59 protein-coding genes, 8 tRNA genes and 1 other annotated feature (2 of these 68 cut by a window edge) are annotated in these 57,671 nt (G+C 41.7%); of the genes, 6 read left to right on the top strand and 61 right to left on the bottom strand.

Annotated features, from left to right (window positions below):
* Together KH180_RS07570 and KH180_RS07575 are read left to right on the top strand one after the other, a co-directional pair.
* On the top strand, positions 1–172 hold the final stretch of the coding sequence (locus KH180_RS07570; RefSeq protein ID WP_290758655.1) for an ABC transporter ATP-binding protein. 689 nt of this gene lie to the left of the window's left edge; 172 of the gene's 861 nt are visible here — the last part of the coding sequence; its start codon lies off the left edge, out of view; its stop codon occupies positions 170–172.
* The gene (locus KH180_RS07575; protein ID WP_290758658.1) at positions 169–813 is read left to right on the top strand and encodes an ABC-2 transporter permease; all 645 of its coding nucleotides are present in this window, start codon (positions 169–171) and stop codon (positions 811–813) included. The genes KH180_RS07570 and KH180_RS07575 overlap by 4 nt, the downstream gene beginning before the upstream one ends.
* Before the next feature lie 29 nt (positions 814–842).
* Here the strand turns inward: KH180_RS07575 and KH180_RS07580 are convergent, their stop codons facing one another.
* The 7 genes from KH180_RS07580 to KH180_RS07610 all read right to left on the bottom strand — a co-directional run bounded on the left by KH180_RS07580 (position 843) and on the right by KH180_RS07610 (position 6,850).
* Complete coding sequence (locus KH180_RS07580) at positions 843–1,304, bottom strand: hypothetical protein (protein ID WP_290758661.1); 462 nt, start codon at positions 1,302–1,304, stop codon at positions 843–845.
* Positions 1,305–1,379: 75 nt separating this feature from the next.
* On the bottom strand, positions 1,380–2,141 hold the full coding sequence (hisF, locus tag KH180_RS07585; RefSeq protein WP_290758664.1) for an imidazole glycerol phosphate synthase subunit HisF: 762 nt from the start codon (positions 2,139–2,141) through the stop codon (positions 1,380–1,382).
* Positions 2,142–2,153: 12 nt separating this feature from the next.
* Positions 2,154–2,759: an imidazole glycerol phosphate synthase subunit HisH gene (hisH, locus tag KH180_RS07590; protein ID WP_290758667.1), complete on the bottom strand. Its 606-nt coding sequence runs from the start codon at positions 2,757–2,759 to the stop codon at positions 2,154–2,156.
* A 3-nt stretch (positions 2,760–2,762) separates the two neighbouring features.
* Positions 2,763–3,545: a hypothetical protein gene (locus tag KH180_RS07595; RefSeq protein WP_290758669.1), complete on the bottom strand. Its 783-nt coding sequence runs from the start codon at positions 3,543–3,545 to the stop codon at positions 2,763–2,765.
* Between the two features lie 110 nt (positions 3,546–3,655).
* Positions 3,656–5,134 (bottom strand): sensor histidine kinase, encoded by a 1,479-nt coding sequence (locus tag KH180_RS07600; protein WP_290758671.1) that lies wholly within the window; start codon positions 5,132–5,134, stop codon positions 3,656–3,658.
* Positions 5,135–5,812 carry a response regulator transcription factor gene (locus KH180_RS07605; protein ID WP_290758673.1) on the bottom strand — a complete coding sequence of 226 codons (678 nt, stop codon included), beginning with the start codon at positions 5,810–5,812 and terminating at the stop codon, positions 5,135–5,137.
* A gap of 132 nt (positions 5,813–5,944) precedes the next feature.
* Positions 5,945–6,850 carry a DUF368 domain-containing protein gene (locus KH180_RS07610; RefSeq protein WP_290758675.1) on the bottom strand — a complete coding sequence of 302 codons (906 nt, stop codon included), beginning with the start codon at positions 6,848–6,850 and terminating at the stop codon, positions 5,945–5,947.
* Between the two features lie 245 nt (positions 6,851–7,095).
* Here KH180_RS07610 and KH180_RS07615 point away from each other — a divergent pair, with 245 nt between their 5' ends.
* On the top strand, positions 7,096–7,980 hold the full coding sequence (locus tag KH180_RS07615; RefSeq protein WP_290758678.1) for a Cof-type HAD-IIB family hydrolase: 885 nt from the start codon (positions 7,096–7,098) through the stop codon (positions 7,978–7,980).
* A gap of 46 nt (positions 7,981–8,026) precedes the next feature.
* Here KH180_RS07615 and KH180_RS07620 read toward each other — a convergent pair whose 3' ends face one another.
* From KH180_RS07620 to KH180_RS07640, 5 genes are read right to left on the bottom strand one after another with little or no spacing between them, the layout of a single operon-like run.
* Positions 8,027–8,902 (bottom strand): putative ABC transporter permease, encoded by an 876-nt coding sequence (locus KH180_RS07620; RefSeq protein ID WP_290758681.1) that lies wholly within the window; start codon positions 8,900–8,902, stop codon positions 8,027–8,029.
* A 23-nt stretch (positions 8,903–8,925) separates the two neighbouring features.
* Complete coding sequence (gene mnmA / locus KH180_RS07625; protein ID WP_290758684.1) at positions 8,926–9,996, bottom strand: tRNA 2-thiouridine(34) synthase MnmA; 1,071 nt, start codon at positions 9,994–9,996, stop codon at positions 8,926–8,928.
* A gap of 9 nt (positions 9,997–10,005) precedes the next feature.
* The gene (gene nifU / locus KH180_RS07630; RefSeq protein ID WP_290758686.1) at positions 10,006–10,443 is read right to left on the bottom strand and encodes a Fe-S cluster assembly scaffold protein NifU; all 438 of its coding nucleotides are present in this window, start codon (positions 10,441–10,443) and stop codon (positions 10,006–10,008) included.
* A gap of 53 nt (positions 10,444–10,496) precedes the next feature.
* The gene (nifS, locus tag KH180_RS07635; protein WP_290758690.1) at positions 10,497–11,675 is read right to left on the bottom strand and encodes a cysteine desulfurase NifS; all 1,179 of its coding nucleotides are present in this window, start codon (positions 11,673–11,675) and stop codon (positions 10,497–10,499) included.
* A gap of 8 nt (positions 11,676–11,683) precedes the next feature.
* Positions 11,684–12,142 (bottom strand): RrF2 family transcriptional regulator, encoded by a 459-nt coding sequence (locus KH180_RS07640; RefSeq protein ID WP_290758693.1) that lies wholly within the window; start codon positions 12,140–12,142, stop codon positions 11,684–11,686.
* A gap of 140 nt (positions 12,143–12,282) precedes the next feature.
* On the opposite strand from KH180_RS07640, the gene KH180_RS07645 reads away from it, so the two are divergent.
* Positions 12,283–13,590, top strand: a complete 1,308-nt coding sequence (locus KH180_RS07645; protein ID WP_290758694.1) for a polysaccharide biosynthesis protein — start codon at positions 12,283–12,285, stop codon at positions 13,588–13,590.
* A gap of 282 nt (positions 13,591–13,872) precedes the next feature.
* Here the strand turns inward: KH180_RS07645 and KH180_RS07650 are convergent, their stop codons facing one another.
* The 17 genes from KH180_RS07650 to KH180_RS07730 form a co-directional block, all read right to left on the bottom strand.
* Positions 13,873–14,829, bottom strand: a complete 957-nt coding sequence (locus tag KH180_RS07650; RefSeq protein WP_290758697.1) for an ABC transporter permease — start codon at positions 14,827–14,829, stop codon at positions 13,873–13,875.
* Positions 14,826–15,920: an ABC transporter permease gene (locus KH180_RS07655; protein ID WP_290758699.1), complete on the bottom strand. Its 1,095-nt coding sequence runs from the start codon at positions 15,918–15,920 to the stop codon at positions 14,826–14,828. Before KH180_RS07655 ends, KH180_RS07650 begins: the two co-directional genes overlap by 4 nt.
* Positions 15,907–17,463: an ABC transporter ATP-binding protein gene (locus tag KH180_RS07660; RefSeq protein WP_290758900.1), complete on the bottom strand. Its 1,557-nt coding sequence runs from the start codon at positions 17,461–17,463 to the stop codon at positions 15,907–15,909. Before KH180_RS07660 ends, KH180_RS07655 begins: the two co-directional genes overlap by 14 nt.
* Before the next feature lie 142 nt (positions 17,464–17,605).
* The gene (locus tag KH180_RS07665) at positions 17,606–18,760 is read right to left on the bottom strand and encodes a BMP family ABC transporter substrate-binding protein (protein WP_290758700.1); all 1,155 of its coding nucleotides are present in this window, start codon (positions 18,758–18,760) and stop codon (positions 17,606–17,608) included.
* A 216-nt stretch (positions 18,761–18,976) separates the two neighbouring features.
* A complete protein-coding gene (gene trpS, locus KH180_RS07670) occupies positions 18,977–19,984 on the bottom strand; it encodes a tryptophan--tRNA ligase (RefSeq protein WP_290758702.1) in 1,008 nt (335 codons plus the stop codon).
* Positions 19,985–20,227: 243 nt separating this feature from the next.
* A tRNA-Thr gene (locus tag KH180_RS07675) sits at positions 20,228–20,300 on the bottom strand.
* A gap of 49 nt (positions 20,301–20,349) precedes the next feature.
* Entirely contained in the window at positions 20,350–21,054 is a 705-nt protein-coding gene (locus KH180_RS07680) for a metallophosphoesterase family protein (RefSeq protein WP_290758705.1), read from the bottom strand.
* Between the two features lie 18 nt (positions 21,055–21,072).
* Complete coding sequence (locus tag KH180_RS07685; protein WP_290758707.1) at positions 21,073–21,654, bottom strand: sigma-70 family RNA polymerase sigma factor; 582 nt, start codon at positions 21,652–21,654, stop codon at positions 21,073–21,075.
* Positions 21,655–21,661: 7 nt separating this feature from the next.
* Complete coding sequence (gene rlmB / locus KH180_RS07690) at positions 21,662–22,402, bottom strand: 23S rRNA (guanosine(2251)-2'-O)-methyltransferase RlmB (protein ID WP_290758709.1); 741 nt, start codon at positions 22,400–22,402, stop codon at positions 21,662–21,664.
* On the bottom strand, positions 22,399–22,830 hold the full coding sequence (locus tag KH180_RS07695; protein ID WP_290758711.1) for a Mini-ribonuclease 3: 432 nt from the start codon (positions 22,828–22,830) through the stop codon (positions 22,399–22,401). The genes rlmB and KH180_RS07695 overlap by 4 nt, the downstream gene beginning before the upstream one ends.
* The gene (cysS, locus tag KH180_RS07700; RefSeq protein ID WP_290758714.1) at positions 22,815–24,215 is read right to left on the bottom strand and encodes a cysteine--tRNA ligase; all 1,401 of its coding nucleotides are present in this window, start codon (positions 24,213–24,215) and stop codon (positions 22,815–22,817) included. The genes KH180_RS07695 and cysS overlap by 16 nt, the downstream gene beginning before the upstream one ends.
* Positions 24,212–24,895 (bottom strand): serine O-acetyltransferase EpsC, encoded by a 684-nt coding sequence (epsC, locus tag KH180_RS07705; RefSeq protein ID WP_290758716.1) that lies wholly within the window; start codon positions 24,893–24,895, stop codon positions 24,212–24,214. Before epsC ends, cysS begins: the two co-directional genes overlap by 4 nt.
* Before the next feature lie 126 nt (positions 24,896–25,021).
* Positions 25,022–25,245 (bottom strand) — a binding site (T-box leader).
* Between the two features lie 44 nt (positions 25,246–25,289).
* Positions 25,290–26,054 carry an ABC transporter permease gene (locus KH180_RS07710; protein ID WP_290758720.1) on the bottom strand — a complete coding sequence of 255 codons (765 nt, stop codon included), beginning with the start codon at positions 26,052–26,054 and terminating at the stop codon, positions 25,290–25,292.
* Positions 26,048–26,962 carry an ABC transporter ATP-binding protein gene (locus tag KH180_RS07715; RefSeq protein ID WP_290758723.1) on the bottom strand — a complete coding sequence of 305 codons (915 nt, stop codon included), beginning with the start codon at positions 26,960–26,962 and terminating at the stop codon, positions 26,048–26,050. Before KH180_RS07715 ends, KH180_RS07710 begins: the two co-directional genes overlap by 7 nt.
* A 117-nt stretch (positions 26,963–27,079) precedes the next feature.
* On the bottom strand, positions 27,080–27,631 hold the full coding sequence (locus KH180_RS07720; RefSeq protein WP_290758726.1) for a biotin transporter BioY: 552 nt from the start codon (positions 27,629–27,631) through the stop codon (positions 27,080–27,082).
* Between the two features lie 17 nt (positions 27,632–27,648).
* Positions 27,649–28,608, bottom strand: coding sequence for a biotin synthase BioB (bioB, locus tag KH180_RS07725; protein ID WP_330624471.1), 960 nt, complete (start codon positions 28,606–28,608; stop codon positions 27,649–27,651).
* Between the two features lie 160 nt (positions 28,609–28,768).
* The gene (locus KH180_RS07730) at positions 28,769–28,951 is read right to left on the bottom strand and encodes a hypothetical protein (RefSeq protein WP_290758729.1); all 183 of its coding nucleotides are present in this window, start codon (positions 28,949–28,951) and stop codon (positions 28,769–28,771) included.
* A 158-nt stretch (positions 28,952–29,109) separates the two neighbouring features.
* Here KH180_RS07730 and KH180_RS07735 point away from each other — a divergent pair, with 158 nt between their 5' ends.
* On the top strand, positions 29,110–29,343 hold the full coding sequence (locus KH180_RS07735; RefSeq protein WP_290758732.1) for an HPr family phosphocarrier protein: 234 nt from the start codon (positions 29,110–29,112) through the stop codon (positions 29,341–29,343).
* Between the two features lie 45 nt (positions 29,344–29,388).
* Here KH180_RS07735 and KH180_RS07740 read toward each other — a convergent pair whose 3' ends face one another.
* The 16 genes from KH180_RS07740 to KH180_RS07815 all read right to left on the bottom strand — a co-directional run bounded on the left by KH180_RS07740 (position 29,389) and on the right by KH180_RS07815 (position 47,669).
* Positions 29,389–32,217, bottom strand: a complete 2,829-nt coding sequence (locus tag KH180_RS07740) for an ATP-binding protein (protein WP_290758734.1) — start codon at positions 32,215–32,217, stop codon at positions 29,389–29,391.
* Positions 32,218–32,350: 133 nt separating this feature from the next.
* Complete coding sequence (locus KH180_RS07745) at positions 32,351–34,963, bottom strand: cation-translocating P-type ATPase (protein WP_290758737.1); 2,613 nt, start codon at positions 34,961–34,963, stop codon at positions 32,351–32,353.
* A gap of 419 nt (positions 34,964–35,382) precedes the next feature.
* Positions 35,383–35,796, bottom strand: coding sequence for an ATP synthase F1 subunit epsilon (gene atpC / locus KH180_RS07750; protein ID WP_290758740.1), 414 nt, complete (start codon positions 35,794–35,796; stop codon positions 35,383–35,385).
* A 9-nt stretch (positions 35,797–35,805) separates the two neighbouring features.
* A complete protein-coding gene (atpD, locus tag KH180_RS07755; RefSeq protein ID WP_290758743.1) occupies positions 35,806–37,206 on the bottom strand; it encodes a F0F1 ATP synthase subunit beta in 1,401 nt (466 codons plus the stop codon).
* 36 nt (positions 37,207–37,242) lie between these two features.
* On the bottom strand, positions 37,243–38,133 hold the full coding sequence (gene atpG, locus KH180_RS07760) for an ATP synthase F1 subunit gamma (protein WP_290758746.1): 891 nt from the start codon (positions 38,131–38,133) through the stop codon (positions 37,243–37,245).
* 10 nt (positions 38,134–38,143) lie between these two features.
* Positions 38,144–39,643 (bottom strand): F0F1 ATP synthase subunit alpha, encoded by a 1,500-nt coding sequence (gene atpA, locus KH180_RS07765; protein ID WP_290758749.1) that lies wholly within the window; start codon positions 39,641–39,643, stop codon positions 38,144–38,146.
* A 5-nt stretch (positions 39,644–39,648) separates the two neighbouring features.
* Complete coding sequence (gene atpH / locus KH180_RS07770) at positions 39,649–40,152, bottom strand: ATP synthase F1 subunit delta (protein ID WP_290758751.1); 504 nt, start codon at positions 40,150–40,152, stop codon at positions 39,649–39,651.
* Positions 40,149–40,634 (bottom strand): F0F1 ATP synthase subunit B, encoded by a 486-nt coding sequence (gene atpF, locus KH180_RS07775; protein ID WP_290758753.1) that lies wholly within the window; start codon positions 40,632–40,634, stop codon positions 40,149–40,151. Before atpF ends, atpH begins: the two co-directional genes overlap by 4 nt.
* 20 nt (positions 40,635–40,654) lie before the next feature.
* The gene (atpE, locus tag KH180_RS07780) at positions 40,655–40,873 is read right to left on the bottom strand and encodes an ATP synthase F0 subunit C (RefSeq protein ID WP_006568949.1); all 219 of its coding nucleotides are present in this window, start codon (positions 40,871–40,873) and stop codon (positions 40,655–40,657) included.
* Positions 40,874–40,922: 49 nt separating this feature from the next.
* Entirely contained in the window at positions 40,923–41,603 is a 681-nt protein-coding gene (locus KH180_RS07785) for a F0F1 ATP synthase subunit A (protein WP_290758758.1), read from the bottom strand.
* 516 nt (positions 41,604–42,119) lie between these two features.
* Complete coding sequence (locus tag KH180_RS07790; protein WP_290758762.1) at positions 42,120–42,473, bottom strand: hypothetical protein; 354 nt, start codon at positions 42,471–42,473, stop codon at positions 42,120–42,122.
* Positions 42,474–43,222: 749 nt separating this feature from the next.
* Complete coding sequence (locus KH180_RS07795) at positions 43,223–44,584, bottom strand: tetratricopeptide repeat protein (RefSeq protein WP_290758765.1); 1,362 nt, start codon at positions 44,582–44,584, stop codon at positions 43,223–43,225.
* Positions 44,585–44,706: 122 nt separating this feature from the next.
* Positions 44,707–45,849, bottom strand: a complete 1,143-nt coding sequence (locus KH180_RS07800) for a hypothetical protein (protein WP_290758768.1) — start codon at positions 45,847–45,849, stop codon at positions 44,707–44,709.
* Positions 45,850–45,860: 11 nt separating this feature from the next.
* The gene (locus KH180_RS07805; RefSeq protein ID WP_290758771.1) at positions 45,861–46,142 is read right to left on the bottom strand and encodes a hypothetical protein; all 282 of its coding nucleotides are present in this window, start codon (positions 46,140–46,142) and stop codon (positions 45,861–45,863) included.
* A gap of 13 nt (positions 46,143–46,155) precedes the next feature.
* The gene (locus KH180_RS07810; RefSeq protein ID WP_290758773.1) at positions 46,156–46,518 is read right to left on the bottom strand and encodes a lipocalin-like domain-containing protein; all 363 of its coding nucleotides are present in this window, start codon (positions 46,516–46,518) and stop codon (positions 46,156–46,158) included.
* 53 nt (positions 46,519–46,571) lie between these two features.
* Complete coding sequence (locus KH180_RS07815; protein WP_290758776.1) at positions 46,572–47,669, bottom strand: hypothetical protein; 1,098 nt, start codon at positions 47,667–47,669, stop codon at positions 46,572–46,574.
* A 195-nt stretch (positions 47,670–47,864) separates the two neighbouring features.
* Between KH180_RS07815 and KH180_RS07820 the strand changes: the two genes are divergently transcribed.
* Positions 47,865–48,062, top strand: a complete 198-nt coding sequence (locus KH180_RS07820) for a YlcI/YnfO family protein (protein WP_290758779.1) — start codon at positions 47,865–47,867, stop codon at positions 48,060–48,062.
* A gap of 244 nt (positions 48,063–48,306) precedes the next feature.
* Here KH180_RS07820 and KH180_RS07825 read toward each other — a convergent pair whose 3' ends face one another.
* The 16 genes from KH180_RS07825 to pcrA form a co-directional block, all read right to left on the bottom strand.
* Positions 48,307–49,164 (bottom strand): M48 family metalloprotease, encoded by an 858-nt coding sequence (locus KH180_RS07825; protein ID WP_290758782.1) that lies wholly within the window; start codon positions 49,162–49,164, stop codon positions 48,307–48,309.
* Between the two features lie 21 nt (positions 49,165–49,185).
* Positions 49,186–50,517: a type IV secretory system conjugative DNA transfer family protein gene (locus KH180_RS07830; RefSeq protein WP_290758786.1), complete on the bottom strand. Its 1,332-nt coding sequence runs from the start codon at positions 50,515–50,517 to the stop codon at positions 49,186–49,188.
* A 62-nt stretch (positions 50,518–50,579) separates the two neighbouring features.
* Positions 50,580–51,221, bottom strand: a complete 642-nt coding sequence (locus KH180_RS07835) for a hypothetical protein (RefSeq protein WP_290758789.1) — start codon at positions 51,219–51,221, stop codon at positions 50,580–50,582.
* A 475-nt stretch (positions 51,222–51,696) separates the two neighbouring features.
* The gene (locus KH180_RS16955) at positions 51,697–51,846 is read right to left on the bottom strand and encodes a tyrosine-type recombinase/integrase (RefSeq protein WP_442859908.1); all 150 of its coding nucleotides are present in this window, start codon (positions 51,844–51,846) and stop codon (positions 51,697–51,699) included.
* Positions 51,809–52,348: a site-specific integrase gene (locus KH180_RS16960; RefSeq protein ID WP_442859909.1), complete on the bottom strand. Its 540-nt coding sequence runs from the start codon at positions 52,346–52,348 to the stop codon at positions 51,809–51,811. Before KH180_RS16960 ends, KH180_RS16955 begins: the two co-directional genes overlap by 38 nt.
* 64 nt (positions 52,349–52,412) lie before the next feature.
* On the bottom strand, positions 52,413–52,793 hold the full coding sequence (locus KH180_RS07840) for a hypothetical protein (RefSeq protein WP_290758792.1): 381 nt from the start codon (positions 52,791–52,793) through the stop codon (positions 52,413–52,415).
* Between the two features lie 879 nt (positions 52,794–53,672).
* A complete protein-coding gene (locus KH180_RS07845; protein ID WP_290758795.1) occupies positions 53,673–54,623 on the bottom strand; it encodes a tyrosine-type recombinase/integrase in 951 nt (316 codons plus the stop codon).
* Positions 54,624–54,845: 222 nt separating this feature from the next.
* Positions 54,846–54,925 (bottom strand) — tRNA-Leu (locus KH180_RS07850).
* Between the two features lie 41 nt (positions 54,926–54,966).
* Positions 54,967–55,039, bottom strand: a tRNA-Lys gene (locus KH180_RS07855).
* Positions 55,040–55,042: 3 nt separating this feature from the next.
* Positions 55,043–55,114, bottom strand: a tRNA-Gln gene (locus KH180_RS07860).
* 46 nt (positions 55,115–55,160) lie between these two features.
* Positions 55,161–55,234 (bottom strand) — tRNA-His (locus KH180_RS07865).
* 37 nt (positions 55,235–55,271) lie between these two features.
* Positions 55,272–55,345: transfer RNA gene (locus KH180_RS07870), tRNA-Arg, on the bottom strand.
* 40 nt (positions 55,346–55,385) lie between these two features.
* Positions 55,386–55,456 (bottom strand) — tRNA-Gly (locus tag KH180_RS07875).
* A 4-nt stretch (positions 55,457–55,460) separates the two neighbouring features.
* Positions 55,461–55,535 (bottom strand) — tRNA-Pro (locus tag KH180_RS07880).
* Positions 55,536–55,856: 321 nt separating this feature from the next.
* Positions 55,857–56,120, bottom strand: coding sequence for a DUF4366 domain-containing protein (locus tag KH180_RS07885; protein WP_095142895.1), 264 nt, complete (start codon positions 56,118–56,120; stop codon positions 55,857–55,859).
* A gap of 68 nt (positions 56,121–56,188) precedes the next feature.
* Positions 56,189–57,671 carry the 3' portion of a DNA helicase PcrA gene (gene pcrA / locus KH180_RS07890; RefSeq protein WP_290758801.1) on the bottom strand. Its footprint extends 725 nt past the window's final position, so only the last 1,483 of its 2,208 coding nucleotides appear in the window; its start codon lies beyond the right edge, outside the window; the stop codon is at positions 56,189–56,191.

Genomic DNA, 57,671 nt, shown 5'->3' on the forward strand with positions numbered 1-57,671 from the left:
ATTCAGCATGCTTGATCCTTCTGATGTTCTCCGTTACCGAAAAAACCGCTATCATTACGAGGTACTGGTAGAAGACCGGCATAAGATCCGCCGTCTTTTCCAGAATTCAGTGATCGACAAAATAACAATTGAGGATCTGATGCTTTTATATATCAAGGGGGAAAAATTATGAAAGGATTATTAAGAAAAGAAATACTTTTGCTGCAGTCCTATGTTAAAAATCTGACGCTGGTTGTCATCATGTTCACGGTTATATCTTTCATTAATGAAAGCTATGCTTTCCTTGCCTCTGCACTGCCCTGTATGTTTTCCATTCTCTGTTTTTCTCTCATCAGCTATGATGATTACTATCACTGGGATGCCTACTCTCTGACCCTTCCTATAGAACCCAGAGACTGTGTACGGTGCAAGTTTATAATCTCTTCAGCCCTTTTGGCACTGGGCACTGCTTTAGGCATAATTTTATCTTTGGTTATTGTCATGGTGAAACAGGTGCCAATCGTTTATGAAGAAATTTTTTATACAGCTTATGCCGGTATTTGTATAGGACTCCTTTTAATGTCCCTTATGTATCCGATTGCTTACCGGTTCGGAACAGAAAAAGGGCGGTTTGTGATGTTCGGAGTATTTGCTTCCATCTCCGTAGTGATTGTGGCTCTGGGAAAGGCTGTTTTATCCTTGGGTCTGCCTGTAAAATCCATTCTGGAGTTTTTTGAAGGCGGCGGAAAATTCCTTCCTGTCCCCATTGTACTGCTCCTTGCATTTATATCCTACCGCATCTCATGCAGCATATTTTTAAAAAAAGAATACTAAAAAAGAAGGCCATATGGCCTTCTTTTAGTTTACAGCTTTTCTAAGATCTGTGTTGCGTCTACGGGAATCTTGAAATTCAGCCGAAGGGATAAAACCTTCATTGACGCATAGGGACTATCCTTATAAAATGTCAGACTGCCCATCTTTCTCATGCTGCCGGGCTTTTTTTGATTGAGCTTCTGGGTTCCTGCCTGATACAGATCACAGCGGTATGATGTCTTTGTGCCCTCCGGAACAGACTCCACCGCTTTCCACTGCTCTATTTTTAAATCTTCGATCAATCTGCGTATCTCATCTTTGTTTCTTACAGACGCAGACGTTCTCTTATCTTCAAGAGATATAACCTGAATCTTCTGTGCTTTGCTGACTTCATTGAAATAGTTCTGCTGATTGCCTGATTCTTTCTGCTGTGTCTCCTGCCTGACAGAACATCCGGAAAATACACCGGCTGCAAGCAGAATCAAAAAAGCCACAAGGAACGATTTTTTCATCTCCATACCTCCTTCCATCATTGTACTATTGCTATAACACAATGATACTATAATTGTATAGAAATGTCAATCAATTTACCTGCGGACACTGATGCCCCTGCCGTCCAGATATTCTTTTAAGTCCGTGATCTCCAATTCTTTAAAATGAAACAGGGAAGCCGCCAGCGCCGCATCTGCCTTTCCTTCTGTGAGAGTATCATAGAAATGTTCTTTTGTCCCGGCTCCTCCTGATGCAATCACAGGGATATCCACAGATTCTGCTATAGCCCTGGTCAATTCGTTGTCATATCCCGCCTTTGTGCCGTCACAGTCCATGCTGGTCAGGAGAATTTCCCCGGCTCCGCGCCGTTGGGCCTCCCTGGCCCATGAAACCGCATCCAGTCCAACATCAATCCTTCCGCCGTTTTTATAAACATTCCAACCGGAACCATCCTCCCGGCGTTTTGCGTCAATGGCCACAACTACACATTGGCTTCCGAATTTATCTGCCGCACTGCTGATCAGATCAGGTGTATTGATGGCTGAAGAATTGATAGAAATCTTGTCCGCGCCTTCTCTTAAGATAGCCCTGAAATCTTCCACGGTACGGATACCTCCGCCTACAGTAAACGGAATAAATACAGTCTCAGCTACTTTCCTTACCATGTCCACCATAATATTTCTCGCATCGGAGGACGCAGTGATATCTAAAAATACCAGTTCATCAGCTCCTGCCTTGTCATATGCTGCTCCAATGGCCACCGGATCTCCCGCATCGATCAGATTTACAAAGTTAACCCCTTTCACCACACGGCCGTTATGTACATCCAGACATGGAATAATTCGTTTTGTATGCATATGCTTCTCCTCCTACAGTGAAATAAAGTTCTTTAAAATCTGAAGTCCTACCGTGCTGCTTTTCTCAGGATGAAACTGGCATGCAAACACATTTCCTTTTTCCACAGAGGCATGGATAACCTCTGAATACTCTGTTTTTGCTGCCACTATATCCGGATCTGAAGCCTTCAGATAATAGGAGTGTACAAAATATACATACGAATTGTCCGGCACTCCGGCAAACAGCTTTGCCCCTTCCTTAATGGACAGATTATTCCAGCCCATATGCGGGATCTTAAGGCCGTCCTTCTTAGGAATCTTTAAAATCTCACCCTTCAAAAGGCCCAGCCCTTTCACTCCCGGTGCTTCTTCGCTCTTTTCAAACATAATCTGCTGCCCAAGACAGATTCCAAGAAACGGTATCCCTTGTTCCACGACCTGATAAATCGTCTCCTCAAGCCCATACTGGCGGATCTTTTTCATAGCATCCCCAAAAGCTCCCACTCCCGGAAGAATCACATGACTGCTGTTTAAAATCTGTTCCTTGTCCCTCGTGATGGCTGCTTCTTCACCCAGAAACTGTACAGCTTTTTCCACACTTCTGATATTTCCCGCATCGTAATCAATAATTGCTACCATATCCTACCTCTCAATTCCCAGAAACTCTCTGCTGTCCATCTTTACTGCCTCTGCTTTTCCTTTCAGTTCTTCTCCTGTCTGGTACAGAGTCCGGCTGACCCTCACCATATACGCCTTTTCATTATAATAAGCCATCTTTTCAAACGGCCAGCGGAATAAGCCCGGCACTTTAAACCCTTCTCCAAGCTCAAGAATAAAAAGCTTTTTGTTCAATGTGTTCTGCAGCCATTTTGTATAGGCTGCCCATCCGTTCAGGTAAGCTCCTTCAATATAAGTGCTTTTTGTATCCTCCGTCCGGATATTAAATACCAGAGGTTCCCCGCACTTTGGACATTCCAGATGTTCGATCTCCCCGGTAGTTTCATAGTGGCGGATCAGATCCCCAAGCCCTGGTCCGGCCGGATATAATTGCTCACTGCAGGGCACTTTGCACTGAAAAAAGTCTCCGCTGCCGCATGGAGCCACCAGACGCCCCTTGTCCAGATCTGAATGAAAAATAAGTCCGTCATCATTGCTGGTGATCACAAAGTAATTCTTTTGTTCAAGTACCTCTTCCAAAGCTTTAAAATAGGGAACCTTGGAAAGATTCAGCAGATGAAACCGCTCATATACCTGTTTCATCCAGCTGACGTTTTCATCCGCAGCATCCATCTCCAAAAGTTTTTGATAGTGCCCGTTCGTGATCTCTTTTTTAAAATCCATCAGTTTATGTGCAGACAGTTCCGGTCCGATACCTACCAAAACCAAATCCGCATCCTGTATCCTGCTAACATAATCTTTTATCATATGCCGCTCCTTTGCTTCCATGTAAAATAAATCCTGACGCGCAAAACGCGCTTACCCGGAGGATATAAGATACAGCATGCCCCGCGGGTATGCACTATTTTATCACATATTCAGGCATTTGCACAATCCACATCAAAGTAAAATTCTACTCCGCCCTCCACATTGGAAACCCCGTATTCTTTGCCGTGGGCCTTCATGGTGGCTGCGACTATGGAAAGCCCGATGCCGCTGCCCCCGTATTCCCTGGTCCTTGCTTTATCTACTTTATAAAATTTCACCCAGAGTTTTTCCAGATCCTCATCCGGTATATGATTCCCTGAGTTAAAAACAGTCACCCGCAGATCCTGCCCCATCTTCCGAAATGTTATGGCAATCTTTCCGTTTTTGAATACATGATTTCTGGCATTGCTCAGATAATTTCCAAACACTTCTTCTATCATAAACTCGTCTGCCCATACATAGGTCGGAGGTTCATGGAATTCCACCGTTATATTTTCTTTCTCAAAGAATATCGTATTGGCAGACAGCATATTCTGCACCAGTTCCTGAATGTTAAACCGTTCCATGCTGACCTGGTGATTCCCGAATTCTATCTGATTCAGCGTCAGAAGCTTCTGCACCATCCGGTTCATCTTTTGGGCTTCATCTGCGATCACCTCACAGTAAAACTCCCGGCTCTCTTCATCTGCGGAGACATTGTCTTTCAGTCCCTCTGCATATCCCTGGATCAGGGCGATTGGTGTTTTCAGCTCATGGGAAACATGGGATAAGAATTCCGTCCTCATTTCATCGATCTGCACCTTCTGCTCTATATCCTGTCTCAGCTCATTGTTGGCAGTTTTCAGTTCCGAGATCGTATACTCCAATTTAGAAGAAAGTTCATTTAAACTCTCTCCAAGATGCCCCAGCTCGTCTTCCCCACAGTCCATTACCTTTACATCAAAATCCAGATTGCTCATCCGGTTGGCGGCGGCGGCCATCTCCTCAATGGGCCTGGTAAACTGCTTGCTGTAAATATACATGGCAATCCCTCCTGCCACGATCAGGATGGCGCCTACATAAGCAGTAAATCTTCCGGACAGTACCGCGCTGGTCTGAATGCTCTCCATCGGAGTGTTGATTACAACCGCATAACCATTGTCAAAATAGCCCAAAAGATTGATGCTGGTTCCCGTTGATTCCTTGTCAGACCCGGATACCACGGCATAACCGTCCTCACTGATCTGTTTTTTTATCTTCCTCATATCCTCCAGAGTACTGATCATATCATTATACATCAGTCCCTGCTTGCCTTCAGAAGAGTATATGATCTGTCCATTCGCATTATTGACGATGAGCATCCGGTAATTGTATTCTCTTACAATTTTAGAAATCTTATAGGTGTTGTTGCGTGTGCCCCTTGCATTAAACAGACTGTTGATGGAGTCATACACGTGGGTAATATTCTTTTTTTCCTTAAACACATAGTACGGTTCAATCATCAGGATATTAATGCCAATGGACAAAAGGATCGTGGATGCCATAATTACGATCAGCACCAAAGTCATTTTTACCTTGATTGATTGATTCTTCAGTATTTTTTCTTTCACTTATTCCTGCACCTCAAACTTATATCCCATGCCCCAGATCGTATGAATATAAGAGCCCTTGCTTCCCATCTTATTTCTGAGTTTTTTTACATGGGTATCAATTGTCCTGGCATCCCCAAAGTAATCATAGTTCCACACCTGATTCAGAATATTTTCCCTGGTAAGGGCTCTGCCCTCGTTTTTCATAAAATAGGACAGAAGCTCAAATTCTTTAAAACTTAAATCTATGCTTTTCCCATCAATGGTGACCATGTGGGCTGCTTCGTCTAAAATGATGCCTCCGGCCTTTAATACCTCTCCGGCCTGCTGCTTCGTCCTTCTTAAAATTGCCTCGATTCTGGCCACTAAAATTTTGGGACTGAACGGCTTGGAAATATATTCATCTACTCCAAGATCAAATCCCTGCAGTTCGTCATTTTCCTGATCCTTGGCTGTCAGCATAATGATCGGCACTTCAGACACTTTGCGGATCTCCCTGACAACCTCCCAGCCGTCCATCTTGGGCATCATCACATCCAGTACAATCAGATCAATTCCTTTTGTGGAAAAAAACACATCCACTGCCTCTTCTCCGTCCGCAGCCTCCAAAACCTGATATCCGCCCCGGTTCAGGAAATCCTTTACCAGCTTGCGCATCCTGCTCTCATCATCTACTACTAATATTTTTAAATCATTCATCAGTGATCCTCCTGCGATTTTATTCCAGATTCGGATATTTTCTAATCTATAGTGTACCACAGGTTTATGATAAAATTGTGAAAAAAAAGACATCAGCATGCAAAATGCTGATGTCTTTCACTTTTATATGATCTATTCTGCCTCAGATATACCTGCCGCTGCTTCCTGGCGGTCAGACACAGCCTTCATTTTCTGCAGTCCAAAGATAATGACTCCTCCTATGACAAAGAACAGGATACTGAAATTGCCTGCTGTCATAGCCTGTTTGGGCACTTCCAGGGTGGTTGGTCCCATGACAATCGCATAAAGAGAACCGATCATCATACCGATAATAAAATATACCATCTGGGATCGGAATTTCTCAAGACAGGTACGGATCAATTTTACAACCGACGCAATACCGCAGAGAATACCACAGCCAAAAATCAGAATTACAGGAAAGTACGCCGTGTTAAAATGCATGGCTTCTTTCACTGCTGAAATAACCGGTACATACAATCCAAAGATCAAAAGCATTGTAGATCCTGATATGCCGGGCAGAACCATAGCGGATATAGCAACCATAGCCACCAAAAAGATATAGATGCCGAGTCCTAAGTTCAGATGCTCCACACTCACATTCATTCCTTTGCCGGAGGCAGGATTAAAATAAGTAATGGCTGCAACCATGGCAACTCCCATCAATGCAAATACAGCGTTCTTGTATCTTCCTTTTAAGCAGTCTTTCTCTTCAGCCCAGATAATCGGTATGGCGAAGATTATTAGTCCTAAAAATAAGGAACTGATTTCATAAATCCTGTCGCTGAAGATACTGGCCAGCACAGAAACTGCCGCTCCAAAACCTACGACCCATCCGATGCCTATGCGAAGCAAAAACTTTACTGCTTCTATCTTTTTTTCCTTATTTCCTGTAATTAAATCGTCTAGGGATGAAATAAAACGGTCATAAAAACCGAGCAGAAAAGCAACTGTCCCGCCGGAAACTCCCGGCACACTGTCAGCCAGTGCCATACAAAATCCCCGAATAAAATTCAGCATAATAACTCCTTTGTCTTAAAAACACTTACAAATATTGGTTTTGTTCCAATACAACTTTTTGTATTATATCATACATTATGTAAAATAAAAAGCAAGAAAACCTTAAGGATTTATGAAACTATGTCCTTCTTCCGGCATTTATGGTAATATATTATGGTGTAGGGGTTACAGATATTTTAACCCTGGAATCACATTTTCCCTCATTATTACAATTACAAAATTACGAACATCAAGGAGGTTCTATCATGATAAAGTTAATTTCATCAGATATGGACGGGACGCTTCTGGACAGCTACCGCAAGATCACCCAGGTCAATATTGAAGCCATCCGAACACTGCAGGATAACGGTGTTGAATTTATCATCAATACCGGCCGGGAATATCAAAATGTGACCGGAATTTTAGAAGATGCGGGACTTCAGTGCGACATGATCTGCAGCAACGGTTCCTGCGGTTATGATAAAGAAGGAAACCTGCTGTTTGAACATTCTATCCCACAGGAGACAGTAAAACAAATCTTTGAGACATTTCACCGGTTTGATCTTGTGCCCACTCCGTTTTCTCAGATGGGCCGCATTTCCCTGCTGTCCAAAGAAGAATTGGAGCAGTATACAAAGGATGTCATGATCCCTGCTATGCAGATCAACCATCCAGACTTTGTATATACAGACAAAGATTTTGAAGAACTGGTAAGCCAGGTTACCTATGTGGACGGAGAAGACGGGCTGTTTGACAGTGAACACCGGGTTCTTAAAGTCATTTCCCAGTCCACAGATCCGGATGCGCTGATCAGGCTCCGTGCCGAGCTGGAAAAGATCCCGGGTCTTGCCGTGGTTTCTACCGTACCTACGGATATTGAGATTACATCTATAGATGCTCAGAAGGGCATCGGCCTGATGGACTACGCAGAAAGAAAGGGTATTGTCCCAGATGAGATCGTAGCCATCGGTGACAGCGAAAATGATTATTCTATGCTCTCTATCCCCGGAATCCACTCTGTAGCTATGGCAAATGCCACAGAGGCGATCAAGGATATCTGTGTATACCAGACCCGGGCCAACACAAAAGACGGCATTGCCTATATTATCCGCTGCATTCTCACTGACCGGGATAATTTTAAACTTACATAAAAGAAAGGGCTGTGATTTTCACTATAGAAATCACAGTCCTTTTTGTCTATTTGTTTTTTATCCGTTTTTTCAGTTCATCAAGAGCATCTTTGTATCTATTGGAATCAAAAGCCGGAAAAGCTTTCAGAAGCCTTGTGCTGGTCTGGCTCTTTTTCCCTGCAATTTCCTGATAACGGTCTTTCAGTTCCTGCATTCTCTGTTCAAGCTCTCCGCCCAGATTCTCTTTCCTGTCCTTCAGTTCTGCCTGGACAGCATCTTTTCTTTCCTTCAGTTCCTGCCCTGCTTCATCCAGCTTTTTCTTCGTCTCTTCCTGTTTTACCATTGCTGTCATGACACCCTGATAGATATTCTCCCCAAGCTGATCTGAAATATTGTGAAGTTCATCTGCCAGCTCACTCATTTTCCGCAGCCGCTGATTCATCTTAAAGATGCCCGATGCTGTTACCCAGACATCTGCAGCCATGCCGATTAATAAAACAATGAGCAGCACACTGCCCAGCAGCATAGGAATTAAACCTGCCAGCCTGATAATCAGCGGATGTATAATATACACAATGAGCATGCAGGCCGCTCCCCAAATCAGAGAAAAGGGTAGACAAATATATCCGTTTAGATTAAACGGCTGTTCAGAATAGTCCCACCATCTGCTGTGAAAGATCTTTTCCAGAGCAAAGCCTGTGACCCACTCAATGGCTGAGACAGCAATCACTGAACCGATGTACATAAAAAAGACATTAGACTTATAAGGCATCAGCAAAGACACCACAAATCCTACGCCAAACCCGTAAACAGGACATATCGGTCCGTTCAGGAACCCTCTGTTTACAAATTTTTTCTCTTTAAACGCAGCAAATGCAACTTCGCTGCACCACCCGAGAAATCCGTAAATAAAAAAATAGAACAAAAGATAATATAGACTCATCACAATTTAAGCTCCAATTCTCACTATAAGATCGTTGCACCGCCTGCCACATAATCTCCGTCATAAAATACAACAGCCTGCCCGGGAGTCACAGCTCTCTGCGGCTCATCAAAGCGGACCTGGATCTTATCTTCCCCTGTCATCTGTACCGTGCATGGGGCTCCCCTGTGGTTATAGCGTACCTTGGCGAGCAATCGCATTCCGTTTTCCACGGCGGCTATGGACATCAGGTTCACCTGATCTCCGTACAGGGTATCTGTCATCAGATCATCATTACTGCCGATCACAACTTCATTCTTTTCTTTGTCAATCTTCACCACATACCCCGGTTGCTTCAGGGATAGTCCCAGTCCTCTTCTCTGTCCCACAGTATAGGAGACGATTCCTTTATGGACACCAAGAATATTTCCTTCCATATCCACAAAATTGCCCGGACGGATCTTCTTTCCTGTCTCCTGCTCAATGAAATCTCCGTAGTCACCGTCTACAAAACAGATGTCCTGGCTGTCCGGCTTATGTGCCACCGGAAGATTGATCCTTTCTGCGATCTCCCGGATCTCATCTTTTGTATATTCCCCTACCGGCATCAAAGTCTTTGACAGCTGGTTCTGTGTGAGATTGTATAAGGCATAAGTCTGGTCTTTTGCAAGAGTTGCAGACCTCTTCAGCGCAAATCTTCCGTTTGCCAGCTTTTCAATCCTTGCATAATGTCCGGTCGCAATATAATCTGCCCCGATATCTAAAGACCGTTTTAAAAGCGATTCCCACTTCACATAGCGGTTGCATGCAATACAGGGATTAGGAGTCCTTCCGTCCAGATATTCATCTATAAAGTAATCAATTACATTTTCCTTAAAGTCCTGTTTAAAGTTCATGACATAGTAAGGAATATCCAGCGCTTGGGCAACTCTTCTGGCATCATCCACAGCTGACAGGCCGCAGCATCCACCGTTTTCTTCCTGAAGAGCCTGCTCCTCATCCTGCCAGATCTGCATGGTGACACCGATGACATCGTATCCCTGTTCTTTCAATAAATAGGCTGCCACGGAGGAATCCACTCCCCCCGACATACCTACAACTACTTTCTTCTTCACGGATGCCTCCTAGTATTCTTCTTCCTCTTCCTCTTCTCCGATGTCAGATTTAGGCTTTTTCAGACCTTCAATCTTAATGCCGTTTTTCTCTGCATAGTCCCAGAGTGCTGCGTGAATGGCTTCTTCTGCCAAAAGAGAACAGTGTACTTTCACCGGAGGAAGCCCGTCTAAAGCTTCCATCACCGCCTTGTTTGTAACCTCCAGTGCCTGCTGCACTGACTTGCCCTTCACCAGTTCTGTGGCCATACTGCTTGTAGCAACAGCAGCCCCGCAGCCGAATGTTTTAAATTTCACGTCCTGAATGATCTGATTGTCATCAATATCAAAATAGATACGCATAATATCGCCGCATTTTGCATTTCCAACAGTTCCTACGCCGCTGGCATCTTCAATCTCTCCTACATTTCTTGGATGTTCAAAATGATCCATAACCTTTTCACTATACATAACAGTACCTCCTGATTTTTCTTCTATCGATTCATATGTCCCGTCTGATCCTCTTAATGCTTCTTTACAAAGTCTTCATAAAGCGGAGACATCTTTCTCAGCTTATCTACGATCTCTTTCAGCTTATCCACAACAAAATCCATATCCTCTTTTGTTGTCTCTTCTCCCAGAGTCATCCGCAGAGAGCCATGGGCAATCTCATGAGGAAGCCCGATAGCCAATAGCACATGGGACGGATCCAGAGATCCGGATGTGCACGCAGATCCGCTTGAAGCACAAATACCCGCCATATCCAGCATAATTAAAAGTGATTCTCCTTCAATAAACTGAAAACTGATGTTGATATTATTCGGGAGACGGTGCTCTCTTCCCCCGTTCAGACGGCAGTACGGAATCTCTGCCAATATCTTTTTAATGGCATAATCTCTCAGCTCCTGCTCTTTGTCTGTACGCTCTTTCATAGTCTCAAAAGCAATCTCAACGGCTTTTCCAAGTCCCACAATACCTGTTACATTTTCTGTTCCCGCACGGCGTTTGCGTTCCTGGGCTCCTCCGTGGATAAAGGAACGAAGCTTCAGTCCTTTGCGGATATACATAAATCCGATGCCTTTCGGCCCGTTCAGCTTATGTCCGCTGGCGCTCAGCATATCAATGTTCAGCTCATCCACATTGATCGGAACCTGTCCGTATGCCTGTACCGCATCTGTGTGGAACAGAATCCCATGCTTTTTGGCGATTTCACCGATTTCTTTTACCGGCTGGATCGTACCGATCTCATTGTTTGCAAACATAATTGTAATCAAAATCGTATCCGGGCGGACCGCCTTTTCCAGCTGATCCAGGCGGATATACCCATTTTCATCCACATCCAGATAGGTGACCTCATATCCGTTTTTCTCCAGATACTGGCAGGTGTGAAGTACCGCATGGTGTTCAATCTTGCTTGTAATGATGTGCTTACCCTTTGACGCATAAGCTTCTGCCGTCTCCTTGATGGCCCAGTTATCTGCCTCAGATCCTCCGGCGGTAAAGTAAATATCCTGGCTCTGTGTGCCCAGAGTATCCGCAATCCGGTCACGGACTTCACTTACTGCCTTCTTTGCCTCAGATGCCGGTGAATACACACTGGACGGATTCCAGAACTTCTCCGTAAAATACGGCATCATTGCCTCTACTACTTCCGGTCTTGCCGGTGTTGTTGCTGCATGGTCTAAATATATGATCTTCTCCATAACTACTCCTATCTTTCACATTTTCTTTCTGCCGGTTTTCCCTGCTGGACAGCTTTGGCCTCATCTGCCAGCTCACTTAAATATATGGCATCCACAGTCTCTGCAATACTGTCATTAATCCTTTTCCATACAGTTTTTGTCACACAGTACCTGGAACTGCTGCATGTCTCCTCTGTATCAGTGAGCTCTGTACAGTCTACCGGTATAAGATCGCCTTCCAGTGCCCTGAGAACATCTCCCACTGAAATTTCTTCTGCACTTCTGGACAGTACATATCCTCCCTGAGCTCCCCGGATGCTTCTCACAAGTCCCGCCTTGCGAAGTCTCGAAAGCAGCTGTTCCAGGTAGCGGATGGAAATATCCTGTCTCTCTGAAATCGCGCTGACTGCGGCAGGTTCCGTTTCTGCAAACACTGCAATATCTACAATTGCGCGAAGGCCGTATCTTCCTTTTGTTGATAATTTCATCTCATCACTCCAATCCCGACCAAAATAGTCGGATATCACATTGCTATGTTATCATTTGGGGCTTCTAATGTCAACACAATCCCAATCATAACCGCGTATTTCTTGACATACAATAAAACAATAACAATGGGGGAGTTCCTATGAAAAAATCCAGCCCTTTTGTACAAGGTACATTAATTTTAACAGCCGCTAATATTTTTTCCAGATTCATTGGATTCTATAATAGAATATTTCTGGCTGGATTGATTGGTGCCCATCAAATGGGAGTCTACCAATTAATTTTTCCGATCTATCTGGTCGGATTCGCCCTCTGCTTCCACGGCTATGAAACGGCATTATCCCAGATCGTTGCCGCCCAGATGGCCAAAGGGCGCCCGGAAAACTGCAGGAAAATATTAAAAATTACTTTGGCAGTCACAATCTTCCTGTCCATTATCTGTGCCTGTTTTCTTTTTTTCTTCGCAGATGAGCTATGCATGAAATTTCTTCATGAAAAAGACTGTATCCCCTGCCTTCAGGCCGCTGTTTTTGCTATGCCGTTTGTCGGCATCAAGGCATGCATCCACAGCTACCATATCGGTCTGGGCAAGCCGGGACTTCCCTCTGTATCCCTGTGTATTGAACAGATCTCCAGAGTACTGGGCATTTACGCTGTTTCCGTAACCTTCTTTTTGAAGCTTGAAACTCCGGCGCTGATTGCAGTGCTTGGAATGGTTGCCGGAGAAATGGCATCCTGCCTGTATACGGTTATCTATCACCTGCTGAAAGTAAAACGCCAAAAGAGCAGAATGCCGGCAGCTTCGTCCAGAAAACTTCTGGGGAACCTGCTGTCCTTAAGTTTTCCCCTGACCTGCAACTCACTCTCCATCACACTGCTTCAAAGTCTGGAAAATATTTTGATTCCGCTGATGCTGACCCGGTTTTATTCCAACCAGCACTATTCTGTGGAAATCTATGGTATATTGACCGGTATGGCGATCCCTTTCATCAACTTTCCCTCCAGCATCACCAACTCTATTTCCGTGATGCTGCTGCCGAAGGTTTCAGCCGCAACTGCAGAACAGGATTACAGGACATTACATAGAGCTACAAAATATTCCCTTACTTTTTGTTTTCTTCTTGGGATTATAAGCTTCTTTTTGTTTTTTGCGCTGGGGCCTTCCATCGGAGTCATTGTATTTCACAGTGAAAAAGCAGGCATGTTTCTGCGGATGCTCTCCTTCCTCTGTCCTGTGCTGTACTTATCCGGAACACTGTCCAGCATTCTGAACGGCCTTGGAAAAACAAAAACGACTTTGTTTAACAACTCAGTCTCTTTGATGCTCAGAATTGCATTTATTGTTTTTGTAGTGCCGTATGTGGGAATCAACGGATATCTTTGGGGCCTTATGGCAAGCACTCTTTTGGTTGTCATCATGCATTACCGTAAAATTAGGCAGCGTCAATAAACACAGGGGCAGGCTTCTGTTTACAAAACAAAGTCTGTCCCTGTGTTATAGAACAAAGTGGGCGGGCCACTTCATCTCTTAGGTCCCTCACTCTTTGAGGGGCTTGTATACTTTGCGCGCCAAATGCGATTTGCCAAAGGCAAATAGATTCCTTGCGCATTTGTGCGCATCCTGCACGGAGTGCTTTTATTTCATGGGACGCACTTTCCCATGAAATAAAAAAGAGTGTCTTGAAAAGCCAGCTTATGGCCTTACAGACACCCCCTTTTTATGAAATTTCTTTTAGCGTTCTTCCCTGAAATAATTGACTCCGCAGGATGCAGGCTGGTTATTTTCTTTTGACTGCCTGATAGAAGAGATCACAAGAACCAGAGCTGTAATGACAAACGGAAGCATATCATAAAACGCATTCGGAATACTGATAATGCTTTTCGGTACATAATATTTCAGTACACTGAAACAGCCGAATGCCAGGGATCCATAAATAGCTTTTACCGGGCTCCATGATGCAAAAATAACAAGAGCCACGGAAATCCAGCCCAGCCCGTTGACACAGTTGCTGATCCATACTCCGCCGCAGATGATCATAGCGGAATAAGCTCCGCCGATGCCGCAGATACCGCCGCCGATCAGAACATTGATATACTTTGCACGGATGACCCTGATTCCCGCTGCATCGGCAGCTCCGGGATTTTCTCCCACTGCACGGACATTGAGGCCTGCCATGGTCTTCTGCAGATAATACCAGCAGATTACAGCAATCACGATGCCGATATACACAAAGATATTATAGGAAAAAAGTAATTTCCCCAAAACCGGTATATCACTCAGCACCGGAATATGCAGATTTGCGATCTGTGCAGAAATGTGTTCCGGAAGCTTTAAGGACTGGGTTGCAGAATGGTTCAGCATATATTCTCCGATAAAATTCGCAAGCCCCACTCCAAAGATCGTCAATGTGAGCCCTGTCACATTCTGGTCAGCCATGAAAGTAATGGTAAGCACCGCATAGATCAGTGCTCCCGCCACTCCGGCTCCAAAGGCCGCCAGCAGAGCGAATACTACATTATCCGTCTGATATCCGACCATAAATCCGGCACATGCTCCTATGGACATCATGCCTTCTACTCCCAGATTCAAATGTCCGACCTTTTCGTTCATGATTTCACCGACCGTGCCGAACAGCAGCGGCGTACCGGCCAGCACTGCTGCCACAAACAGATTTAATACCGTATTCATTTTCCGGCACCTCCTTTTCTGCCCACAAACTTGTATCGTACAAAAAATTCACATCCCAAAACAAAAAACAAAATGATTCCCTGCAGCACATCTGCCGAATAGCTGGAAAGCCCATAAGTAGACTGCATGACACTGCTGCCCTTTTCCAGAACGCTGAACAGGAAGGAAACAATCACTATTCCCATCGGATTCAAGCGCGCCAGCCATGCTACGATAATGGCGGTAAAGCCGACTCCGCCCGCCACAGAGGTGGCCAGCGTCATATCAGACCCTGTAGCCTGCACCATTCCGGCAATACCGCAGACAGCACCGCTTAAAAACATCGTGCGCAGCATCACCCGCCTCACAGGGATTCCTGCATATTTAGCTGTGGCATGGCTGTCTCCCACAACAGAAATCTCGTATCCCTGTTTTGTATATTTCAGATAAACATATACGATCACCACAAGCACCAGTGCAATGATCCAGCCAGCCTGAACACCGAAAACGGTATCCAGCTGTGCGTTGATATCAAATCTTGCGATCTTTGGAAATCCTGATGATGCCGGATCCTTCCAGGGGCCGTCTCTCAGATAAACAATCACATTCAGCGCAATATAATTCAGCATCAGAGTAAACAAAGTCTCGTTTGTATTAAATTTCGCTTTAAAGAATGCCGGAATCAGTCCGAACAGTCCTCCGCCGATCACACTGACAATAAACATCATAATCAGCAGCAGGACATGAGGCATGGCATTTTGATACAGGGCAAAATAGGTGGCAAAAATAGCTCCCATAATGATCTGTCCCTCTGCTCCGATATTCCAAAATCTCATTTTAAATGCCATCGTTACACCAAGGGAAGAAATCAGCAGCGGAATCATGATGCGGATGGTTGCCTGGGCTGCCATCTCGCTTCGGAAAGCCCCGCTGATGATTGTCTGATATACAGTAAACGGATTAAACCCAATAATCAAAAGAAAAATTCCGCCTGCCACCAGGGCAAGCAGCACGGAAGCAGCACGCAGAATCATCGTCTTCTTCCGAGAAAGCTCCGCTCTCTTGACAGTACGGAGAAACGGTTCTTTTCCTGTTTTCTTACTTGCTTCCATCTGTGCTTTCCTCCTTTTCTTCTTTTGCTTCTTTTACTCCGGTCATGAGAAGCCCTACCTCTTCTTTTGTAGTCTTTCTTGCATCCACAATACCTGAAACTTCCCCGTGACACAGAACCAGGATACGGTCACTGATGGACAGAAGAACATCCAGGTCTTCTCCCACAAACAGCACTGCCACTCCTTTTTTCTTCTGTTCATTAAGCAGGTCATACACAGTATAGGATGAGTTGATATCCAGTCCGCGCACCGGATAAGCCGTAAGAAGTACATTCGGTTCTGCAATGATTTCTCTTCCGAGAAGCACTTTCTGTACATTTCCTCCGGACATCATCCTCACCGGTGCATCTACACTCGGCGTCAGAATTCCCAGTTCCTCTACCATTTTCTCCGCCATCTTTCTCGGCGCCTTCCGGTCAATAAAGATACCCTTCTGATCCTGATAATGTTTTAGAAGTACATTGTCAACCATGCCCATGGAAGCCACAAGCCCCATGCCCAGACGGTCCTCCGGTACAAAGGAGATACGGATGCCTCTGGTCCGGATATCCTTAAACGTCATGCCGACCAATTCTTCGTTCCGGTGAAAGATGCTGCCCTCTTTGATCTCTGTAAGTCCTGTGACAGCCTCACATAACTCTTTCTGTCCGCTTCCGGCAATCCCGGCAACTCCCAGAATCTCCCCCTCCATCAGTTCAAAATTCACATGGGACAGCCCTGTGGTTCCGTCCGGACGGTCCACACTCAGGTTCCGCACAATAATTTCAGGAACTGCATCCGGCTTCTTATCCGGACGCTCAATCTCCAGAGTCACCGGCCTTCCTACCATCAGTTCCGTCAGCTTTTTCTCATCGCTTTCCCTTGTCGGCACAGTACCGATACTCTCCCCTTTTCTGAGAATTGCTACCCGGTCACTGATGGCCAGCACTTCATTCAGCTTATGGGTGATAATGACAATAGCACAGCCCTGCTCCTTCATCCTCCGAAGTATGGCAAACAGCTTTTCCGTCTCCTGAGGCGTCAAAACAGCTGTAGGCTCATCCAGAATCAGGATGCCCGCTCCCCTGTAGAGAACTTTTAAGATCTCTACTGTCTGCTTTTCGCTGACTGACATATTATAAATCTTCTTTTCAGGATCAACCTCTAAGCCAAACTTAGTGCAGATCTCTTCAATTCTTGATTTGAGCTCCTTCGGACGGATTCGCTTTTCCTTTGTACCGAGCACAATGTTGTCCATCGCACTGTGCACATCCACAAGCTTAAAATGCTGGTGGATCATGCCGATCCCCAGATTGATAGCGTCTGTCGGAGAATTGATGGAAACCTCCTGGCCGCCGATCTTGATCGTTCCGGCATCCGGGTGGTAAATTCCGGAGAGCATGTTCATCAGTGTTGTCTTTCCCGATCCATTTTCTCCAAGCAGGGCAAGGATCTCACCGTATTTCACATCCAAATCTACATTATTGTTTGCAACAACACTCCCGAAGGTCTTTCGGATGCCTCTGCATTCTATGGCATATGTATCCTTCTTGTCCTGTGCCATTTCATCACCTCGTATCATGTGTTCTCTGCCTCTCTTTTTTCTTCATTAAGTTCCAAGAAAGAAGGGCACTGCCTTCTGTTACAGAATCTACAATGCCCTTCTCATTCATCCATGCTGTCCATGGAAAGCCCTTCTGTGCTGCCTATTTCACAACGATGTTCTTAAAGTACCAGTTGATCTTTCCTTTGATATTTTCGTCGCTCAGAGTCTCGCCCTTCTTGCCGACCTTTTTGCCGTCATTGGTCTCGATGACACCGTCAAATACATTAAAGTCTCCGGAAAGCATTTTTTCTTTTGCTTCGTTGATTTTCTTTTCTGTACCAGGAGCAACCAGCTTCTTGTTAAGCGGAGCAATGTCAACCAGTCCTTCTTTCATACCGCCATAGTATACTTCAGGTTTCCATGTACCGTCAATAATCTTTTGAACAGCCTCTGTATAATAAGCGCCCCAGTGCCAGATCGTAGAAGTCAGAGTAGCCTTCGGAGCATCCTTGCCCATGTCAGAGTTGTATCCAACACCCCAAACTCCTGCCTTTTCTGCTTCCAGCTGAGGATTCGGCGTGTCACAGTGCTGTCCGATCACATCACATCCCTGAGAAATGAGTGCTTTCGCTGCGTTCGTCTCTTCATTCGGGTTAAACCAGCTGTTTGTAACTTTTACATATACTTTTGCCTTTTTATTTACTGAATAAATACCCATGGCAAATGCATCCACGCCTCCGGTAACCTCAGCGTTGTCCTTGCCCATAGCTGCCACATAGCCGATCTTATTGCTCTTGGTCTTGAGGCCTGCTGCGATGCCGCTTAAGTATCTTGCCTGATAGATTCTTCCGAAATAATTGTTAAAGTTGGAATCATTTTTCTTATATCCTGTGCCGTGAGAGAAAACTACATCCGGATATTCCTTTGCCATGGCTTCCATCGTATCCATATAGCCCCAGCTTGTACCAAAGATTACATTGCATCCGTCTTCGATACACTCTTTGATGGCAGTTTCCGTCTTTGTCGGGTCTGTATCTGTAATGTTTGTCTTACGGACAATCTGATTGTCTTTCAGGCCAAGCTTCTTCTGCATAGCTACAATACCCTGATCGTGTGTGTAAGTGTATCCGGATCCCTCAGACGGATCTGAAATATGGATAACACCGATCTTAAGATCTTCCTTTGCGATCTTAAACTGCTTCTTTTCCTCTTTCTTGTCGCTTGTTGTCTTCTTGGAACCGCAGCCTGCCATCATTCCCATGACAAGCACTAAAGACAAAATAATCCCGGTAACTTTTAAAATCTTTTTCTTCATGAACCTTCCTCCTTCTGTCCGGCATCCCAACCCCGGACGCCAAAACTGCGCTTATGCGCATTAAATGATAATAAAATTATAACAAAAGCGCTTGTCCACTGCAAGGTGCTTTTGCCTTTTTGGAATCTGTGAAAAGCATAAAAAGGATCTGTCAAAAACCGCTGTTCAAAACCGTTTCCGACAGATCCTTCGTCATCAGGACTTCGTATCCGCAAATCAGCGGATGCGGTCAGGGAATCCTACTTTATGCTGTACCTTTCTTAAGGTCTTTGTCGCATAATAAGAAGCCTTCTCTCCATTGTCTTTGATGATCTTATTTAAATAGTCTTTATTTTTCATAATATCATTGTAACGCTCCTGAATCGGACGCAGTTCTTCCACAACCACTTCTCCGACCCGTTGTTTTAACTGCCCGTAGCCCAGGCCTTCAAACTCTGCCACTGCCTCTTCCGGTTTATTCCCGCTGATAGAACAGTAAATATCCAGAAGGTTTTTAATACCCGGTTTCTTATCTGAATAGACAATGCATGCCTCGGAATCCGTCACTGCCTTTTTAAACTTCCTCATGATCGTGTCAGGATCATCCAAAAGCAGAATATGAGAATTGGCATTTTCATCAGATTTGGACATCTTCTTCTCCGGCTCCTGCAGGCTCATGATCTTCTGTCCCACTTTGCCGATGTAAGCTTCCGGAATCGTGAAGACATCCCCATAAATCTTATTAAATCTCTCTGCAATATCCCGGGTGATCTCCAGATGCTGCATCTGATCTTTGCCTACCGGCACTACATCAGACTGATAGAGAAGAATGTCTGCTGCCATCAGTACCGGGTAAGTAAAAAGACCTGTATTGATATTATCTGCATGCTTCTGGGATTTATCCTTGAACTGGGTCATCCGGTTCATCTCTCCCATATAAGTGAAACAGTTTAAAATCCACATCAGTTCCGCATGTGCAGATACATGTGACTGATAATAGATACAGTTTTCTACCGGGTCCAGCCCTGCAGCAATATAAAGTGCCAGAAGACTTCTGGCTCTTTTTCTCAGCTCTGACGGGTCCTGCCTGACAGTGATTGAGTGCATATCTACAACACTGTAAAAACACATGTATTCATCTTTGTCGATGTCCACCCAGTTCTTTAAAGCTCCTAAATAATTCCCTAATGTGATTGTTCCAGTGGCCTGCATGCCGCTGAATAATGATTTTTTTCCGTCTAACATCTGTTGTTCCTTTCTTCCTTAATCTCTTTCCCGGATCAATTTTCAAAACAAACGTCTGGTAAAGTCTCTCTGTCCGCCGCCGGGTTTACTGATTCCATCATATCATATTGTTTCAAAGTTTCCAAACCTTCTGCTTAGATTTTTCTGTTTTCCATGCATCAGCAGCAGATGGCTTCTGTCCGGCAAAAACAAAAAGCGGCCCAAACCCGCATAAAATCAAGGTTTGAGCCGTTTCTTACGATAAGCTGATGACGGGAGTTGAACCCGTGACCTCCTCACTACCAATGAGGTGCGCTACCACCTGTGCCACATCAGCAAGACCGTTATTAAATTTATCATACCGATCGAATCTTGTCAATAATTTTTCAAATTTTTATGTAAAATTCTTTCTGGTCATTCAGTCTCAGGCAGCCCAGGTTTTCACCGTAAGCAGCACCGCAGTCAATCCCAATCCGGCGGTTCCATCTTGTAATATGAAATGCAGCAGCCTGTTCCCTGGATTCCTCCGGCAGATTTTTTGCATAATACAGCAGCGCACCTGTAGGAGTATGTCCAAATATGATGGTATAAGGACAGGACAGACAGGCATTAAAGAACTCTCTTCGGATCCACAGAAGGGTATCCCGGTCCATAGCTTTAAGCTGCTCATCTGTATCTCCCAGTGCAGCGTCAATTCCTGCATGGACTAAGAGATACTGTTCTCCTTCCACAGAAATCATCCTGTAGAGCGGCAGATTTTTTACAAACTCCAGACACTGTTCCTGCTGCTCCTTTGGAAGTGCCATAAGAGAAGCCAAAGTAACTCCTCCTCCATTAAACAGCCATGTTTCATACCATGAGTCCTCATCGTTCATCGTTCTCAGCAGCATGTCCTCATGATTTCCCATAAGAAGCTCCATATTCTTCTGCTCTCTGATATACTCCAGCAGCTGGATTCCGTCCGGCCCCCGGTCCACTACATCCCCGATGATGTACAGTTTGTCATCAGAAGAAAACCGGATTTTCTCAAGCATCTCAAAAAAAGCCCGGCTTTGCCCGTGAATGTCAGACAGCACATAAATATTCTGCATGAATACTCCCCCTTTAGGTTATTGACTTTCTTCCCCTAACTTCCTGCGGATCCTCTGGATCGCATTATCTATAGATTTTGTCCGTTTATCCAGTTTCCTGGCTATCTCCACATAGTTCTCACCGCTGAGATAAAGCTCCATGACATCTTTTTCAAAATTGCTGAGTTTTGTCTCAATCTTCTTATAGTAATCAGATATATTTTCCTTTTGTATCAGAACCTGTTCCGGATTCGTATCCTCTTCCATGAACTGTTCTTCCTCTCCGTGATCGTTAAACAGCGAAATATAGTTATTTAACGGACCATGCTTTTTTCTCTTGGAAGCCGTCACCGTCGTGTAAATCTGACGTTTGACACAAAGAGATGCAAATGTGGAAAATGACGCATTCCTGTCTTTATCATAATTCTTTACAGCTTTGAAAAGACCGATCATACCTTCCTGGATCAGGTCCTCCTCATCCGCTCCGGCAAGAAAAAACTTTCTGGACTCTCTGCGCACCAGTCCCCCATACCGGTTCAGCAAAAAATCCATCGCCTGGTCATCTCCGCATTTTATTTCATCCAGTAATTCCTGGTCAGAATAATCTTCAAATACTTTCATAGCACCTCTATCTCAGAAGTCTCTGTCTCACAATTTCATAAGCCAGTACACCGGCAGCGACAGACGCATTCAGTGAGTCAATATCCCCGTTCATAGGAATAGAAGCAATATAATCACATTTCTCTTTGACTAAACGGCTGACGCCGCTGCCTTCATTTCCAATAACCAGACCGATCGGCCCGGTCAGATTCTGGCGGTACATGACTTCCCCTTCCATGTCAGCGCACACAAACCATAATCCCCGCTCCTTTAATTCTTCCATAGTCTTTGACAGGTTTGTCACTTTCACAACCGGAGTATAGTTGACAGCCCCTGCGGACGTCTTGGCCACAGTCGGTGTCAGACCTACCGCTCTCCGCTTCGGAATGATCACTCCATGTGCTCCTGCAAGGTTGGCTGTCCTCAGAATAGCTCCCAGATTATGCGGATCTTCGATGCCGTCCAGAAGGATAAAAAATGGGTCTTCATTTTTTTCTTCTGCTTTTCGGAACAAATCATCCAGCTGTGCATATTCATATGCTGCTGCCATGGCAACAACACCCTGGTGATGCTCATTTGTCAGCTGGTCCAGTCGCTCCTTCTCCACAAAGTTCAGAACCGCATCCGTTTTTTTTGCCTCTCTCACAATCGTTCTGATGGGACCGTCCTGGCATCCGTCCAGAATAAAAATCTTATCAATCGGCTTGCCTGCCCTGAGAGCTTCCAGCACGGCATTTCTGCCCGCCAGCAAATATTCTTCGTAACTCATTCATTTTCTCCTAAATCTAATCCTGTTTTTATTAATTCCACAGCGCGCGCCATCTGTCCGGTCAGGTACAAATATCCCATTAATGCTTCAACGCCGGTAGCCATGCGGTATTCAACAATGGTGGCATTTTTTGCAGCGGTGGCGGATTTGGCGTTCCGCCCCCGCTTATAGACGGCTGTCTCTTCATCCGTCAGTGTATCTTTTATTTTATCATAAACTTTGGCCTGTGCGGAAGCTTTCACCATACTGCTGGATTTTTGATGATATTTATTTACGCTCATATTTCCTTCTGATATGACCAGCGTCCTGACGGCGATTTCATAGACCGCATCTCCAATGTAGGCAAGGCCCAGCGGAGAGTAGGTCCTTGGATCTATTTCCGGCAGATTAAGCCCTTGTGTCATAAATTCAATTAAGCTCGTTTCCATTTTACGCCTTCTCTTGTATCCTTTAAAACGATTCCTTTTTCCAGCAGTTCATCCCTGATTTCATCTGCTCTTTTAAAATTCTTGTCTTTCCTTGCCTGCTGGCGTTCTTCAATCAGCTGTTCAATCTCTTCATCCAGCATTTCTTCATCCTGTTTTGTCTCAATTCCAAGAACCCCGCATAAGGTTTCTAACATTTCCAGCAGCTTTTTGGCATAAGCTGCTGAACCGTCTTTCACAGTTGTGTTGGAAAGCTTCACAATCTCAAAGATCGCTGAAATGGCATCTGCAGTGTTAAAATCATCTTCCATAGCTTCCTCAAACTTAGCCGCCAGTCTGCCGGCCTCACCCAGATTCTTCTCTTCCTCACTGCTTAATGCTGTTTCCGGCACAGCAGCCCGGTCTCTCAAAAGCTCCACTGCTGTCAGAATCCGGTCCAGGCCGTTCTTTGCAGATTCCACAAGCGTATCACTGAAGTTCAGAGGATTCCTGTAATGGGCACTCAGCATAAAAAACCTGATTACCTGAAGAGGGTATTTTTCACTGATCTCCCGGACCGTAAAAAAGTTTCCTGCTGATTTGGACATTTTTTGATTGTCAATATTTAAAAAGCCATTATGCATCCAGTAATTTGCAAAGCATTCGTCATTGCAAGCTTCACTCTGTGCAATCTCATTTTCATGATGAGGGAAAATCAGGTCTTCTCCTCCTGCATGAATATCAATGGTATCGCCAATATATTTTTTGGACATTTCAGAACATTCGATATGCCATCCGGGACGGCCTTCGCCCCATGGAGACGGCCATGCGATCTCTCCTTCTTTTTTCGGTTTCCAGAGCACAAAATCCAACGGATCATTTTTTCCTTCTTCACCGCGCACTTTAATGTCTCTGTGGCCGGCTTCCAAATCATCAATATTCTTTTTGGAAAGTTTTCCGTATCCGTCAAAAGACCGGGTTTTAAAATAAACAGTGCCGTTTGCTTCATAAGCATGGCCTTTCTCAATCAGTGTCTCGATCATACGGATCATTCCGTCAATCTCTTCCGTTGCTTTCGGCTGATGCGTCGCCGGTTTTACATTCAGGCCTTCCATATCCTTTTTACATTCTGCAATATATCGCTCTGCAATCTCTGTTGCAGATACGCCTTCTTCATTGGCCTTTTTGATAATCTTATCATCCACATCCGTAAAATTTGATACATAATTGACATCATAGCCTTTGTACTCAAAATATCTCCGGACTGTATCAAAAATAATCATAGGCCGTGCATTTCCTATATGAATGTAATTATAAACGGTGGGACCGCATACATAGATCCCTACCTTTCCCGGATGAACCGGTACGAACTCCTCTTTTTTCCTTGTCAGTGTATTATATATCTTCATTCTTTGTCTCCTTTCGCTGCATTCTCCACTCTTTTGCAGTGCTCCATAAAAATATTCAGCGCACTTCTGAGTTCAGCATTTTCTTTTGCCAGTTTTTCAATATCCATATCCACAGGATCCGGAAGGTCAATCTGGTTAAGCTCCAAACTCTGAATCCGTGTCCCGTCTCTTTTGATGACTCTTCCAGGAACACCTACAACCGTTGAGTTGGGCGGTACGTCAGAAACCACAACAGAACCTGCACCTATCTTAGAATTCTTCCCAATCGTGATCGATCCTAGTACCTTGGCCCCCGCACTGATTAACACATTATCTTCTATGGTCGGATGCCGCTTTCCTGTCTCGTTTCCGGTTCCGCCCAGCGTAACGCCCTGATAAATGGTCACATTGTTCCCGATAATGGTCGTTTCGCCGATCACAACTCCATGTCCGTGATCAATGAAAAGGCCTTCCCCGATCTGTGCTCCCGGATGAATCTCTATTCCGGTTTTTCTGGCAATCCTCTGTGAAATCTTTCTGGCCTTATAAAAATCGCCTTCCTTATACATACGGTGTGTGATTCTGTACCAGTAAAGCGCTTTTACGTATGGATACAGATAGACTTCCCTTTGGTTTTTAAGGGCCGGATCCCGGTCCTTAATAATCTCAAACTGGCTTTTTGCAAACTCTCTAAAGCCCATACTTACCTCCAATGATAATATAACATAATTATAGTAATCTCATAATAAAGAAGAATAAGATCCTCGCGGTGCGTTTTTTATTTCATAGGACGCATTTTCCTATGAAATAAAAAAACTCCGTCTCAAAAAAGAGACGAAGTTATATCCGCGGTTCCACTCTTACTTAAAACATCCTCAGGATGTCTTCCCTTAAGCTTCCGTTAACGCCGGCCACGTACAGGGCTACTGCTGATTCGCTCTGTCTGCTCCCAGAGGCATTCCCAACACTTTTCCTAAAAACTGCTTTCAGCCGATGACAGTTTATCTCTGATAGTTCCGGTGAAGGTACTCGTTCTGTTCTGCGCATTTCACTCACCATATAGTTTATGCGCTTTCTGCCCAAATGTCAACCTGGTTATTTAATATCTGCCGCTTTAAAATGCAGGGCTCCAATCACTGCAGCAGCAGCCAGAAATACCATACCTGTCAAAATCCCGGCAGTAAGATCGGCATGTTTCACTCCGCTTTGAACCAAGGATGACAGCATATTTCCAGGCCAGTACTGGGCCAGTTCCACAGGACGGCCGATAAGCTTAGTCAGCCCCATATCCCCGTACAGAGCCACTGTTCCGATCACATCCAGCCCAATGATGGCCACCGGCAGGATGAACTGTGTTTTCCTTATAAGAAATGCAGCCATAACATAGAGAGACGTTATGCTTAAGACCAAAATATATTTTGTAAACAGATAGCCGGCTGTCTCACTTATGACAGTTCCGCCCACATCTCCGGTTTCCCAGTACAGAGCTGCTGTGACGCCCACGATCACCAGACTCAGCACAAAATAAATTGTGGCAAGTACAATGCTTACAAGCCATTTTGATGCAAAGATTTTGCTTCTTTCGTATTGTTTGGAAGCCAGATTCTTGATGGTGCCGTATGTGTATTCACTTCCGATGAACAGCGACACTACAATAGATAAAAGAACCAAATAAGAGGTATCTGATGTCTGTATTCTGGAAATGACCGTCATCTGCCCGCCCAGGCCGCCGCCCATTTTTTCTATAAGATGGTAGAGAAAGTTCTCAGAACCTGCAAGCAGCAGGAACAGCACTCCGCATACACGAAATGAGGTTGATTTTAATAATTTATACACATCTGCCCGGATTAAGTTTAACATGCCGCACCTCCCACTGTGTTTAAAAAGTATTTCTCTAAATCCATTGTTTCCACAAAAATTTCCTGAACCTGAATTCCCTCCTGCATCAGAACCTGATTGACTTTTCCCGGCTGGTCCAGAAATCCATAGAGCTTTAATTCCTCATCCCCAATCATCCGGCAGTCACCTGCACCAAACTGTTCTTTCATCAGTTCACACGCTTCTGCCTGCTGCTCTTTCGGGACTTTTACAGTCAGATTAGACTGGCTCCGTTTGATCAGTTCTTCTTCTGTAAACTCCTGAATCAGCTCTCCTTTGTGAATGATTCCATATCTGGTAGCCAATTTGGACAATTCCCCTAAAATGTGGCTTGAAATCAGAACAGTGATATGATGCTCCTGATTCAGATCTTTGATCAGTTCCCTGATCTCCCGGATACCTACCGGATCAAGCCCGTTTGTAGGTTCATCCAGAATCAAAAATTCCGGGTCTCCCAGAAGGGCTATTGCTATAGCCAGCCTCTGCTTCATTCCCAGAGAGAAATTCTTCACTTTCTTCTTTTTCGTATCTTTGAGCCCTACCTTTGCGAGAACTTCCTCTATCTTTTTGGGATCTTTTATTCCCCGCAGCTTCATTTCTACCATAAGATTTTCTTTTGCTGTCATGCCCGGCATTAAAGCCGGATATTCAATGACAGTTCCGATCTTTTCCCTTGCCTGAACCGGATTGCCATTTCCGAATAAAGACAATGCTCCGGAAGTAGGTTTTGCCAGACCTGCCATCATCCGGATCATGGTTGTCTTTCCCGCCCCGTTTTCTCCGATAAATCCATAAATGTCTCCTCTTTTTACTTCCATACTGACATTCTTAACTGCTGTTTGTTTTCCGAAGGATTTAGTTATATCCTCTGCTTTTACGACAATATCCATATAAGCCTCCCTGTGTTATAGTATTATTGTACTGATTATTTAATACAATAGTACTATAACACAATTAAACTGTCAAGAAAAAAGACACGAAAAGTTTATTTTCCGTGTCTTCTGTCTTTAAGATACTGCGGCGGCTGTTTTTTTCACAGTCTGCCGTATGCCGTTTCCTGCCGCTAAAGCCAAAACTATTTTTATAAAATCTCCCGGCAGATATGGAATCACTCCTGCAGCCAGTCCCTGGATCGGTGTAAGATGCATCTGTGAGCAAAGCCATACAGTACCGAACAGGTATGCAGTCAGCGTGCCCAGAATCATCCCGGCAAACTGTATGCTTCTTTTTCCTTTCGAACGGTCAACAAAGAATCCGCAGATGGCAGCTGTCAGTATAAATCCGATCAGATAGCCTCCGGTCGGACCGGCAAGCTTGGACAATCCTCCGGAAAAAGCGGAAAAGACCGGAAGTCCCGCCGTGCCAAGCAGAAGGTAGATCATATAACTTACAGTCCCAAGCTTACACCCCAGAGCGAATGCCGTAAAATAAACCGCCAGATTCGTCAGGGAAATGGGTACCGGTGTAAACGGCAGCGGAACAGAAAATGGTCCTACAATGCAGAGCAGTGCCGCCATTAATCCAATCAGTGTCATCTGTCTTATTTCTAGTTTTTTCATTCTTCAATCTCCTTTTTCTAGTTTAATGTATACCCAAGCCGGATCAATAGTTGTCTGTCTTCTTCTGTCTTGTTTCCCGATGTAGTGAGCATGTCCCCTGTTATGGCTCCGTTTGCCCCTGAAAGAAACGCTCTTTTTCCACAGTCCTCCATTAAGCTGCGCCCTGCTGCCAGACGGATCTCTGCCCTGGGATTTAAAAACCGGAAAGCGGCAATGGTACGGAGGATTTCCTCCTCATGAAGCCTCTCCCTGTCTGCCAGAGGTGTTCCGGGAATCGGGGTAAGGATATTAATAGGAATAGAATCAGCCTTCAGTTCAGCCAGATCAAGAGCCATGGACATTCTGTCCTCCATAGTCTCTCCCATACCGATAATCCCGCCCGAACATATCTCAAGCCCCGCTTTCCTGGCCCGTTTTATGTTGTTAATCTTATCATCATATGTATGTGTAGAACAAATCTGAGAAAAAAATCTTCCGGATGTCTCCAGGTTACAGTGATACCTTGTGACTCCGTTTTCCTTAAGCTTTAAAAAGGCTTCATAAGACAAAAATCCATGAGAAGCACACAAAGAAAGTGTGCTCTGTAAGGACATACTGCGGTATGCTTCCAGTGCCCTTAAAAAATCATCTCCTTCAATCCCTTTTCCCGCAGTCACAATCGAATAGCGGTGCACGCCCTTTTCCTCCTGGGCTTTACAGTCCTTTAAAATCTCTTCTACTGGCAGAAAGGCATATTCCCCGGCCTGGGTCCGGTGATGAACAGACTGTGCACAGAATCTGCAGTCTTCGCTGCACTTTCCGCTTTTTCCATTAATGATTGTACAGAGATCACCGTGATTCCCGCAGAAATACTCTCTCAGACGGTTTGCCTCCCTGCATAATTCATCCAAATCCGAATGAATGAATATCGTCAGATCCTCTGATTTAGAAAATACTTTTTCCCCTGAGATAATCCGTTCTGTTAAATCCTTCAGCATATCTTCTCCTTTCTTTTCCCTTCTTGGTTAAGAAGTATACCTCCTTCAGTTTAAATTGTCAACCTTTATTTATCATGCAGTTGACAATCAGTCCAGAACAATGAAATAAAAAAACGTACAGGACAAAACATATTTTATGCTGCCTGCACGTCTCATAATCTTAAGATTCTTTTTCTTCCAGAATTCCAAGTTCTTTGATGCGTTCCTCAATTTTCTTCATGGATTCCTCATAGGTAAGCCCATTCTCCGAAGGCTTCTCCTGTTTATCCTCACGTTTCTCTAAAAGTTCATCAATGTCTTTGCTGAACGGATTATTATCTGTCACTTTTGTCAAAAGTCCCATAGGTCTTCCTCCTTACCTTCCTGATCTCCCTTTCCATTGAACTTTATTTTATTCAGTTTAACCTCTTCTTGTCAATATATTCTTTTTCTCTATTTGACTTTCCCCTGAAAAAATTGTACCATGACATTGCATCAGCAAAGAAGAAAGGGGTGTTTGATATGAAAACCTATAAAATATTATTAGATTCCATAGACAGCGTAAAAGATTTTGTAAACTTAATTAACCGGTTTAAATCCGAGATAGATTTAGCATCCGGCCGGTATGTTGTAGATGCAAAATCAATCATGGGTATTTTCAGCCTGGAATTATCCAAACCGCTGCTTCTCACTGTCTACGGTGATGAGGAACTTGACCAGATAGAATCTGCTCTGCAGCCATTTATCATCGATTAATGACAGAACTGCCGTATCCTTCTGAAAAAAGGATACGGCAGTTTTTTAATTTTGATATTTCTCAAGATGTTCCTTCAGAACCTGATTGAGATACTGAATATCCACCGGCTTTGGAACAAAGCCGTTCATTCCGGAATCAAAGGCCTTCTCCATATCTTCCTTAAAGGAGTTTGCTGTCATGGCTATAATCGGTATAGTTTCTGCATCGGCATGGCTGCTTCTCCTGATCTCCGAAGCTGCCTCATATCCATTTTTGCGCGGCATCTTGATGTCCATCAGAATCATCTGATACCATCCAGCTTCACTTGACAGGAACCGTTCCACAGCTTCCTGTCCGTCAGCTGTCCTGTCTGTCTCGGCTCCTTCCATTTTCAGCAGTTCCTGCACAATTTCTGCATTTAAATCGTTATCTTCTGCCAAAAGTATCCGTATATCCTGAAAACAAGGAAGCGCGGATACATCTTCCTTTCTCTGGCACTCTTTGCCTTTTCCCAAAGGCATGCACACAGAGAAAAAGAATTCTGATCCCCTGCCGATTTCACTGTCTACTTTCAGTTCTCCGCCCATAGCCTGAACGATGCTTGCACTGATGGGCAGCCCAAGTCCTGTTCCTTCACTTTTTGTGCTGTTGGTGCCCAGCTGCTCAAATGCCTGAAAAATCTGACTCTGCATAGCAGGTGCAATTCCGACACCGGTATCTTTGATGGAAAAGAAATACTCCCCGGTCTGGTTCTCCATAGGATGTTCCCTCACAGACAGGGTGACACTGCCTCCTGATTTGGTAAACTTTAATGCATTGGACAGCAGGTTTGTGAGGACCTGGCGCAGACGGATCGGATCGCCGATCACCCATTCATGTTCAAATTCTTTAGAAAACTTCAAATTCAGCTGTCTCGCCCTGGCCTGCTCCTCTATCATTTCCTGTAAACTGTCCAGAAGCTCAGTCAGGGAGAACTCTTCTGTCTCGATGGACATCTTTCCATTCTCAATTTTTGACATGTCCAGAATATCGTTGATCAATGCCAGCATATATTGAGAAGAAGCATGTATTTTCTGAAGTTTTTCTTCAACTCCTTCCGGCAGCTTTTCTTCCATCCTCACCAGATCCGTGAGGCCGGTGATAGCATTCATAGGAGTCCTGATCTCATGGCTCATCTGAGACAAAAATTCACTTTTTGCCTTACTCTTTGCCTCCGCTTTCTCCAGTTCATTCTGCATCAGCTTATTTTTCATCTTTGATTTCAGCACGAGAATAACACCGGCTGCAGCTGCCAGCACAACAGCGCTCAGCAGGCCCACTGCTATGATCGGGTCTGCGTATATATAGTCTTTTAAAGACAAAGAAGTTCCAAGGGAAACTAAATTCCGGTTTAGGATGGTACTTTTTTCTTCCGCTGAAATATTGTTGATAGATTTGTTGAGGATTGAAAGCAATTCAGTATCCGCAGGTTTTGACAGTGCAAAGGAAACACCTACATCGTTATTGACTCCGGAAACAGGAACTACATTTGCATATCGGTGATACTGCATTTCCTGTTCCATAGTGGAAGCCAGCCCATAGACAAAGTCGACATCCCCCCGGTTCAGGGCCTTTATCAGCTTTTGGGGGCATGTGTAAGACTTAACTGCTTTCGCCTGCATTCCTTCCGGCAGTTTTCTGCCGTCAAGGATACCTGCGGTCAGGCCTTCGGAGGGATAATTTACCGCCTTATTTCTCAAAACAATATTATTCATGCTGATATAAGCGTTGGACAGTACGAGATTTTGTGCCCGTGCATCCTTCTCCGTATCAAGAAAAGAGCCCAGTATATCAGCTTTTCCGCTTTGAACAAGCTGAATGGCTTCCTCATAAGTGTCCGCAGTTATATATGTAAACTTTAATCCGGAAAAATCAGACAATTTCTGCATTATTTCAGGTATAATTCCGTCATGGTGGTCTTTATTATTCTTTTTGCAGTATAATGGATGACGCTCTGATACAACTGCCACAGATGCTGTTTTCTTTTCTTCAATATACGTCTTCTGTTCCCGGGTGAAGTAGACAGAAGACATCTGTTTTAATTTTTCAAAGTTTTTGTCGAACTGTTCCTCTCCGAATTCAGGATTGGAATCCATAATCTTTTCCATAGCCGTATTCAGTCCATTGAGAATCTCTTTATTTCCTGCCTTCGTGACAATATAATACGGCTGAGCCTCAAAGGACGCTGCCAGACGGAAGTTTTGATTGTTTTCAAGTTCATTTCCTAAAAGAAGGTCTACCTCTTTATTCTCCAAAAAGCGGTAGAGATCTCCCTCTTTTGACAAATCCTTCGATTTGTAATACTTAATCCTGCAGTTCAAATCATTTATCTTCAAAAAATCTTTCAGTCTGCGGATTTTTTCTTCCGCTTTTTCATAGACCCCGATAGTCTTTCCATTTAATGTACTCAGCTCATAGCTTTTAATCTTTTCGTTATTCTTCAGACAGAGCAGTGCTGCCCTGCTTTTACCCATGCTGTATTTCGGGTATGCAAAATAAGGCTCCAGCTCTTTTGCATAGTAAGTACCTCCCAGCACATCAATCTTTCCGTCTGTTATATCCTGAATAAATGTTTCGTCAGTCGTCAAAACAAATTTATATTCCCAATTTGTATACTTTGCAATCTCATTCAGGTAATCAACGGTAAGACCGGTATAGTTTCCATACTGATCTTTCTCACATATGCCCGGAGTCTCTAAATAACCGACCTTCACAACCTTCTTTGACTGGCTTTCTTCTTTTTCCCCGGAGGCTGCCGAAATCCAGACATTCCCTATACAAAGAAAACTGATCAGTAATAAAGCTAAACAGACAGCCCCTCTGCCAAACAGCTTTTTATTCGTTTTTTTATTCATATATCCCCCTTCTTTGCACACTTCCTCCCGTTATGTATTCTATTTCTATTTTAATGCTTTTCCTTCTTTCTGACAACAAAAAGGGACCGATTCCCAAGAAAAAGCAGGAAAACGGTCCCTGAAAAGATACAGTTTAAAGTATTCTGATTTTCATCCGGACAGCCTTCAAAAACTGGATCACCGGAAGGTTTGCCAGAGCCAGTCCATAGACTGTAAATAACTGCTGCATTGTAAGTGTCTGTACTTTGAATAATACGTGCAGCGACGGGATGACCATGACACATGTCATAAGGATGACACCAAGCACAAATGCCCCGATCAAATAGATATTATCAAAGAATTTGCTTGTAAATATCACAGGATGGCTGGATTTGCAGTTAAACCCATGCACCAGCCTTGAGGTGCAGAGGGTTCCAAATGCCATAGTGCTTGCCAGGACAGCATTCTGATCCCGATATCCGATCATAAATCCGATCATTGTCATAATGCCGATGACAAAACCTTCGATACCAATATTCGCAAGGAAGTCTTTCGTTAATATTGATTCATTGACCGGACGCGGCTTTTCCTCCATGACCTGATCCGTATGAGGTTCCAGGCCCAGTGCAATAGCCGGCAGGCTGTCAGTAAGCAGATTGATGAACAATAAATGGACCGGTGCAAACGGAACAGGCAGTGCTGCAATCGATGCATAAAGAACTACAAGTATCCCTGCAAAGTTTCCGGAAAGCAGAAACTGTATGGCATTTTTTATGTTTCTGTACAAATTCCGGCCATTTTCCACTGCTTTTACGATGGTTGCAAAATTATCGTCCGTCAGCACCATGGAGGATGCATCTTTTGACACCTCACTGCCGGTAATACCCATAGCCACACCGATATCTGCCTGTTTAAGCGCCGGGGCATCATTGACTCCGTCTCCTGTCATAGAAACAATATTTCCCTTTCTCTGCCATGTCTGTACAATCCGAATCTTATGTTCCGGCGACACCCTTGCATACACAGATATGCCTTCCACAAATTTCTCAAGTTCCTGGTCAGACATATGGTCAATCTCAGCTCCCTCACAGGCCTCACTTTCATCTTTCAGAATGCCGATCCGCTTTGCGATGGCTGCTGCCGTTACCTTGTGGTCCCCGGTGATCATAATCGGACGGATGCCCGCCTGAATACATTGTGCCACCGCTGATCTGGATTCTCTTCTCGGCGGATCCATCATAGAGATCAATCCCAGGAAGGTATAACCGTTTTCATCATCAGGCGTCAGTCTTTTTCCCTTTTCTATAGTTTTATACGCGATGGCCAAAACCCTCAGCCCGTTTTTAGAAAATTCCTGATTGCAGGCTTCAATCTGTTTTTTATCCCAGTTGGTGATGGGTACAGCCTTGTCGCCTTTCTGTATAGATACCATACGGTTCAGCAGAACATCCACTGCCCCCTTTGTGATCATTGTGTAGCCATTTTCCATGTCATGTACTGTTGACATAAGCTTGCGCTCGCTGTCAAAAGGAATCTCTGCAACTCTCGGATAAAAACAGCGGACGCCCTCTGCCTTCCGGCCAAGCTTGTCTCCCAGATTAATCAGAGCTGTCTCTGTGGGGTCACCGATTTCCTCTCCGTTTATATTGGTAGAGTCGTTGCAGAGCATGCTGTAATCCAGCAGCTGCTTTTGAGCTGCCTTTTTCAGGTCAATATGTGCTGCCGGAACCCTGATGCCGCCCACATAATAATCTTCAACAGTCATCTTATTTTGTGTCAGCGTCCCTGTCTTATCAGAGCAGATAATGGATACGCTTCCCAGGCCTTCAACAGCCTGAAGCTTTCTGATAATGGCATGTTCTTTTGCCATCTTCTGGGTACCGAAAGAGAGTACAATGGTGACAATGGAGCTTAATGCTTCCGGGATGGCTGCAACAGCCAGCGCAACGGCAAACATAAAGGCGTCGCCGATATCTTCCCCCCGGATCACGCTGATGCCGAACAAGATACCGCAGAATACCAGGATCAGCAGAGAAAGCTTCTGTCCGAACTGGTCCAGATTCACCTGAAGCGGCGTTCTTTTCTCTTCTGTATTTTTCAGCATTCCGGCAATCTTTCCGACTTCCGTATCCATTCCTACTCCTGTCACAAGGAATCTGCCTCTTCCGTAAGTGACAAAGCTTCCCGAATAAACCATGTTGATCCGGTCTCCCAAAGGAACCTGGCTGATGATTACACTGCTTGTTTTTTCTACTCCAAGACTTTCACCTGTCAGTGCACTTTCATCTACCTTGAGGCTGGCAGACTCAAGAATCCTGCCGTCTGCAGGAATAGAATCCCCTGCCTCTAAGAGTATCTCATCCCCTACCGTAACTTCTCTGGACGGAATCTGTATGATCACCCCATCTCTCAGTACTTTAGCCGTAGGAGCTGACAGCTGTTTTAAGCTGTTCAGTGACTGCTCTGCCTTCACTGTCTGCACTGTGCCGAGGATTGCATTGACTGTTATGACAACCAGAATGACCGCTGTACTCTCCACATCCCCGAGAAATCCGGAAACAGTGGCTGCAGCGATTAAAATGATTACCAAAAAGTCTTTAAACTGCTCCAGAAAAATCTGCACAACACTTTTCTTTTTTCCCTCTACAAGCTCATTATATCCGTATTGTTTTTGATGCTCTGTGACCTGAGCTGCTGTCAGCGGCTCCATAGAGCCGTTCAGCTGCTTTTTGACTTCTTCTGCTGTTTGTTGATAAAACTCCTTCATACTCATCATTCTCCATTTCTCTAAGTATTTTCTTTCCATTTCGGATGAAAGATTTTCACCAGTGGAAATCTCACACTGTGTGCAGCTATATCCTGAAGTATTTTAGTTTAGGAAGTTCCTATGAAACAAGAAGGAATCCCGCTTGCGGGATTCTCCGCCTGCGGCGGGTCGCTTTGGCGACATGATTCCTTATCGCCGCAGTGCGATCCTCGCGGAGCGTTTTACGAGACTTTTACTGCATCTTTCGTGCAATAAAAGTCTCGCTGTTTCATTACGGTACGGATGAATTTCTTCATCGAGATTGACGACACCGCAAACGATTCACTCGCCAGCTACTCCCTTTTATTTAGATATTATCATAGCGGATTCTTTTTGGCTTGTCAACTAATTATTGTCGACTCTGCGCATCGAATTCTGCCTTATAAATGTTTTCCGGTAACCTTAAGCCTTGCCATAGCTCTGGAAAGAGCCGCTTTGCTGTGATAATACTCTCTTTGGCTCTCTTTCTGCCTGAGACGCTCCTGAGCGCGTTCTTTTGCCTCATTGGCCCGGCGGATGTCGATTTCCTCCGGCCATTCAACAGTATCGGCCAGAAGAACAACAAACTCGGGCATAATCTCTACGAACCCATCACCCACTGCTGCTTCTTTCCATTCGCCGTCCACTTTAAACCTTAATTCTCCTGCCTTCACCGCAGTCACCATAGATTCATGATTAGGCAGGATTCCCTGCTGACCGTCGACTGCGGGGAAAATCATCATTTCGCATTCCCCGTTATAAAACCTCCGGTCGCTGGCCGTAATCTCCAGATAAAAGGTCTTTCCCATGCTCATCCCTCTTTCCTATGCTTCCTTTGCAGCTTCGCTCTTTGCTTTCTCAATGACCTCATCAATGGTCCCTGCCATAAAGAAAGCATTTTCCGGATATTCATCCATATCACCGTTAATGATGGCTTTAAATCCCCGGATTGTCTCACTGACCGGAACATACTTTCCTTTCATGCCTGTGAAATTCTCCGCCACATGAAACGGCTGGGACAGGAACTTCTGGATTTTTCTTGCCCTGTATACTGCCACCTTATCATCCTCATCCAGTTCTTCCATTCCAAGAATTGAGATGATATCCTGCAGCTCTTTATACTTCTGAAGCAATTCCTGAACCTGCATTGCCACTTTGTAGTGCTCTTCTCCTACCACTTCAGCCTCCAGAATTCTGGATGTGGACTCTAATGGATCCACCGCAGGGTAGATTCCCTGTTCCACAATCTTTCTGGAAAGTACAGTGGTTGCATCCAAATGGGCAAATGTTGTTGCAGGTGCCGGGTCTGTCAGGTCATCTGCCGGAACATAGACTGCCTGGACAGAAGTGATAGAACCATTTTTTGTGGAAGTAATTCTCTCCTGAAGTTCTCCCACTTCATTAGCCAGCGTCGGCTGGTATCCAACTGCGGACGGCATACGTCCAAGCAGTGCTGACACCTCTGATCCCGCCTGTACATACCGGAAAATATTATCAATAAACAAAAGTACATTCTGATGTTCCTGGTCTCTGAAATACTCTGCCATCGTAAGGCCAGTCTGAGCCACTCTCATACGTGCTCCCGGCGGTTCATTCATCTGTCCGAATACCAGTGCGGTTTTGTCAATAACTCCGGATTCGTTCATCTCTGTCCACAGATCATTTCCTTCCCTGGAACGTTCTCCTACGCCGGTAAAAATAGAATAGCCTCCGTGCTCTGTTGCAATGTTATGGATCAGTTCCTGGATCAGAACGGTCTTTCCTACTCCGGCACCGCCGAACAAGCCGACTTTTCCGCCCTTGGCATAAGGCGCCAGCAGGTCGATGACTTTGATGCCGGTCTCCAGGATTTCCACTACCGGGCTCTGTTCCTCAAAGGTAGGAGGATCTCTGTGGATAACCCACTGTTCCTCTCCCTCCACCTGTTCTTTTCCGTCAATATTCTGTCCGAGCACATTAAACATTCTTCCCAGAGTCTGTTTCCCCACCGGAACCGTAATACCCGCACCTGTCGCTGTCACTTCCATGTCCTTTGACAAACCCTCGCTGGAGGCAAGCAAAATGCAGCGCACAATATTGTTGCCCATATGCTGGGCAGCTTCCATAACAAGCTTTTTTCCATCCAATTCTACTGTCAGTGCATCTTTAATCAGCGGAAGATACCCGCCGTCAAATTCCACATCCACCACCGGACCTAAAACCTGTACGATTTTTCCCTTTTCCATATCTTCACCACAATTCTTTCTATGTTCTAAAATTCATTACTTATTTTTTTGAAATGCTTTTGCACCGCTTACAATCTCTGTAATCTCCTGTGTAATCGCCGCCTGTCTGGCCCGGTTATACAATAAAGACAATTCTTTGATCATGTCTCTGGCACTGTCCGTGGCCCCCTGCATCGCCATCATGCGGGCATTCTGCTCGCTGGAAAAGGACTCTACAAGTGCTCCGTATATGAGCCCTTTTACATAGTTTGGAACCAGATGGTCCATAACGACTTTCGGAGATGGAGAATAATCCGCAATCTTGTGATATTTCTCCAATTCCACATTCATTTCTTCAAAACTCTGCCGTTTCAGCGGGAGAATCTGAATGATCTCAGGCTCTGCCTTAAGCGGAGTTATCATCTTTGTATAAATGATATAAATTTCATCCAGCTTCTCCTTGCGGTAAAGATCAACCAATGTCTCCGCAATATTTCTGGCCCGCCACATGCTGGGATCCTGGGCTGTATAAAGAAATTCCACGTCAATTCTTACATTCTTCTTCGTAAAATACTGCCGGCCCATCTGCCCGATCACAAACAGCGTATTATTGTTTCCCTTGTCAAGCTTCTCTTCTGCAAGCTTCAGCACATTGTGGTTATAAGCCCCGGCCATTCCTTTATCTGCAGTCATGACCACGTATCCCCTCTTTTTATCCTCCGGACTGATCTTCTTCCTCTGGTCAAAAAAGGTATGGCTGATCTCCGGTGAATGAAACAGAATATCTTTAATGGTGGACTGCAGAAGCTCAAAATAAGGAGCCGTGGCGTCCAGCTTTTCCCTGGCTTTCCGAAGCTTGGTGGAAGAGATCAGATACATTGCATTGGTGATCTTCATGGTCTCCTGAATACTCTTCATTCTGGAACGGATTTCTGTCATATTTGCCATGTATGCTCACCTACTTTTTAAATTCTTTGACCGCATTTACAATCTGTTTTGCCATCTCGTCCGTCAATACTTTCTTCTCATCAATCTCTTTGACCAGCTCACTGTATTTTGCCTCAAAGAACGATATCAGATCCTCTGTAAAGGATTTGATCTCCGCAGCCGGAACGTCCATAAACAGACGATTGTTTGCCGCACATAAAAGGATCACCTGTTTATGCAGACTCATCGGATGGTACAGCGGCTGTTTCAATAATTCCACTAAGCGGTTTCCATGGTCTAAAAGTTCCTTTGTCTGAGGGTCAAGATCTGAACTGAACTGTGTGAATACTTCCATTTCACGGAACTGTGCCAGATCAATTCTTAAGCTTCCGGATACTTTTTTCATGGCTTTCGTCTGTGCTGCCCCGCCCACACGGGAAACAGAAAGTCCTACATTGACTGCCGGCCGGATTCCTGAGAAGAACAAATCACTTTCCAGGAAAATCTGCCCGTCTGTTATGGAAATAACATTTGTCGGAATGTATGCGGATACATCGCCGGCCAGTGTCTCAATGATCGGCAGGGCAGTGATGGATCCGCCTCCATGTGCCTCATCCATCCTGCAGGAACGCTCCAGCAGTCTGGAATGCAGATAAAATACATCTCCGGGATAGGCCTCCCGTCCCGGCGGTCTCTGAAGAAGCAGTGACATTGCCCTGTAAGCTACCGCATGTTTGGACAGATCATCATAGACGATCAGAACATCTTTTCCCTTATCCATAAAATATTCTGCCATTGCTGTGCCGGAATACGGTGCTATATACTGTACCGGCGCCACATCGCTTGCTGAAGCCGATACCACAATGGAATAATCCATAGCATCATGCTTCTTCAGTGTAGAAACAATTTGGGCCAGCGTGGAAGCCTTCTGTCCGATTGCAACATATACGCATATAACATCTTTGCCTCTCTGATTCAAAATTGTGTCCACAGCGATGGATGTCTTTCCAGTCTGGCGGTCTCCGATAATCAATTCCCTCTGGCCCCGCCCGATCGGGAACATTGCATCAATAGCAAGAATTCCTGTCTCCATAGGCACATCTACAGATTTTCTCTCGATGACTCCGGCTGCTTCTCTCTCGATCGGCAGATAGGCATCTGTCTTAATCGGTCCGTTTCCGTCAATCGGCGCTCCCAGCGCATTGACCACACGTCCTACCAGCCCGTCTCCTACCGGAACTCCGGCACGTTTTCCGCTTCTTACCACTTTAGAACCTTCCACCAGTCCATGGTCGCTTCCAAGCAGCACACACCCGATGGTTTTCATCTCCAGATTCTGGACGATCCCCCTGGTACCGTTTTCAAACTCCACCAGTTCCCCGTACATCGCATGATTTAAACCATGTACGGTTGCAATACCGTCGCCAATCTGGATAACTGTGCCTTCCTCCTGCACCTGAATTTTGTTTTCATAATCTTCTATCTCACTTTTTAGAACTGAGATAATTCCTTCCGGATTTATATTGCCCAACTGTTTCACCTCCGCACAAGGCTGTTTTGTAATTTTGCAATGGAAGCTTTCACACTTCTGTCATATACATCATCACCTACGGTCAAAACGAATCCGCCGATTAAAGACGGGTCCTCCACAAGCCGCAGATCTACGCCTGTTTTATTATATTTCTGGCAGATCATTTTTTTGATGTCCAAAAGCCGTTCTTCATCCGGCTTCGTAACATAAGAAAATACTGCCGATGCTACTTCTTTTTTGCCTAAAACTAATTCATCATAGGATTCAAAAATGTCAAAGATACTGTCTGCCTCGCTATTGTCAGACACAACTTTAAAAAAACTTCTCACCGGTTCCGGGATCACCTTGTCGATGACTGCATGTTTTTCTTTTCGAGAGACTACCGGGCTTGCCAGTGCCGCCACAAGTTCAGGGCATTCCCTGCACAGCCTTTTTGTCTCGCTGATGTACTCTTCCGGAATCGTTAAGTCAAACAGTACTTTTGCATAGCTGTCCGTCAGCCCGTTCATTTGCCTGCACCCGCTTCCTTCAAAAAGTCATCCAGTATCTTTTCATTGGCTGCCTGATCTACATTCTCCTGAATCACTTTAGAAGCTGCCGCAATCGCCATACCGGCAATCTCATTCTGGATTCCCTGCATTGCCTTTTCTCTCTCTGTCTCAATGGTTTTATTTGCGTCCGCAATAACCTTGGACGCTTCCTCATTGGCATTCTTTAATATCCTCTGATATTCTTCTTTGCCCCGTTCCTTGGCTGTCTTTACGATCTGTGCCGCCTCCTGATTGGCATTTTTAAGCTCACCCTCGTACTTTTCTTTCAGCAGCCCGGCCTGGGTATTTTTTTGTTCGGCATCCTGAATCTGTCCGTTTATCATCTGTTCTCTCTTCTCGATCATTCCCATAACAGGCTTAAAAAGGATCTTTTTTAAGATCAGAAAGAATACAATGAGATTAACAAACGTCCACAGAAGCCCTGAGTTAAATGATAACACCTACACCGCCTCCAAGCTTATTAAAGTACAAACATAATGATGATAGCAACAACCAATCCATAGATCGCTGTGGATTCTGCCAGTGCACATCCTAACAATAATGTCTTGTTAATCTCCCCTGTTGCCTCCGGCTGTCTTGCGATCGCATCTGTCGCACCTGATGTTGCGATGCCGATACCAATTCCTGCTCCGATACCTGATAATACTGCTATTCCTGCTCCTAATGCTACTAATGACATAATCTACATCTCCTTATACTTAAATAATTTAATTTTTTGTTTCTTTGCTTTAATCCATTAGTTCCTTCATAAAAATTGCTGTCAGAAAAACAAACACATACATTTGGATCAGCCCGTCAAAAACGTCAAAATAAAAACTGAATGGAATGGGCACCAAGACAGGCGCTACGATCTTTAACAGTTCCATAATGACAAATCCGCCGAGAATATTTCCAAAAAGCCGCATACACAGTGACAGGGGCCTTATAAAGACTTCCAGCACATTAAGCGGTGCGATAAACGGAACCGGCTCTGCGAAGCTTTTCAGGAATCCTTTGAAACCCTTTCTTCGTATCCCTGAAAATTCAATCAGTATAATACTCATGATTGCCAGCCCGGCTGTCACATTGATGTCTTTTGTCGGCGGTGTCAGTCCAACCAAACCGCTCAAATTGGAAAGGCCGAGATAAATACCGACTGTCGCAAGATATGGAATGTATCCTTTTCCCTCATCCCCGAGAATCCCATGGAAAAACTTGTATACTCCCCCGACGACCGTCTCGATGCAGGCCTGCCTTCTTGTGGGGACGATCTGCAGATTTCTCACAAAGATCAGACACAATACGATGACAAAAGCCATAATACCCCACGTGACAACTACAGATTCCGGCACCGGAATTCCGCCGAAGATAGGAATCGTAAATGCTGTCTTGCTCACAAGCTCTTCCATCAACTTCTCCGATAAACTCATCGAACGCTCCTCCTTTCCTAAATTTGTAGTGAGTATAATACTCTGAATTTGCTTTGTCAATTCTAAAAAACAACCTATTTTCATCGATATTTTTCTATAAAAATTACTTTTTTGCCACTTGAAAAATTATTTTTGTTGGTCCTGCCAATTTTTATTGTGCAATTACGTCATTTTTATTGATATTTTTTTATTTTTATTGTGCATGTTATACCACCATTTAGCTACCAACAAAAAAGAGGTCAGATCATCCGATTTCTTCTTATTAAAAGAAGTACATCTTTCCGGCCTCAATTTCCCTGGTCCCTGCCCAGTTTCTTGTCTTCTGATTCTTAGTATATGCAGCCTGCTCTAAACTGATAATTCAATAATCATTTAGAATTATCTGATACCTTCACAAGCCATAAAAATCAGGTCAAAATTTGCAGGCTTTTTTCTCTGCAATTTGAATCAGTTCAAGTTCACTCTTAATATCACTCTCATAAGGATATGACTTCATCTGTTTCTCAAACCTTCTCTTTATTTACGGCCTGCAGCACTCACGCCTAGTGCGGCAGTCATACTGTTCTGCATTTCCTCATCAGAAGGCACAGCAAACCATTCCTCCGGCATATCTTTTAGACGGATACCGTGTGAAGTTTGTTCGTTTATTTTCAACTGAATCCAAAAAGAGCGCAAAACTTCAGGATTCTCTCCCAGTGAAACCGCATGAAAACTATCATTACCCGCCCTGTTAAAATGCATGGGTATCCCATTCAGAAAAGCTAATACAAAACCATTAAGGCTCAAAATCAGCAGAAATACTGATATAACAGGCCCCGCTTCAATCAGGATATAAAGTCCCAGAAAAATGATTCCGGTTAAAGTGTTCATGATACAGCCGCCGAGATGGTACAAAAAAACACACCTTATAAAGGCGTGCTCTCCAAATTTTATTCAGTTCAAAAATACCTGACTGCAGACAGACTTTGCTGTTTCGTCTCATCTTTGCTTTATAATGCGGATGACAGGAATCGAACCTGCACTCCGAAGAACTAGATCCTAAGTCTTGCAAGGGTTTGCGCCGTTTCCACATTACTTTATTTGCTGGGATGGCTAGATTCAAACTAGCGCATGCATGAGTCAAAATTTATTTGGTGCACCACCGGGGGGTCGAACCCCGGACCTTCTGATTAAGAGTCTGTTGCTTTTTTGACTATCCAGTGAAGCTTTATACTGTTATTAGCAGCTTGTGTCTAACAAGTTGTCCATAAGTAAAACATGAGATTCTTTCTTATTAAAAGTATCAGACCAGTATAACTGCTACTTGTTCTCTAATTATATAGCGTCAATTCTTAAATGTCAATAATTTGCAGATTATTTTTGTCAATGAAAAAAATGTATAAAATGACGGACTTTTATTTAAGCTTTCTTTATGCCATTTTTGTAATTGACAATTATCTTATACGATACAATATCAGCAGGTGTTTAGCACATTACTTGTGATAAACGCCTTGTTTACATATAATAGCCCTTAACCTTTCAGTATACTCAAAAGAAAAGAAGATGTTCAAAATGTAAACATCTTCTTTCTTTTGCATCTTCGTTGGTTAAGAGGGGCTATCTCTTATCACGGCTATTTTTTAGTTCATTTCTGTATTATCAATGTCTAAAATTCTAACTGATTCTTTTCCTTCTTCATTTTCATTTTTGATAACTAATTTATTATTACAGATACTATACCGTGTATAAGGTTGAAATACCCCTAATTTTCTTTCTTCTCCACTGTCTAAGTTTTTTCTATATAAGATTTCTTTATCATTTTTTTCATCAGATTTCTCTATATATGCCCATCCTTCAAAAATCCGCCATACCCAAATATTTTTTGATAACCCAAGTTTTATTTCCTTATCATTCTTTATATCATATATATATAATTCTTCAGATTTTTCTTTCTTTCCTTTTGATTTATATGTGATATAACCAATACTACTATTATTAGTCATATACCAGTTTTCAAGTTCTCTTTTTTCAGGTGGCAATTTGACCTCTACTTCTTCATCTTTGTTTTTCTTGTTTAAGTCAGCTTTCATAATTTTATCTTTATCTACATAGTAAGAAAAATGTTTATATACAAAGTCAAGAGATCCATTATGAATACCTTCTGTTAAGTGTTTTTTTTGGTGTCCTGAAAAATCCACTTTTGTTATTCCTGCCTTATCTTTTATGTCATTATATCCATAGTAAAAAATCCACCCTTTATAGACTGAAAAATTATCAAAACAACCTTTAGCATATGTTTTATAATCTTCTCCTTTTATATTTATGGATGATAATTCACCTGGGTCAAGATATGGCAGGAAAGTAAAGAAGATTCTATCATTGATTACTGTTAGTCTCTGAAAAGACCCTGCTCTGTTCATTCTAAAAATTTCTTCTTTTGTCGATACATTATCTTTTGTTCTATAAATCGTACCATTTTCTTCAAAATAGAAATAGCCTTTATAGTAATTGACAAACCAATCTACATCTCCATTTCCATTATAGGCCCTCAACTTTTTAATAAGTACTTTCACTTTTTCTTTTCCTTTTAAATTTTCAGTACTTGTATATTCGGGTATTTTTTCTCCATTTATATCTGTATTTACAAATGACCGTATTTCATCTTGCTTTGAACTGATTTCGCTTTGTTCCTTTGCATTAAGCATACCTATTTTTAAGACTTCATTTGCTTGATTAAATTCGCTACGTTCTATGTAACAATCTGCCATTCTCAGATACGGTTTTTCCTTTTTAGGTTTTATGCGGGAAGCCATAGCATAATATACCACTGCATCAATATATTGTTCTTTTTCTTCACTTGCTTTTGCTTGTTTTAAGTAACTTTGATACTGCATTTGTTGTGATACTATCTTTATACCGACCACACATAGGATAGTTATACAAAGAACTATGATTATTTTTAAAAACTTATTTTTAGGGAAGAGCATCTCTATTTTTTTCATGTTTTACTTATCCTTTCTGCCAAAAAAGATAATTGAAATAACACTTGTTCCAATTATCTTTTTTTGATTTCTTTGTAATATATTCCTTGTTTATAAAACTTAGTATATTATAGATGGATATTTTAAAAAGCTATCTCTCCATCTGGTGTTATATAATATACCAGCTGCATAGTTGGAGGGCCTGCTCCAACCTTTAATAATCCACAATAAAAGTCATCTGCACTCCATGGATACATGTCTCCTAAATCTATTACTTTTTGGTCATTGATATTATAGTAAGAAGTGTTATTTTTACTTTCACGCCCAAAAAAACTTATCAATCCAGCAGAAAATGTGTGACAAGTTCCTGGTTGCTCAATTGGCTCAAATACAAATTCGCCCTTTTTATTTAACACTGTATAGAAATCTTCTGAGTCTGGATTCCTTAGAATAATGGGGCAATATCCATCTTGAAAATAAGATATAGGATTGCAGTAGGGGTATTTAGATAAATCAATGACTAAATTCAGTTTTTTATCATAATACCCAGTTTTTTTTATCTTTTTTTTATTTTTTATCACTTCAAAATCTTCACCATCAACTGGTAAATTTACATATCCTGTCTCCTCATCTACTGTCAAATATATTAAGCCATCATGAAATGATCTATCAAAACCACGATTCATATAGGTTTCTAAATCTATAAATTCATTATTTTTTAGGTCATAGCACTTATCGCTATCATAATATAACATGGTTCCAATTGCTTTATATTGTAGTGAACCTATTTTAGAATCTAGTTTGTGATACCAACTTCCATCATTATCAATAATTCCATGATAAGTATTCGTTCCCTCTATATTGCTTACTCTTTTTTCTACAAAAGCGTATCCTTCAAAAGTATCTTCATTTGTATTTATTTTGTCATACTCTCCATCTTCTACGGAAGAAACTATATTTCCATTCTTGTCTATAACCTTTTTGTTATCTACAATTGCAATACCTCTTTTAAAATTTGTGGTCGGTTCTTCATTATCTTCTAATGTAAATAATACCTTTCCACTTGTATCTATTAGTTGCCAATTACTATTATCTTCCTTTGGTTTTACCCATGCTACATTTTCGGAAAAATTTCTTCCCTCCTTGTAATAGGTTTCTGTTTTTTTCTCTTCCTCTGTGGTTGTTGTTTCTTGTTTTGTTGCTTTTTTTACTGCTTTTTTATTTTCACAACCTATTAATAAGAAGAGGGAAAATACTACAATAAAAACTTTAAGCACTTTCTTCATGCTATTCCTCCTCATTGTTTCAGATCTGCATAGCAATTATCACAAGCAAAGGTTACAATTCCTAACCCATTGGTATAGTGATTCAATTCTTTATCGAATTTTTTATTACACACAACACACGTATGGCTATGATTTTCACAAATATAGTTTTTTTCTCCTTTTGTGGTTTCAAATTCTTTGGTTGGTCTGTCTCCACACCATTTACATCGTTCATCGGATGTATAACCACCAGAGCATCCAGTACAACCTATTAACAAGCTAATCAGCATAATTCCTAATGTTATTTTTTTCATCTGTATTTTCCTCCTATTCCACTGCTTCTGCACTAACAAAGGTCAGAGTTCCTTTTGGTCCTATTAATTCTAATTTCTCAAGTTTTGATTTTTTATAGATAAGGTTATAAGACATCTCTACTGTACCAATGTTCTCATTGTTAAGAGTTATTTTATCGCCCTGAATTTCATAGTTTCCGGTTTCTCCATCACCTGTCTGAAACATCCCATCATCATAAAATTCAAAGTATTGGGATGAATTATATGTGTTCTTTTCTTCATTGAATTGATACCATTTTCCAATAATTTTTTTCTGATTTAAGCTACATCCCATACAAGTAATCACTACTATTGTTAGTAGCAAGCCTAACATACTTTTTTTCATAGCACTTCTCATACTTCTTTTCCTTTCCACTTACGTTGGCTAAGAGGGGTTATCTTTTATCACGGCTATTTTGTCTTTACCCTTTTAATTGGGCTGAATGGGGTAAATGTTTTTTTGCCATTGCTATACTTATAGGCTCTTACTTTAAAATAATAATATTTCTTTTTCTTCAATCCTTTTTTGGTATACTTTAGTGATTTAGTTGTCTTTATTTTCTTATATCCAGAATTCTTTTTTCTTGACATATAGACTTCATATCCTTGTGAACCGGATACTTTCCACCATTTTAGATAGGCTTTTTTCTTTCCTTTTTTTAAAGAGGTTATTTTTGGATTCCGATTATAGAATTGGTATGTTGCTCTTAGGCCATATACAACCCCTTTTGGTTGGGTAGAATTCGGTTTCATCCTTATATAGTATGTCCCGGGATTTACTTTAATTTTACCTGTCTGTGTTTTTGTCTGATGAGGAAATATCGTTTTTGTTTTTAATTCGTTAATTCTAGAATTGTAAACTATTGTATACCAATAGAAATCCCCAAATCCTTTATATTCTCGATAGGCATGTGTTACACTTATATCCATATATCCTGCTGTTGGGACTTTTATTTTATAGTAATCATTATCCTCATATTCCATTTCCGTGCCATAAATAGTTTGATTGAACTTTATACTATCTGCTGTTCTAGTAGTATCATTAAATTCTGTTTCCCAATTAGAGGCTACTTTATAACTTACGTTTAACCTATATGGCAGTCCTATAGAGGAATCTGTTTGACTTGTCACCTTTATATAATAAGTGCCTGCATCAATTCCAATCTTAGGAGTTTTTGTATTAGTTTGATAAGCGTATACTTCCTCATACTCTGTCAGTTTTTCCATTTGATTATTATAAATAGTCATACGCCAATAGGATAGGCCGTATACGTCTATGTAATCATGATTAAAATTCACTTGAAAGTATCCTGTTTTTGGAATCGTTATTTTATAAAGGTTCACATCATCATAGTGATTTATCTTATCAGTTATGGTCGTATTTAATGCCATTGTTTTTTGTGTGGTGCTTCTTACCTGTTTACTTGTCCGACTTTTTGCTAAAACAGGGGATACATTCATTGAAATTGTTAATACCATAATTATTAAATATGTCACTATTTTCTTCATAAGCTCTCTCCTTTACTGACAATTCATATAACGTTGCTCTAATTTTAGGTTCTTTCCTCCTTTTCCTTAATTTTTCAACATTTCTTACTTCTATTATACTTTCTGCAACGTATTTTGCAAGTATATTTTACTTGCATATATGATTATATTATAGATTGCTAAATTAAGGATAGAATACATATAGGAGGTGTCTATATGTTTCAGATTAAAAAACCAACTTCATCCAATAAAACGATTCGTATGCCGGATGAATTGATTGAGGAACTGGAAGAATTAGCTTACCAAAATGACATTAGTTTTAATCAACTGGTGATTCAATGCTGTGGTTATGCTTTAGCCAACATGAATACAGACAAAAAAGAAATGGATTTAGAAAAGAAGAAAGAAATGTAAATAGCCTGTTGAAAATGTAACAAGTAGGGAGGAGGTAAGATACATTTTTATGTCTATGGCAAGTGGAAAAAAGCGGAAACCTCTTGAAAGCGGAAAAAAGCGTAAAAAGTAGGGGAGAGGTAAGATGCATTTTATGTCTATGGCAAGTGGAAAAAAGCGGAAAACCTTTTGAAAGTGGAAAAAAGCGTAAAAAATACCCTAGAGCAATAAAAAGCTATTGTTCTAGGGTATACTAAGCTATTTTTTAATTTTCTTCCTCTAGCTTCTTTTCTAAGATTTCAATTCGTTTAGCTGTATGTGGATGAGATGCTGTCAGTTTCTCTCTCCATGTCATGGTTTCATTTAAGGATATTTTTTGTAATAGGTATAGGGAAGATACCAGTTCTTCCCCAAAACCGCACTGATAAGCAAAATCATCCGCTTGCAACTCATTATATCGGCTGTTTAACGAAAGAAGGATATTTCCTAAATAAATAAAGACAAACAAGCATATTTCAAAACTAAACCGGGCTAACCAGGTTAGGCACTTGGTTAAAAGCATTCCCCATGAACTGTTTGAAATGAGCATTCCTATGAATTCTACGATAGACATAATAGTTCGTATTAATAAAACAATGACTGAAAAGAATAGGTTTCCTATGGTCGATAATAACAAAGCTTTTGTGTGTCCATAGGTGATATGACCTAACTCATGTGCTAACACTCCTTGTAGTTCTTCCTCTGAAAAGGTGTTGACAGCTCCTTTGGTAACCGCTATTGTTTTTCTGCCAATCGCAAAAGCATTGACATACATTTCATCTATGATATGTAGCTTTATCTCCCGGTTTAGCTTTGGATTTTCTTCTAGTGCTGCGTCATATACTTCTTCAAAAAGTGGCTCTAAGTATTCTTTCTCTTCTTGAGTAGATAAAGGCCTTAGATGCTCTATTTCTCTTAAAATACTTTCCCCTATGGGACTTAAGGCAATGCTTATGGATATAGTATAGATAACTAAGGCAATGACAAAACTCTCTTGTGATCCTCCTAAAATGGCCCAGGCTAATATAAAATATACAAGGAACCAGAGAAGATAGACACTATTTGATTTCACAAATTCTTTCATATTTCTGCTCTTTTCGACTTTTTAGATTACTTTTTCTACCTGAATCTTTGCATGGTAGCCGTCTTCTTTCGACATAAAAATTCCTTGTCCGATTCGTAACTTCTTAATATCATCCGGATGATAGATAAATTCTCTGGTATTTCTGGCAGAACCCAGACCCGTTTGGGCTGTCGTTCTTCCTTTTTGCTGTAACTGGTAACTGACATCCATGGTTTGTCTGGTGCCTAGAACGCTGGCCCAGTGCTCGGCATTAACAGCAGAATTTTGTCTTAGAACAAGGTAATTATTACAATTCTCTATGACTTGCTCTTTAAAAGCTTCTCCACATACTGCGTCTAAATCTGATAAACTTTGTGTAGCCAAAATACAGGTAACATCAGCACTTCTGGATTTATTAATTAAATCTAATAGCGTTGGCCCAGCATACACATTGATTTCATCAAATAGGAAGAAGGTTCTTCTCTGCCTTTCGGTAAACAGCTTGCTGACAGCTTTTTTGCTGTCGATTAAGACCAATCGTCCCATTACTGGACTGAGTTCTGGATAGATAAGGGGGTTGAGGATAAACAAAATAATGGCTTTTTCTTTCAAGGCAGTATAAATGTCAATGCCATCATCAGCAAATAACTTACCAATTTCAGATTCATAAATGGTACTGAATCTTGCCGTTGCGTCTTGGGCTATCTTACCACTGCTTTGTATTATATCGGCATTTAAGAGATGTTCTTCTTTTGTGATTCTTTCTTCTTTTAATAAAGCCGCACTTAAAGCTAGAAATTTATCCGGTGTCATATATTCTAGTATTTTCCCAAACGATAGTGGTATATTTGCCATATCCAGCAGTATAACAAGCTTTTGTAAATATCGTTCTGTATTTAGCTTATAGTGTTCTTCAGACCAATCGGTCATATTGATTAACATATCTTTAGCGACTGTAGGACTGGTATTTTGAAATGGATTATACTTAGAAGAGTAATAGGGGGTATTCAAATTGACAACATAAAGCTTCTTTTTTCCACTTTTGTTTAATTGCTGTACAATATCTAAGATAGAGCCGTTCCCTTGGTCTCCTTTACCGTCTACAATCAGCAGGGGATAGTCTTTTTCGATAGCTGACTTCATATAATTGGCTAATGCTACGGTTTTTCCACTGCCTGTGGTACCACAAATAAAGATATGCTTTGCATTGTCTTCTGTATATATTTTTCTTCTTCCTTTGGTTCCAATCAAGGTGCTATTGGAGGAATCCATATCTTTACGTTTTCTTCTGGGATTTTTGGTTATCTGTTTCAGCTCCTTTCTGAAATTAAATATCTTGCTAATTTCGGATTGTCTTCTTTTAGAATCTATCATGATAAGGAGGCCCATTCCAATACAACAGATAAGTGCTCCATTTGGATGGGAAAGGATTCCGTTTAACGATTTGGTAACAAATTTCTAACATAGTTTGTCACCTCCTCTAGTTGTATTATTGTAATGTTAGGGTAGGTAGTAGAATAGTTATCCAGAAGTGTTTTGATTTTGACTTTCGCTTTGGGGACAATCCACTTTTGTTCCTCATAGGCTAGAAAATTAGATTTAATATTTTTTTCAAGTCGTGCCTTAGCTTTTAAATTTAATTCGATTTCTACGGCATACGTTTTACTATTTTTTGTAAAAACAAAATCAGGCTTATGAGTTCTTACCCCGAAGCCCTCTTGTGAGTGTAATTCTTTTTCACTTTGCATATCGCTTAATGGTATCTTTTCTTTATATAGAAAATATATGACAGTGTCTAATACGGCTATATCGTGTGTGATCTGCTCTATCTTGATTTTATCTTTTCTTAATGAGTACCCCATTAATTTCTTTGCTTTTGCTGTCAAGTTGTATAGGCTTGGAACACCATACAAAATCCTTTTACGCTCTAAATAGCCATTGTCCAGCAGTATCTTTAATCTTCTGTCACAAGCCCTCTGTCCGGTAAAACTTGCTAGGTATCTCACATGTCTGCCCAGACAACACCTCCAACGCTCTATCTCTCTTAATATCTCATAATCTCTCTCGACTAACCTCACTACTCACTCACCACCGCATACTCTACTAAACTACTACTAAAACAAAACAGGCTCCGGTATTTATTATTTTTTTGTTCTGTCTGTTGTATATTCAGGTTGTAAGTGTGGGGTCTCGGGTTGTATAAGCCGAGACCCCACACTTACAACCCCTACAGAAAAAATGATAAATGCCGAAGCCGTCTGTGTTTGAATAATATTTAATTAATTGATAAATATATATGCGGTGTCTGGATAAACTAGAACACTTTTGTCATGAGTTGGTGGAACAGATTTTATTTATTATTTAGTAATGAATTTTTTAAAATTCCATCTAATCCTTTCAATTTTTATACTTAAACTGCATACAATAAAAATAGCAATACTCTAAATATAGAGACTGCTATTTAAATATTCGTAAAGTTCTTTACTTTACGAAAAAAATTAGTCAAACAGGATTTATAGTTGTTCTCTTTATTCATGACCAAAATTTTGACCCTTAATAGTTAACTATTTTTTCTATTGCTTCTATTTTATTTTGAAAAGATGGGTGAACATATCTATTTAAAGTTATATTTATACTGCTATGGCCCAATAATTCTGATATAGTTTTAATATCTATGCCGTTTTTGAATACAATTTGTTGCAAATGTGTGTCTCAACGTATGGAAATTACTATCTTTAAGTTCGCACTTCATTAATAGGTCTTTAAACTTGTATTGTAATAATCTAGGTTCTATAAATTGTTCTGTTCCAGTAAGAATATAAGTATTCTGTCTTTCTCCACTCAATGTTTTTATTAAAGGTTTTAAAATTGAGGGTATAGGAAGAGAACGTATTGAATTCATACTTTTTGGACTATCTATAATTATTTTAGTCTTAGATTCCAAAGAATCATCAAGATTTATAATACGTTGCATTGTTTTGTTAATAATCAGAATACCTGTATCTAATTGTAAGTCAAAATACTTTAAAGCACATAATTCTCCAATTCTAATCCCTGTAAACAGTGCCAATAAAAAACCCATGTTTAAATTATTTTTGTGATTAAAAAGATATTCAATTAATTTTTTTTGTTCCTCCGAATTAAATACTTCAACTTTTTTAACATCAATTCGCGGCAACAGCAAATCAAAATGGAAATTTATCATATAATTATGTGAAATTGCAAAATAGATAACTTGTTTAAATACAGAAGTAATATCTCTTATTGTTTTAGACGCTAACCCGTTTTTGAGATAGACTTTTGATAAAATTATTTAAGTAACTATTATTTAATTCTGTTAATTTTATATTCCCAAATTCATTTTTTATCAGATATTTTGATATAATGCTATAATATCTTGAATATGTCGATTCCTTAAATCGTATTTTAGATGCTTCTAGCCATTTCATGCTTACATCTCTAAGTTTTATATTACAAGTTGTAATTATTTCTTCTTTTTTAGTATCCAATAATTTATGTTTTACCTCAGAATAAGTTTTGCCATAAACAGATTTATAAACAGCTTTCCCTGAATTGTTTCTTCCAACAATGTACCTTCCTTCCCATCTACCATCTTTTCTCTTATGTATATTTTCACCTCTTCTTGCCATATTTCCTCCTTGACCCCTTGAATTACCATTAATAAAAACTATTCTCTATAGTATAAAACTTTTGTATAGTGTTTTTTCAAAAATTTGTAAAAAAAATAAATTTTTTTCTGGAAATTATTGACATATTATTTTATAACATGTATAATAAAAACAGATTTTGAATAAAAAGAAATTTCATAGAATAAAGAACTTTACGAATATTTAAAATTTAGTCATATTAATAGATTTAGTTATTATTTACAATTATTTTCTTTTTTATTCAAAATATATAAGGTTATTCAAGAGTTATTAGTAATTCCTCTTTCTAGCCGAATTTATAAAAATATATAAGTTTAAACTTGAATATACCTTTTTAGAAGTTCAGGGACTGTTGCACGCTTAATCTTTTCCGTGTTAGCAGTCCCTGAATATTTATTTCTCTGGTATTTTTAATTATACTATATAGTTATTTGGTAAATTAAATTAAGGCAAGCATACTATAATATCATGTACTGAGTGATATTATGTATCAATTTAGGTACTACTAAAATAAACATGAATGATGATTATATTCCCAAAACAAGAACAGGAATTGCAAAAAGAAAAATTAGAACATACAGTACAAAATATTGTAGAGAATTTAACAAAAAAGCAACTAACTTTTTATAAAAGTAGGTTGCTTTTTTATAAATATCACATTTTTATTACAGTTATATTTGAATTGATTCGATAGATGTGCCTAAACCGTCTGCCCACCTATCTGTATATGGCTAGGCATAAAAACGATGTATTCATTGAGTATGTAAAGTTTTATTTATTTTGCATATCCGATAAATTGTATAATGATAACAAAAATGGTCAAAAGAAATCATACATTTATCAATCAATTTTTCATTCACTTTATCTCATTTTTATTCTTTCTCCTTCTGTCTCTCTTAATATATTCTCTAATGGATTAAATTCATTAAATTGCATATGCAGTTCATTTCCATATATTTGAACGTATTCTTTTACTATATCCATACTGGAATGTCCCAGTATTTTTTGTAATCGAAAGATGTCTCCTCCATTTAAAATCCAGTTCTTTGCAAATGCGTGTCTAAATAAATGAAGAGAGGTTTTTTGTACTCCTCTTTTTCTGTTATATTTTTGTATTGAACTTTGAATTCCATGTACAGATAATTGGTTACCGTTTTCCGTACAAAATAAATAGTCTTCTGGATTACCTTTTCTATAAATCAGATATTCCTGTAATATCTTTGTTAAAGATTGGGATAGTGGAATAATTTGTTGTCTTCTATTTTTTGTTTTACTCAAGAATATTTCATTACTGTCATAGTGAATATCACAATTATGAACATTTAAGGCTGTTGAAATTCTATTTCCTGTACCCAATAAATAATTAATTAGTGCCCAATCTCTGTATTCTGCAAAACTACATTTTTTTATATCTGGTTTTTTTAACAAAATCCTTAATTCTTCATCGGTATAGGTTTCTTTAATTTTCTTTGTAGCTTTTATCAGTTTAACGCTGAACGTCTTGATATAGCCTCTATCCATACCATAGTATAAGATTGCCCTTATGCCTCTTAAATAAGAATTAATGGAAATATCATTTGCATTAGGATGTTCTGTTCTTAAATAGGTAATATAACCGTAAAATGTATCCGATGTCACCATATCGCATGTGTTTTCTTCACTAAAATATTCAGAAAAATATTGGAAACACTTTTCATAGTATCCAATCGTACGTGAAGATAAATTGTTGATAACCTTAAAGTCAATGAATTGCTGAAACATTTCTTTTAGTGTTATCGCTGAACTGTTTTGTTGTAAACGAATTTTTCCCATAAAATCGACCCACTTTCTTTTAATAAATTATATTAATCATAAGTCGACCTAATACTTTTTTTAGAAAAAATGAGGTAGGAGATTCTCCAAAAACCATGGAAAAATCTCACGCCTTCCGTTTACTTTTAGACCTTTTATTAGATTATGGTAAGCTAAATACAAAAATAGGACAAACTCGCTGTTATTCTAACGATTGTCCCATTTTGAATCAAATAATGATAATGCGGATGACAGGAATCGAACCTGCACTCCGAAGAACTAGATCCTAAGTCTAGCGCGTCTGCCAGTTCCGCCACATCCGCATAAAAAATGCCATCTATAATAAATAGTATAGATGACGAAGTGAGCGTGCGGGGATTCGAACCCCGGACAACTTGATTAAAAGTCAAGTGCTCTACCACCTGAGCTACACACCCGTACTGGGCTAGCTGGATTCGAACCAGCGAATGCAGCAGTCAAAGTGCTGTGCCTTACCGCTTGGCGATAGCCCATTATCTTCAGGAAATCCAGTAGTCCTGTAACTAGATAATAAAAAAGGGTGGGTAATGGGATTCGAACCCACGGCCTCCAGAGCCACAATCTGGCGCGCTAACCAACTGCGCTATACCCACCATAAATATAAATTATTTCAAAAAGGCGAAATAAAAACGAGCCTGAGGGGATTCGAACCCATGACCTACGGCTTAGAAGGCCGTTGCTCTATCCAACTGAGCTACAGACTCATACATATAACTGTATATATGTTTTGCTTGGCAAAGCCAAAGCGGGTGATGGGAATCGAACCCACGTGATCAGCTTGGAAGGCTGGAGTTCTACCATTGAACTACACCCGCAAAGTCGGGGTGACAGGATTCGAACCTGCGACCTCTTGATCCCAAATCAAGCGCTCTAGCCAAGCTGAGCCACACCCCGGTATGTAATACCTTCTTGAAAGACTTTCCAAAACTGCTTTTGTTTGGCTGCTGTCTTTCTCACAAGCAAGATTTATTATACTGGACAGGCGGACAAAAGTCAACATCTTTTTTGTATTTTTTTAAAACTGCCGAAAACCGCATAAACACTGGGCCTGAGACGTATTTCACCGCTGCTGTAAGAAAAAACTTTTATTTTTTTCTCAATATCTCGTGAAAAGAAATGTCATTTTCACCAGTTCACCGGCATACAAAACAGGAGATGTCTTCCCCATAAAATGCAAAAGAGGACATCCCGAACCGGAATGTCCTCTATAACTTTTTATTCTTCTTCCTCTTTTGCAGATAATTTTATATCATCTTCATCTTCAAAGAAATCATCGTCAAAATCGTCATCAAAATCATCGTCAAAGTCTTCCATATAATCCGGAGTCAGATACTTGTAGACCGCGTATGCAATCCCTGCTACTGCTGCAATCGCACCGATGATGGCCAGAGCCCAGACAATTTTATTATCTTCTTTGTCTTTCTTGTGCATAATGTCTGATACCTTTGCCGCACTTAGTAAATCGTCAAAACTTTTCATGTCATTCACCCTTTCTTATGTGTTTTTTTTATTATATCACTTATCCCGTTTCATTACTAATCTTTTTTCTAATTTTGCTCGGTTTTCTTTAATTTTGCAAAGGATGCAAACATCTTCTTGATGCCATGCTTTTCAAAGTCTACTGTCACCTCATAATCCCGTCCTCCGGAGACAATTTCCTTGACTGTTCCGGGGCCGAATTTTATATGGCTTACCCGGTCCCCTACACCGTAGGAAAGAGTTTCAGATTTTGGTTCTGCAAACTGCCGTTTTTGGAACGGTTTTCTGAACTGAGTTCTTCTGTTGGAGGAAAAGATATCATGATCCGGGCGTTTGTCATTTAGGTTCACACCGTAGTCCAGCTTTAAAAGTCCCTGAGGGATCTCATCAATGAAACGGGAGACTTTATTGAACTGAGTTCTTCCCTGCATCATTCTGCGCTTTGCAGCGCTCAAATAAAGCCGTTCCTTGGCTCTGGTAATTCCTACATAACAAAGCCGCCTCTCCTCCTCCAGTTCTTCCTGATCTTCAGAAATGATAGTCATATAGCTTGGGAAAATGCCGTCTTCCATGCCGCTGATGAACACATACGGAAACTCCAGTCCCTTGGCACTGTGCAGAGTCATTAAAATCACCCGGTTATCTGAATCTTCCAGATTGTCAATGTCCGCCACCAAAGCGATCTCTTCCAAAAGTCCGGAAAGTGTCGGTTCCTCTGCAGTCTCTTCATATGCAACGATCTTATTTAAAAGTTCGTTGATATTTTCGATTCTGGCAAGCGCCTCCTCTGTCGCTTCGGCTTCCAGTCCCTTGACATATTCTGTTTTATCCACGATATAGTGAAACAGGTCTTCCAGACTTCCTTTTTCCGCCTGCTCCCTGAAATCTGAAATAAGACCGGCAAACTTTTCAATTTTCTTTTTGGCATTGGCAAGAGATTCAATCTGTCTTGCATCAAAACAGGCATCCAGAAAGCTGATATTCTGCTCAATGGCATAGGCCTGGACCTTATCTATGGTCGTCGCTCCGATACCTCTTCTCGGCACGTTGATGATTCTCTTCACAGCCAGGTCATCAAGGCCGTTGTCTACCGCTTTGAGATAAGAGATCACGTCTTTTACCTCTTTCCTCTGGTAGAAATTCGTTCCCCCGACAATCCTGTAAGGAATGTTTTTAATCATAAATTTCTCTTCAAAAATACGGGACTGTGCGTTGGTTCGGTAAAGAATCGCAATGTTTTTATACTCCACACCTTCCTTTGCAAGGCGGCCGATCTCTTCCACGATCTGACCCGCCTCTTCATATTCTGTCCCATACTGGTGAAATACAATCGTATCTCCGTCATCATTTTCTGTCCAGAGCGCTTTTTCTTTCCGTCCCTTGTTATTCCTGATGACTTCGTTGGCGGCATTCAGAATATTTTTTGTAGATCTGTAATTCTGTTCCAGCTTAATCACTGCTGCATCTTGAAAAACACCTTCAAAGTTTAAAATGTTTTTGATGTTAGCCCCACGGAATTTATAAATGGACTGGTCATCATCTCCCACGACA

It is taken from the genome of Anaerostipes sp. (assembly GCF_018381315.1).
Lineage (GTDB): Bacteria > Bacillota > Clostridia > Lachnospirales > Lachnospiraceae > Anaerostipes.

Bases quoted from the DNA above. Each gene is read 5' to 3' on its own strand.
- KH180_RS07575 (WP_290758658.1), top strand. From the start codon at position 169: ATGAAAGGATTATTAAGAAAAGAAATACTTTTGCTGCAGTCCTATGTT.
- KH180_RS07580 (WP_290758661.1), bottom strand. From the start codon at position 1,304: ATGAAAAAATCGTTCCTTGTGGCTTTTTTGATTCTGCTTGCAGCCGGT.
- hisF (WP_290758664.1), bottom strand. From the start codon at position 2,141: ATGCATACAAAACGAATTATTCCATGTCTGGATGTACATAACGGCCGT.
- hisH (WP_290758667.1), bottom strand. From the start codon at position 2,759: ATGGTAGCAATTATTGATTACGATGCGGGAAATATCAGAAGTGTGGAA.
- KH180_RS07595 (WP_290758669.1), bottom strand. From the start codon at position 3,545: ATGATAAAAGATTATGTTAGCAGGATACAGGATGCGGATTTGGTTTTG.
- KH180_RS07605 (WP_290758673.1), bottom strand. From the start codon at position 5,812: ATGAATGATTTAAAAATATTAGTAGTAGATGATGAGAGCAGGATGCGC.
- KH180_RS07610 (WP_290758675.1), bottom strand. From the start codon at position 6,850: ATGCTGAATTTTATTCGGGGATTTTGTATGGCACTGGCTGACAGTGTG.
- KH180_RS07615 (WP_290758678.1), top strand. From the start codon at position 7,096: ATGATAAAGTTAATTTCATCAGATATGGACGGGACGCTTCTGGACAGC.
- KH180_RS07620 (WP_290758681.1), bottom strand. From the start codon at position 8,902: ATGAGTCTATATTATCTTTTGTTCTATTTTTTTATTTACGGATTTCTC.
- nifU (WP_290758686.1), bottom strand. From the start codon at position 10,443: ATGTATAGTGAAAAGGTTATGGATCATTTTGAACATCCAAGAAATGTA.
- nifS (WP_290758690.1), bottom strand. From the start codon at position 11,675: ATGGAGAAGATCATATATTTAGACCATGCAGCAACAACACCGGCAAGA.
- KH180_RS07640 (WP_290758693.1), bottom strand. From the start codon at position 12,142: ATGAAATTATCAACAAAAGGAAGATACGGCCTTCGCGCAATTGTAGAT.
- KH180_RS07645 (WP_290758694.1), top strand. From the start codon at position 12,283: ATGAAAAAATCCAGCCCTTTTGTACAAGGTACATTAATTTTAACAGCC.
- KH180_RS07650 (WP_290758697.1), bottom strand. From the start codon at position 14,829: ATGAATACGGTATTAAATCTGTTTGTGGCAGCAGTGCTGGCCGGTACG.
- KH180_RS07655 (WP_290758699.1), bottom strand. From the start codon at position 15,920: ATGGAAGCAAGTAAGAAAACAGGAAAAGAACCGTTTCTCCGTACTGTC.
- KH180_RS07660 (WP_290758900.1), bottom strand. From the start codon at position 17,463: ATGGCACAGGACAAGAAGGATACATATGCCATAGAATGCAGAGGCATC.
- KH180_RS07665 (WP_290758700.1), bottom strand. From the start codon at position 18,760: ATGAAGAAAAAGATTTTAAAAGTTACCGGGATTATTTTGTCTTTAGTG.
- trpS (WP_290758702.1), bottom strand. From the start codon at position 19,984: ATGTTAGACGGAAAAAAATCATTATTCAGCGGCATGCAGGCCACTGGA.
- KH180_RS07680 (WP_290758705.1), bottom strand. From the start codon at position 21,054: ATGCAGAATATTTATGTGCTGTCTGACATTCACGGGCAAAGCCGGGCT.
- KH180_RS07685 (WP_290758707.1), bottom strand. From the start codon at position 21,654: ATGAAAGTATTTGAAGATTATTCTGACCAGGAATTACTGGATGAAATA.
- rlmB (WP_290758709.1), bottom strand. From the start codon at position 22,402: ATGAGTTACGAAGAATATTTGCTGGCGGGCAGAAATGCCGTGCTGGAA.
- KH180_RS07695 (WP_290758711.1), bottom strand. From the start codon at position 22,830: ATGGAAACGAGCTTAATTGAATTTATGACACAAGGGCTTAATCTGCCG.
- cysS (WP_290758714.1), bottom strand. From the start codon at position 24,215: ATGAAGATATATAATACACTGACAAGGAAAAAAGAGGAGTTCGTACCG.
- epsC (WP_290758716.1), bottom strand. From the start codon at position 24,895: ATGGGCTTTAGAGAGTTTGCAAAAAGCCAGTTTGAGATTATTAAGGAC.
- KH180_RS07710 (WP_290758720.1), bottom strand. From the start codon at position 26,054: ATGTTAAACTTAATCCGGGCAGATGTGTATAAATTATTAAAATCAACC.
- KH180_RS07715 (WP_290758723.1), bottom strand. From the start codon at position 26,962: ATGGATATTGTCGTAAAAGCAGAGGATATAACTAAATCCTTCGGAAAA.
- KH180_RS07720 (WP_290758726.1), bottom strand. From the start codon at position 27,631: ATGAAAAAACTAGAAATAAGACAGATGACACTGATTGGATTAATGGCG.
- bioB (WP_330624471.1), bottom strand. From the start codon at position 28,608: ATGCTGAAGGATTTAACAGAACGGATTATCTCAGGGGAAAAAGTATTT.
- KH180_RS07730 (WP_290758729.1), bottom strand. From the start codon at position 28,951: ATGGGACTTTTGACAAAAGTGACAGATAATAATCCGTTCAGCAAAGAC.
- KH180_RS07735 (WP_290758732.1), top strand. From the start codon at position 29,110: ATGAAAACCTATAAAATATTATTAGATTCCATAGACAGCGTAAAAGAT.
- KH180_RS07740 (WP_290758734.1), bottom strand. From the start codon at position 32,217: ATGAATAAAAAAACGAATAAAAAGCTGTTTGGCAGAGGGGCTGTCTGT.
- KH180_RS07745 (WP_290758737.1), bottom strand. From the start codon at position 34,963: ATGAAGGAGTTTTATCAACAAACAGCAGAAGAAGTCAAAAAGCAGCTG.
- atpC (WP_290758740.1), bottom strand. From the start codon at position 35,796: ATGAGCATGGGAAAGACCTTTTATCTGGAGATTACGGCCAGCGACCGG.
- atpD (WP_290758743.1), bottom strand. From the start codon at position 37,206: ATGGAAAAGGGAAAAATCGTACAGGTTTTAGGTCCGGTGGTGGATGTG.
- atpG (WP_290758746.1), bottom strand. From the start codon at position 38,133: ATGGCAAATATGACAGAAATCCGTTCCAGAATGAAGAGTATTCAGGAG.
- atpH (WP_290758751.1), bottom strand. From the start codon at position 40,152: ATGAACGGGCTGACGGACAGCTATGCAAAAGTACTGTTTGACTTAACG.
- atpE (WP_006568949.1), bottom strand. From the start codon at position 40,873: ATGTCATTAGTAGCATTAGGAGCAGGAATAGCAGTATTATCAGGTATC.
- KH180_RS07785 (WP_290758758.1), bottom strand. From the start codon at position 41,603: ATGAGTTTATCGGAGAAGTTGATGGAAGAGCTTGTGAGCAAGACAGCA.
- KH180_RS07790 (WP_290758762.1), bottom strand. From the start codon at position 42,473: ATGAACACTTTAACCGGAATCATTTTTCTGGGACTTTATATCCTGATT.
- KH180_RS07795 (WP_290758765.1), bottom strand. From the start codon at position 44,584: ATGAAAAAAATAGAGATGCTCTTCCCTAAAAATAAGTTTTTAAAAATA.
- KH180_RS07800 (WP_290758768.1), bottom strand. From the start codon at position 45,849: ATGAAGAAAGTGCTTAAAGTTTTTATTGTAGTATTTTCCCTCTTCTTA.
- KH180_RS07805 (WP_290758771.1), bottom strand. From the start codon at position 46,142: ATGAAAAAAATAACATTAGGAATTATGCTGATTAGCTTGTTAATAGGT.
- KH180_RS07810 (WP_290758773.1), bottom strand. From the start codon at position 46,518: ATGAGAAGTGCTATGAAAAAAAGTATGTTAGGCTTGCTACTAACAATA.
- KH180_RS07815 (WP_290758776.1), bottom strand. From the start codon at position 47,669: ATGAAGAAAATAGTGACATATTTAATAATTATGGTATTAACAATTTCA.
- KH180_RS07820 (WP_290758779.1), top strand. From the start codon at position 47,865: ATGTTTCAGATTAAAAAACCAACTTCATCCAATAAAACGATTCGTATG.
- KH180_RS07825 (WP_290758782.1), bottom strand. From the start codon at position 49,164: ATGAAAGAATTTGTGAAATCAAATAGTGTCTATCTTCTCTGGTTCCTT.
- KH180_RS07830 (WP_290758786.1), bottom strand. From the start codon at position 50,517: ATGATAGATTCTAAAAGAAGACAATCCGAAATTAGCAAGATATTTAAT.
- KH180_RS16960 (WP_442859909.1), bottom strand. From the start codon at position 52,348: ATGATAAATTTCCATTTTGATTTGCTGTTGCCGCGAATTGATGTTAAA.
- KH180_RS07840 (WP_290758792.1), bottom strand. From the start codon at position 52,793: ATGGCAAGAAGAGGTGAAAATATACATAAGAGAAAAGATGGTAGATGG.
- KH180_RS07845 (WP_290758795.1), bottom strand. From the start codon at position 54,623: ATGGGAAAAATTCGTTTACAACAAAACAGTTCAGCGATAACACTAAAA.
- KH180_RS07885 (WP_095142895.1), bottom strand. From the start codon at position 56,120: ATGAAAAGTTTTGACGATTTACTAAGTGCGGCAAAGGTATCAGACATT.